This window comes from Brevibacillus centrosporus, from assembly GCF_003710815.1.
Classification (GTDB): domain Bacteria; phylum Bacillota; class Bacilli; order Brevibacillales; family Brevibacillaceae; genus Brevibacillus; species Brevibacillus centrosporus.
This window is the reverse complement of sequence record NZ_RHHP01000045.1, coordinates 57,672-102,639: the sequence shown is the minus strand read 5'-3', so window position 1 is coordinate 102,639 and position 44,968 is coordinate 57,672. Positions and strand designations below refer to the sequence as shown.

At 50.7% G+C, this 44,968-nt stretch carries 43 protein-coding genes, 3 pseudogenes and 1 riboswitch (1 of these 47 running past the window's edge); of the genes and pseudogenes, 36 read left to right on the top strand and 10 right to left on the bottom strand.

Features of this window, described 5'->3' with window-relative positions:
- The first annotated feature begins 27 nt into the window (after positions 1 to 27).
- A riboswitch (cyclic di-AMP (ydaO/yuaA leader) is annotated at positions 28 to 160 on the top strand.
- A gap of 213 nt (positions 161 to 373) precedes the next feature.
- The 5 genes and pseudogenes from EDM55_RS27890 to EDM55_RS27870 all read left to right on the top strand — a co-directional run.
- Positions 374 to 1,129, top strand: a pseudogene (locus EDM55_RS27890) (ABC transporter ATP-binding protein); the annotation flags it as partial.
- A 57-nt stretch (positions 1,130 to 1,186) separates the two neighbouring features.
- The gene (locus tag EDM55_RS27885) at positions 1,187 to 1,837 is read left to right on the top strand and encodes an ABC transporter permease (RefSeq protein WP_092272819.1); all 651 of its coding nucleotides are present in this window, start codon (positions 1,187 to 1,189) and stop codon (positions 1,835 to 1,837) included.
- 13 nt (positions 1,838 to 1,850) lie between these two features.
- Positions 1,851 to 2,750 carry an osmoprotectant ABC transporter substrate-binding protein gene (locus EDM55_RS27880; protein ID WP_122961902.1) on the top strand — a complete coding sequence of 300 codons (900 nt, stop codon included), beginning with the start codon at positions 1,851 to 1,853 and terminating at the stop codon, positions 2,748 to 2,750.
- Between the two features lie 21 nt (positions 2,751 to 2,771).
- Entirely contained in the window at positions 2,772 to 3,419 is a 648-nt protein-coding gene (locus tag EDM55_RS27875; protein ID WP_246070990.1) for an ABC transporter permease, read from the top strand.
- Between the two features lie 55 nt (positions 3,420 to 3,474).
- The gene (locus tag EDM55_RS27870) at positions 3,475 to 3,789 is read left to right on the top strand and encodes a metal-sulfur cluster assembly factor (protein ID WP_122927061.1); all 315 of its coding nucleotides are present in this window, start codon (positions 3,475 to 3,477) and stop codon (positions 3,787 to 3,789) included.
- 63 nt (positions 3,790 to 3,852) lie between these two features.
- On the opposite strand, the gene EDM55_RS27865 is transcribed toward EDM55_RS27870, so the two are convergent.
- From EDM55_RS27865 to EDM55_RS27855, 3 genes are read right to left on the bottom strand one after another with little or no spacing between them, the layout of a single operon-like run.
- A complete protein-coding gene (locus EDM55_RS27865) occupies positions 3,853 to 4,110 on the bottom strand; it encodes a biotin/lipoyl attachment domain-containing protein (protein WP_122961901.1) in 258 nt (85 codons plus the stop codon).
- 18 nt (positions 4,111 to 4,128) lie between these two features.
- Positions 4,129 to 4,422: an SAV0927 family protein gene (locus tag EDM55_RS27860; RefSeq protein ID WP_122961900.1), complete on the bottom strand. Its 294-nt coding sequence runs from the start codon at positions 4,420 to 4,422 to the stop codon at positions 4,129 to 4,131.
- A gap of 59 nt (positions 4,423 to 4,481) precedes the next feature.
- Positions 4,482 to 5,531 carry an APC family permease gene (locus EDM55_RS27855; protein ID WP_246070991.1) on the bottom strand — a complete coding sequence of 350 codons (1,050 nt, stop codon included), beginning with the start codon at positions 5,529 to 5,531 and terminating at the stop codon, positions 4,482 to 4,484.
- A 209-nt stretch (positions 5,532 to 5,740) separates the two neighbouring features.
- Between EDM55_RS27855 and EDM55_RS27850 the strand changes: the two are divergent.
- Positions 5,741 to 5,998, top strand: a pseudogene (locus EDM55_RS27850) (aminotransferase class III-fold pyridoxal phosphate-dependent enzyme); the annotation flags it as partial.
- A gap of 290 nt (positions 5,999 to 6,288) precedes the next feature.
- Here the strand turns inward: EDM55_RS27850 and EDM55_RS27845 are convergent.
- Positions 6,289 to 7,539 (bottom strand): HAMP domain-containing methyl-accepting chemotaxis protein, encoded by a 1,251-nt coding sequence (locus EDM55_RS27845; RefSeq protein WP_170184412.1) that lies wholly within the window; start codon positions 7,537 to 7,539, stop codon positions 6,289 to 6,291.
- Positions 7,540 to 8,101: 562 nt separating this feature from the next.
- Here EDM55_RS27845 and EDM55_RS27840 point away from each other — a divergent pair.
- From EDM55_RS27840 to EDM55_RS27710, 28 genes and pseudogenes are all read left to right on the top strand, one after another.
- Positions 8,102 to 8,863, top strand: coding sequence for a DeoR/GlpR family DNA-binding transcription regulator (locus tag EDM55_RS27840; RefSeq protein ID WP_092272782.1), 762 nt, complete (start codon positions 8,102 to 8,104; stop codon positions 8,861 to 8,863).
- A 76-nt stretch (positions 8,864 to 8,939) separates the two neighbouring features.
- On the top strand, positions 8,940 to 10,034 hold the full coding sequence (locus tag EDM55_RS27835; RefSeq protein ID WP_246070992.1) for a zinc-binding dehydrogenase: 1,095 nt from the start codon (positions 8,940 to 8,942) through the stop codon (positions 10,032 to 10,034).
- A 9-nt stretch (positions 10,035 to 10,043) separates the two neighbouring features.
- Complete coding sequence (locus EDM55_RS30510; RefSeq protein ID WP_170184413.1) at positions 10,044 to 10,184, top strand: hypothetical protein; 141 nt, start codon at positions 10,044 to 10,046, stop codon at positions 10,182 to 10,184.
- A 203-nt stretch (positions 10,185 to 10,387) separates the two neighbouring features.
- Positions 10,388 to 11,440 carry an ABC transporter ATP-binding protein gene (locus EDM55_RS27830; protein WP_122961898.1) on the top strand — a complete coding sequence of 351 codons (1,053 nt, stop codon included), beginning with the start codon at positions 10,388 to 10,390 and terminating at the stop codon, positions 11,438 to 11,440.
- A complete protein-coding gene (locus tag EDM55_RS27825) occupies positions 11,433 to 12,311 on the top strand; it encodes a carbohydrate ABC transporter permease (RefSeq protein WP_122961897.1) in 879 nt (292 codons plus the stop codon). Before EDM55_RS27830 ends, EDM55_RS27825 begins: the two co-directional genes overlap by 8 nt.
- A 158-nt stretch (positions 12,312 to 12,469) precedes the next feature.
- Positions 12,470 to 13,261 (top strand): carbohydrate ABC transporter permease, encoded by a 792-nt coding sequence (locus EDM55_RS27820; RefSeq protein ID WP_122961904.1) that lies wholly within the window; start codon positions 12,470 to 12,472, stop codon positions 13,259 to 13,261.
- A 21-nt stretch (positions 13,262 to 13,282) separates the two neighbouring features.
- On the top strand, positions 13,283 to 14,596 hold the full coding sequence (locus EDM55_RS27815) for an ABC transporter substrate-binding protein (protein WP_122961896.1): 1,314 nt from the start codon (positions 13,283 to 13,285) through the stop codon (positions 14,594 to 14,596).
- 18 nt (positions 14,597 to 14,614) lie between these two features.
- A complete protein-coding gene (locus EDM55_RS27810) occupies positions 14,615 to 15,388 on the top strand; it encodes a glycerophosphodiester phosphodiesterase family protein (protein WP_122961895.1) in 774 nt (257 codons plus the stop codon).
- 15 nt (positions 15,389 to 15,403) lie between these two features.
- Positions 15,404 to 17,083 carry a ribulokinase gene (locus EDM55_RS27805; RefSeq protein ID WP_122961894.1) on the top strand — a complete coding sequence of 560 codons (1,680 nt, stop codon included), beginning with the start codon at positions 15,404 to 15,406 and terminating at the stop codon, positions 17,081 to 17,083.
- Between the two features lie 18 nt (positions 17,084 to 17,101).
- The gene (locus EDM55_RS27800) at positions 17,102 to 18,145 is read left to right on the top strand and encodes a phage baseplate protein (RefSeq protein ID WP_122961893.1); all 1,044 of its coding nucleotides are present in this window, start codon (positions 17,102 to 17,104) and stop codon (positions 18,143 to 18,145) included.
- Positions 18,146 to 18,456: 311 nt separating this feature from the next.
- Positions 18,457 to 19,755, top strand: a complete 1,299-nt coding sequence (locus EDM55_RS27795) for a hypothetical protein (protein ID WP_122961892.1) — start codon at positions 18,457 to 18,459, stop codon at positions 19,753 to 19,755.
- Positions 19,756 to 19,780: 25 nt separating this feature from the next.
- Positions 19,781 to 20,707: an ABC transporter permease gene (locus tag EDM55_RS27790; protein WP_092272755.1), complete on the top strand. Its 927-nt coding sequence runs from the start codon at positions 19,781 to 19,783 to the stop codon at positions 20,705 to 20,707.
- A gap of 58 nt (positions 20,708 to 20,765) precedes the next feature.
- Entirely contained in the window at positions 20,766 to 21,695 is a 930-nt protein-coding gene (locus EDM55_RS27785; protein ID WP_122961903.1) for an ABC transporter permease, read from the top strand.
- Positions 21,696 to 21,708: 13 nt separating this feature from the next.
- Positions 21,709 to 22,707: an ABC transporter ATP-binding protein gene (locus EDM55_RS27780; protein ID WP_092272752.1), complete on the top strand. Its 999-nt coding sequence runs from the start codon at positions 21,709 to 21,711 to the stop codon at positions 22,705 to 22,707.
- Complete coding sequence (locus tag EDM55_RS27775) at positions 22,707 to 23,690, top strand: ABC transporter ATP-binding protein (protein WP_092272749.1); 984 nt, start codon at positions 22,707 to 22,709, stop codon at positions 23,688 to 23,690. Before EDM55_RS27780 ends, EDM55_RS27775 begins: the two co-directional genes overlap by 1 nt.
- A gap of 84 nt (positions 23,691 to 23,774) precedes the next feature.
- Positions 23,775 to 25,436, top strand: coding sequence for a peptide ABC transporter substrate-binding protein (locus tag EDM55_RS27770; protein ID WP_122961891.1), 1,662 nt, complete (start codon positions 23,775 to 23,777; stop codon positions 25,434 to 25,436).
- 68 nt (positions 25,437 to 25,504) lie between these two features.
- Positions 25,505 to 26,233 (top strand): gamma-glutamyl-gamma-aminobutyrate hydrolase family protein, encoded by a 729-nt coding sequence (locus tag EDM55_RS27765; protein ID WP_122961890.1) that lies wholly within the window; start codon positions 25,505 to 25,507, stop codon positions 26,231 to 26,233.
- Positions 26,230 to 27,030, top strand: a complete 801-nt coding sequence (locus tag EDM55_RS27760; RefSeq protein WP_122961889.1) for a M55 family metallopeptidase — start codon at positions 26,230 to 26,232, stop codon at positions 27,028 to 27,030. Before EDM55_RS27765 ends, EDM55_RS27760 begins: the two co-directional genes overlap by 4 nt.
- An 83-nt stretch (positions 27,031 to 27,113) precedes the next feature.
- Positions 27,114 to 27,374, top strand: a complete 261-nt coding sequence (locus EDM55_RS27755; protein WP_092272737.1) for a LysR family transcriptional regulator — start codon at positions 27,114 to 27,116, stop codon at positions 27,372 to 27,374.
- Positions 27,371 to 27,844 carry a LysR family transcriptional regulator substrate-binding protein gene (locus EDM55_RS27750; protein WP_122961888.1) on the top strand — a complete coding sequence of 158 codons (474 nt, stop codon included), beginning with the start codon at positions 27,371 to 27,373 and terminating at the stop codon, positions 27,842 to 27,844. Before EDM55_RS27755 ends, EDM55_RS27750 begins: the two co-directional genes overlap by 4 nt.
- Positions 27,845 to 27,990: 146 nt before the next feature.
- A complete protein-coding gene (locus EDM55_RS27745; RefSeq protein WP_122961887.1) occupies positions 27,991 to 29,100 on the top strand; it encodes a mandelate racemase/muconate lactonizing enzyme family protein in 1,110 nt (369 codons plus the stop codon).
- Positions 29,101 to 29,226: 126 nt separating this feature from the next.
- Entirely contained in the window at positions 29,227 to 29,433 is a 207-nt protein-coding gene (locus EDM55_RS27740; protein WP_092272727.1) for a DUF1657 domain-containing protein, read from the top strand.
- 80 nt (positions 29,434 to 29,513) lie between these two features.
- Positions 29,514 to 30,374: a DUF421 domain-containing protein gene (locus EDM55_RS27735; protein WP_092272724.1), complete on the top strand. Its 861-nt coding sequence runs from the start codon at positions 29,514 to 29,516 to the stop codon at positions 30,372 to 30,374.
- A gap of 14 nt (positions 30,375 to 30,388) precedes the next feature.
- Positions 30,389 to 30,862: a stage V sporulation protein AC gene (gene spoVAC / locus EDM55_RS27730; protein ID WP_092272721.1), complete on the top strand. Its 474-nt coding sequence runs from the start codon at positions 30,389 to 30,391 to the stop codon at positions 30,860 to 30,862.
- A 3-nt stretch (positions 30,863 to 30,865) separates the two neighbouring features.
- On the top strand, positions 30,866 to 31,891 hold the full coding sequence (gene spoVAD, locus EDM55_RS27725; protein WP_092272718.1) for a stage V sporulation protein AD: 1,026 nt from the start codon (positions 30,866 to 30,868) through the stop codon (positions 31,889 to 31,891).
- Positions 31,888 to 32,238 carry a stage V sporulation protein AE gene (gene spoVAE, locus EDM55_RS27720; protein ID WP_092272715.1) on the top strand — a complete coding sequence of 117 codons (351 nt, stop codon included), beginning with the start codon at positions 31,888 to 31,890 and terminating at the stop codon, positions 32,236 to 32,238. The genes spoVAD and spoVAE overlap by 4 nt, the downstream gene beginning before the upstream one ends.
- Complete coding sequence (locus EDM55_RS27715; RefSeq protein ID WP_092272712.1) at positions 32,171 to 32,656, top strand: YhcN/YlaJ family sporulation lipoprotein; 486 nt, start codon at positions 32,171 to 32,173, stop codon at positions 32,654 to 32,656. The genes spoVAE and EDM55_RS27715 overlap by 68 nt, the downstream gene beginning before the upstream one ends.
- A gap of 86 nt (positions 32,657 to 32,742) precedes the next feature.
- Positions 32,743 to 34,132 (top strand): annotated as a pseudogene (locus EDM55_RS27710) (alkaline phosphatase family protein).
- A 48-nt stretch (positions 34,133 to 34,180) separates the two neighbouring features.
- Here the strand turns inward: EDM55_RS27710 and EDM55_RS27705 are convergent.
- The 6 genes from EDM55_RS27705 to EDM55_RS27680 form a co-directional block, all read right to left on the bottom strand.
- Positions 34,181 to 35,386, bottom strand: a complete 1,206-nt coding sequence (locus tag EDM55_RS27705; RefSeq protein WP_092272709.1) for an NHL repeat-containing protein — start codon at positions 35,384 to 35,386, stop codon at positions 34,181 to 34,183.
- Between the two features lie 54 nt (positions 35,387 to 35,440).
- Entirely contained in the window at positions 35,441 to 38,557 is a 3,117-nt protein-coding gene (locus EDM55_RS27700; RefSeq protein WP_170184415.1) for an Ig-like domain-containing protein, read from the bottom strand.
- Between the two features lie 19 nt (positions 38,558 to 38,576).
- Entirely contained in the window at positions 38,577 to 40,379 is a 1,803-nt protein-coding gene (locus EDM55_RS27695; RefSeq protein ID WP_122961885.1) for a CHASE2 domain-containing protein, read from the bottom strand.
- Positions 40,380 to 41,063 carry a Crp/Fnr family transcriptional regulator gene (locus tag EDM55_RS27690; RefSeq protein ID WP_170184416.1) on the bottom strand — a complete coding sequence of 228 codons (684 nt, stop codon included), beginning with the start codon at positions 41,061 to 41,063 and terminating at the stop codon, positions 40,380 to 40,382.
- A 23-nt stretch (positions 41,064 to 41,086) separates the two neighbouring features.
- Entirely contained in the window at positions 41,087 to 41,446 is a 360-nt protein-coding gene (locus EDM55_RS27685) for a DUF3307 domain-containing protein (RefSeq protein WP_246070994.1), read from the bottom strand.
- A 151-nt stretch (positions 41,447 to 41,597) separates the two neighbouring features.
- On the bottom strand, positions 41,598 to 44,207 hold the full coding sequence (locus tag EDM55_RS27680) for an SLC13 family permease (protein ID WP_170184417.1): 2,610 nt from the start codon (positions 44,205 to 44,207) through the stop codon (positions 41,598 to 41,600).
- 224 nt (positions 44,208 to 44,431) lie between these two features.
- Here EDM55_RS27680 and EDM55_RS30505 point away from each other — a divergent pair, with 224 nt between their 5' ends.
- Both EDM55_RS30505 and EDM55_RS27675 read left to right on the top strand, forming a co-directional pair.
- Entirely contained in the window at positions 44,432 to 44,605 is a 174-nt protein-coding gene (locus tag EDM55_RS30505; RefSeq protein ID WP_170184418.1) for a hypothetical protein, read from the top strand.
- A gap of 237 nt (positions 44,606 to 44,842) precedes the next feature.
- A protein-coding gene (locus EDM55_RS27675; protein WP_307723933.1) for an IclR family transcriptional regulator crosses the window boundary here: on the top strand, positions 44,843 to 44,968 show its start. 531 nt of this gene lie beyond the right edge of the window; the window shows 126 of its 657 coding nt (coding positions 1–126); the start codon lies at positions 44,843 to 44,845; the stop codon falls past the right edge of the window.

Below are 44,968 nucleotides of genomic sequence, written 5' to 3'. Positions count from 1 at the left end.
ACTTGGCTTGACAATTCGTCTTACCTAATTAAATACGGGCCTAGTTTCGTCTCAGACGAAAACGGGGGAACCATCTTTGGGGTTAATTCTGTGAAAACAGAAGGGATGCAAACTGCCATCCTACCCGTCAGCTAACCTCGTCGGCTAAAGCAGATCATGCATACAAGTTTCTTTTTGTCCGCTTGCTTTATGTGCAAACGGCTTTTGCTCTATTTGGGCATGGGTCGTCCGCACCTATCAAGCTTATTTGTTCATATTTGTATGTGAGAGAATAGTCGACTCATTTGCTTTTGTCGGGAAGGGCCCTCCTGATGAAACGCAGTGTGTCGGCTTTTTTTCTTTCCATAAAATTTTTGAGGAGGAGTTGGGGTAGATGATTTCCTTTCACAGCGTAGAGATGCGCATCAACGATGTCTCCATCATCCAAAAGCTTGACCTGCAAATCAAAGCGGGTGAGCTGTTCGTCTTGATCGGACCCAGTGGCTGCGGCAAGACGACGACCATGAAAATGATCAACCGCCTGATCGAGCCTACCTCAGGGCGAATCGAGATCAATGGGGAGGATGTCTCCTTGGCAGATCCCGTTGAGCTGCGGCGCAATATCGGATATGTGATTCAACAAATTGCTCTGTTTCCCCATATGACGATTGGCCAAAATGTCTCCTTGGTGCCTAGACTGAAAAAAGCAGACCAAGCGCAGTATGAAAAAAAGGTCGATGAGCTGCTGGACATGGTCGGGCTGGACCCGAAGGTTTTCAAAAACCGATACCCGGCTGAGCTGAGTGGTGGACAGCAGCAGCGTGTTGGCGTTATCCGGGCTATGGCGGCAGATCCGCCGATCATTTTGATGGATGAACCTTTCAGTGCATTGGATCCGATCAGCCGGGAGCAGCTGCAGGATGAGTTTGTAAGGCTGCAAAAGACGATCAAGAAGACCATCGTTTTCGTAACGCACGACATGGACGAAGCGATCAAGATATCCGATCGCATCTGCTTGATGAACAATGGCGCTGTCGTACAGGTGGATTCTCCCGAGAAGCTGCTGCAGCGTCCTGCCAATTCCTTTGTGGCGGACTTTATCGGAATCAAGCGGTTGAAAGGCGCACAGGAGCGGCAGGCAGTCTCGTCGGCGAAAAAAGCGACGCTTCCCCGTTGGAGCATTTCGTAAAAAGAGGGAGGGGAAGACATGAGCGAATTTATCCAGTTCATCCAGGAGAGGCACGAGCAGATTTTATTGTTGATCTGGGAGCATAGCTACATTTCGTTTATCGCGGTCATGGCAGGATTTCTCGTCTCTGTGCCGCTCGGAATCATCCTGACGAGAACGGAAAAAATGAACCGCTACGTCATTGGCTTTGTCAATATTTTGCAGACCATTCCCAGCCTTGCCCTTTTAGGGCTGATGATCCCGCTGCTTGGAATCGGGGCCGTACCAGCAATTGTGGCACTGTTTCTTTACTCGCTCTTACCCATGCTTCGCAACACCTTTACCGGCATCATGGAGGTAGACCCTGCGCTGAAAGAGGCGGCGAAGGGAATGGGGATGACCAGCTTTCAAATTTTGTGGAAGGTGGAGCTGCCCCTCGCGATCTCGATTATCATGGGTGGATTTCGGACGGCAACTATATATACCATCAGCTGGGCAACGCTCGCTGCGGTGATCGGAGGAGGAGGACTCGGGTATCTGGTGTTTACCGGACTTGGGGTTGCAAACGACAACATGCTTTTGACAGGAGCGCTTGCAACCGCGATGCTGGCGACGATAGCCGATTTTATTACACGGAAAATACAAAATGTTTGCACACCAAAAGGTCTAAGAAGCAATCGCGCGAATTAAGGGGGAGCAATTAATGAAAAAGAGATGGATATACACTTTTGTTACGGCCGTTCTTACAGTAGTCTTGCTTGCAGGCTGCGGCTCCAGTAATGTCGTCAAGATCGGGCACCAGCCAACGAGCGAACAGACGATCATGGCGCAAATGCTCAAGCAGGTCATCGAGGGGAATTCCGATATCAAGGTCGATCTGGTTGGAGGACTGGGGGCAACTCCAGTTGTGCTCAAGGCCATGGAGAACAACGATATTCAAATATCAGCTATCCGCTACGTGGGGACGGATCTGACGAGTAGCCTAGGGCTGAAGGAATTCAGCAAAGACCCGCAGGAAGCCTTTGATTTGGTGAAAAAAGGCGTAGCGGAGAAGTTTGATCAGGAGTGGTTCCCGTCTTACGGCTTTGACAACACCTACGTGTTTACGGTACGCAAGGAAATCGCGGATAAATACCAGCTGAAAAAAATCTCCGACCTGGCAAAGGTAGCGAGGGAGCTGCATCTCGGTACAGATGCGAGCTGGCTGGAGCGACCCAATGACGGGTATGAGGCATTCAAGCAGGAATACGGCTTTGATTTTGGCAAAAAGACTCCGATGGATATCGGTCTGGTCTATAAAGCCGTTGCAAATGGAGAGGTAGATATTGTGCTGGCTTACTCCACGGACTCGCGCCTGAAGGAATTTAATCTGGTCACGCTGGAGGACGACAAACATTTCTTCCCGCCGTATGGTGCTTCCGCTGTCGTGCGCAACGATACGCTCAAGCAGTACCCACAGCTAACCGAACTCATTAACAAGCTGAGTAATAAAATTGATACGCCAACCATGACCGCGCTCAACTATCAGGCGGACGTCGAGAAACACGACCCGGAAGAGATCGCCCGGACGTTTTTGCAGGAGCAAGGCTTGATTCAAAAGTAACGCAAAAGGGAGGTGGGCTCGTTGAATGCTTTTGAATTTATTTCGAGGTATGGCGGGCAGATCCTGGAGCTGACAGGAGAGCATCTTTACATGAGTGCTATCGCCATTTTGCTGGCGATCGTGATCGGTGTTCCGCTCGCGGTATTCATGACACGCAATCCGAAGATCGCTGTGACCATTCAAACGATCATCAATACCGTCCAAACGATTCCGACGATCTCGCTGCTCTTGATCATTATGATCTTTCTCGGATTGGGGTACAGCACAGCGATTGTGGCGCTGGTTCTCTACTCGCTGCTGCCGATTGTGCAGAACACCTATGCAGGGCTGGAAAACGTGGATAAGAGCATGATCGAAGCAGGAACAGGCATGGGCATGACGCGCTTGCAGCTTTTGACCTACGTGAAGCTGCCGCTCGCTTTGCCGATCATTTTGGCAGGAGTCCGCATTGCCGCTGTGGTTGCGGTAGGTTCTGCGACGATTGCGACATTCGTCGGGGCAGGCGGCTTAGGAGAAATGATCATGCGGGGAATTTCTACGACCGATGACCAGAAGATTTTGGCCGGGGCGATCCCGGCAGCGGTCCTCGTCGTTGTCGTTGACATGCTGATTGGAAAAATCGAAAAAAGAGCGAGCTATCGCGTGAATACCGCAAGAACGAATAAGTAACGATTGCCAGTGGGCATCTTAAAGTGTAGCAAATCGTGGAAAAGAGGTGCTTGCTTTGAAAACGGAAGATGCCATCTGGGGAGCACTGGAGGAAGTGCTCGATCCAGAAGTGGGAGTCAATATCGTGGACCTTGGACTCGTGTATGAGGTTGCAGTAGAGGACAATGGGCAAGCAAATATTGAAATGACGCTGACGATACCCCAATGCCCGCTGGCGGATGAAATCGTAACGAATGTAGAAGAGGCAGCAGCTGCCGTACCGGGAGTCAAAGGCGTCAAGGTCTCACTCGTCTGGGAACCAAAGTGGAGTCCGGCGAGAATGAATGACAAGGCAAGGGAAGAGATTCGGGCACGCCGGAGTCTCGTGTAAAAAACAAAATGCAGCGTCAGGTTGAGGGAGGATGAGACCCTTTGACCGACGCTGCTTTGCTTTTCAATCGCTGCTCACACAGAGCTCCAAGGCATTCTCGGACAACGAAGCCACGCATCCTTCCTTCCTGACGCGATCCCCGATCCTCACGTGATAGCCGCAGAGGTAACCGCTGAACATAGCCGGCACCTCCACCAACCTCCCTCCGCTGGTTTTTACGAGACAGAGTGCTTCTCTCTCACAGACATAGGAGCCTTCCTCCAACAGCAGACGCTCAACCACTCCGTGACAGTTGCTCACAATATCGAATGTGACTTTCATCTTTGGAACTCACCTCTGTCAATCCAGATCGTGATTGTGGAACAGGCTGGAGAGCGTCTTTTTCAAAAAGCTGGATACGACCTCCACGTCCTCTGCACGGATGGCCAGCTTGTCGACCCAGCCGTTTTCGAAGGCGATCTCATCGGAGGAAATCAGTACGGACTGCATGTTTTGCAAGGAAAGGACAAAGCTCTTCCCATCAAAGTGCTGGGAGTAGAACAGCCCCAGGTCATAGCGGTTATTGTCTGTCGTAAAAGCTACATAGCGGGAGAGCATCGTTTCCGATTGATCGTACAGATAGTCAAAAGACATGGTAGTCACCTCAGCCTGATAAATTTTTGATTCTGCTACCGCAAGCGAATGCCGCTGGGTTACATGGATTCCTCGAAGTCGATCACCGGCGGACTTTTGCGAAATGTCTTGGTACTGAACAGCAAGTAGCCAATACCGATCAACGTCCAAACGATTCCGAGAGTCAAAGCGTGGCTGTCGAGATTGCCCCAGAGGAAGGCGACAAAGCTGGCCCCGATCAGCGGGGAGATCAAATATTTGAGGGTGTCTTTGGCAGAGCGCTGCTTTTTGCGGATGTAAAAATGGGCGAATACAGACAGATTCACGGCAGTAAAAGCGGTCAATGCCCCAAAATTAATGAACGCAAGTGCTGTCTCCAGAGTCAGAAAAAGGGATGAGAGGGAGACGATCCCGATGAAAAGCACATTGCCGACGGGAATGCCTTTGACGGGATGCAGTTTGCCGAACCATTTTTTCGGTAGGACATTTTCCCGTCCCATTGCGAACAAGAGTCGGGATGCGCTCGTATGGGAAGCGATCCCCGAGGCGAGTGCAGCTGTAATACTACCGGCGACAAAAATCGAATGGAACAGGTCACCTCCGAGGATCATGGACATCTCAGGAGAAGGAGAGTCCTGGTTTTGAAACGGCGCAACGGACGGAAAAGCCAGCTGGGTGAAATAGGAAGCAATGATGAAGATGACGCCGCCAATCAGGGCAACGAGAAAAATGCCGCGTGGAATGGTCTTCATCGGATTGATCGCTTCTTCCGTGTAGGTCGTCACGGCATCAAAGCCCAGGAACGAGAAACAGAGGATGGCTGCACCTGCCATGAGTGTCGGAAATGACATGCCTTCTCCGTAAAACGGTGTGATGGGAAAAGCGCTGCCTGTTGGGCTGGTCCCGGTCAAATGCTGAATGGCTAACGCTGCAAGCAGAAGACCGAGGATCCAGGAAGGAACGTTTGGGAAGGCCGCTGATAGATAGATCGTTCCCAGCAGCACATTGATGATGGGCAAGAAGACGTAATCTAAGAGTGATACCCAGCCGACGAGAAAACCAAAGTGGGGGTTAATGGTCTGGCGCGCGTAAGAGTAGGCGGAGCCCGCTACCGGAAATTTCTTGACCATGCCTTCCGTAGCTGGCGGCGGTAAACAGCATGGCTGCGAATTTCAATCCGTATAAGGCTGTCCGTCATGGGGTACAAGCCTCCTTTGCTGAAATATGCTGCACCCATTTCGTCTAGCAATAGATGTGCCAAACACATTCACTCCTCGTAAATGGCATGAATTTTGCTGAGACGAACCAGTGGAACAAAGAATGAGGAGGAGATTCCTATGAGCAGCATGTACCCAGGGGGCCGTTTACGACTGTATCCACGTTTGCTGTGAAAGGAGAAGGCGCGCTCTTGACGGACGTGGACGGAAATACGTTCATCGATTTCGCAGGAGCGATCGGCACGCTGAACGCGGGACATTGCCCACCGAAAGTGGTGGAGGCGCTCAAGGAACAGCTGGACAAATACATCCATCCCTGCTTCCATGTCATGATGTATGAGCCGTACGTGGAGCTGGCGGAAAAGCTGAATCAAATTACGCTAATCCACGGGTGTTAACTTTTTAATTTTCGTTGTGGTCGACTTTGGTTGTAAATTTGGATATACTCATCAATTCAACTTTGTGCTTCCTCTAAGCTTCGGAAATCATAAGGGTTTGAGATGCGAGAAGAAGCTCCCCCTTTCCCTATAGGCTTCTTACATTTGATAATTCCTGTACCTGATTCGACTTGAGAAAACTTGGCTTGGCCATGCTTTATTAACGGAACCGCAGCAATAAAAAACTGCCCGCACGACTTTCCCAGAAAGGAAATCGTGTGGACAGCCAATAATCACAGCTTGGTGACAAGAATATTTAGTTTTTCAGCCATGCTCGCAAGCTCTTCTGTGGCAGATGCCGTCTCTTCCGTACTCGCAGAGGTTTGCTCGGTTACAGCGGCGATGCTCTGCGCCGAATGCAAAATAGTACTCGTCTGCGCTGATTGCTCCTCGCAGCTCGCAGCTACATCGGTGATTCTCTCTGCTGAGTTGTTCACGTACGCAATGATTTCGGTAAACGAATGACCGGCATTCGTGATCAGCTCATTTCCTGTGCGTACGGTTTCCACCGCATCTTGTGTGCTCGCTTGCATCGTATGGACGAGCTGAATGATTTCCTTCGTCGCTTCTCCACTCTGATTGGCCAGTTTGCCTACCGAGTCGGCCACAACAGCAAAGCCTCTGCCGTGCTCGCCCGCACGCGCTGCCCCGATGGATGCATTCAATGCGAGCAGCTTAGTTTGGTCCGCAATGTCCTTGATTGTGGTCACGTTCAAATCAATTTTCTTAGAGTTGTCTAGAAGTTCGTACACTTTCTTAGAGTTGTCTAGAAGTTCGTACACTTTCTTGGAGATCTCCTGCATACCGGACATGGCTTTGTTCATCATTTTCCCGCCATTTTCAGCGATGTCGGAGGTCTGATTGACGAGCGAGCTCGTCTGTTCAATATTGGAGGCGATTTGTACGATTGCTTTATCCATTTCCTCGATCATTTCAGAAATGTTGTTTACCATATTGGTCTGGTGCAGGCTTCCTCCCGCCATTCCCTGGATGCTGGCGGTGATCTCTTCTGAAGAGCTGGCGACTGCTTGAGAAGAGAGGTGAATGCTCGATGCGACAGAGCGCAGATCCCGAACCGTCATGATAGCCAAAGCGATTCCAACCGCCAAGGCGATCAGACTTACGATGCTCACGGTAATGAACGCCGAATTATAAATGTTGACCGATTGGTTCGTTGCCTCCGTAGCACCTCTTTGGTTCATCTCCTTCAGTTTGACCAGTGTCTGCTGGGATTGCTCCCACGTCGCGGTAACTTTCTTCACTTCCTGAATGGTTTTGCCTGTGTCACTGCCTTTTGCCAGATTGATTACTTGCTGAAGCTGCTGTTCGTAAGCTGTCCATAACTGCTTGTATTCACTATAGAGTTGTCTCTCCTCGTCACTATTTATCAGCTTTTCATACTCCATTGTCGATTTGTGGATTCGCTCCTGAAACACTTGAAGCTGGGAGAGCAGCTTGGAAATTTCTTGCGGATCAGATTCCAACCCAATCCGGTTGACCACCGTGGCACATTTGTATCAAGCACATTGATTTCACTGATCAAAGACAGGCTGGGAACCCAGTTCTCTTTGATTTCCTTGGAGTGGTCTCCCATTCGGCTCATTTGAAAAATAGATAGGGAACTGATGATGAGTAATAACGCTAAAAGAATGAAGAAGCCTGTTAAAACCTTCTTGTTGATCGCCATAACGCTCTCCTCCGAGTCCTGTTGAAGTCGCTTGGTGCTGTCCTCTAATTTCCCGCATCTGAAAATATTCAAACATGAAAAATAGCGTGGCATCAAACTAATCTGGGAAGAGTACGCAGAGCATTTGCGCGTTTTTGCTTGCGAGTCGCGCAAAAAAACTTAACGATAACTTCACAATGACTCCCGGAATGCCTGGTACGATAGGCATAGACGGACATTTGTGCAAAAAGTTCGATATTGACAAGGAGAATTGTGGCAAGGTAATCTAAAAGTGCAAGAATGAGCACAAATGAACAAAACGAACAAAGTGCGCAAATAAAGTGAGAAACGAACTTATTCAGGGGAAAAGGATGAGGGTTATGCTAGCGGCAGAAAGAAAATTGAGGATCGTTGAATATGTGAGACAGCATCGGACGGCGTCTGTTTCCGTGCTCGCCAAGGAATTTGGCGTCCATGAAGCGACAATCCGCAGGGATCTGGCAGAAGTTGAGCAGGAAGGACTGCTCAAGCGGACTCATGGTGGAGTGATCGTGGAACGACTGACACCGAATGAGCCTTCCTTCAACGAACGGACGAATGTGGCACTCGATCAGAAAATGCGCATTGGCAAGATGGCGGCAAGTCTGGTGGAGGACGGCGATCACATCATCATCGATTCGGGAACGACGACGCTGCATATCGCCAAAAATCTGGTGAACCGCTCCAATCTTACGGTCATTACGAATGACATCAACGTTGCAGCTGAGCTGAGGGATGCTCCTGGCGTCAAAGTCACGGTGACAGGGGGCGAGCTCTACCCATCCAGCTTCATGCTCAACGGGATGTTTACCGATCACGTACTTCGCTCGTTGCATGTGTCCAAGGCTTTTATCGGCACACCCGCCATCCATCCCAAGCATGGCCTGATGCATCCAGAGGCGCAACTGGTGCTGGCGAAGCAGGGAATGATCGCTGCAGCCCAAGAGGTCATTGTCGTAGCCGATGACACCAAGATCGGCAAGCTGTCTTTGTACAAAGTCGCGCCTAACAGCTCGATTCACACCCTGATCACGGGCAAGGAAGTGGCGGAATACGACATCAAGCCGTTTCACGATACCGGAATCAACGTCATCACCGTCTAGCAGGTGAATCTCTCCGGGCGCTTTTCTAGGCCCGGAATTCATAATCATAGAAACTTCAGATGGAGGTGTTCTGTTGGTGGGCACCACAACAACAGAAACAGTACATTCGCGAACGCTGCGCTTGACGGAGCCCCATGTGGTCTTGGAGCAGGACGTCCACCGCAGTGTTCCCGAGGGATACGTCGTAGTTGAACCGACTCTCGCCAGCATTTGTCATGCCGATCTTCGCTATTTCGGAGGTACACGAAAACCGGAAGTCCTCGCTAAAAAGCTGCCGATGGCGCTTTTGCACGAAGGAATCGGAACGATTGTGGGCGGAGAGTCCACACGGCTTTCTCATCGTCAGAAGGTTGTGATTGTTCCGTATTTGGCGGGCTATTTGCTAGAGGAACAGGGGCAGGCGCACAGCTGTCCAGCATGCAGAGGGGAAATCTCAGATAACTATTGCACGCATAGCAGGTTTCTGGGAAGTGGCACAGATGGAATCGCACAGAGTCGTTTGGTCATCCCTGAGCCATGCGCCATCCCGATCCCGGAGTCAATCCCTGATGAAATCGCTGTGCTGACTGAGCTTTGCAGTGTTTCCTACCGCGCGCTCCGCCCTGTAAACGACTTGCTCGGTCAGGCGAAAATTGCCGTATTTGGCGACGGGCCTGTGGGGTATTTGACGGCCGCTATGCTCCATCACGCTTTTGGGGTTGGTCCCGATCGGTTGACGGTTTTTGGAGCGATCCGGGAGAAATTGGATCAATTCACGTTCGCTCGTACGGAAATGGTACAGCAGTACGACTTCTCATCAGGTGAGCCAGTAGATATTGTTGTGGAGTGTACAGGTGGGAAGTTCAGCGAAAGTGCGATCAACCAAGGGATTACTCTTTTGGCAGCAGGTGGTCATCTGATCGCGATGGGTGTGAGCGAGGATTTGGTCCCTATCAATACGCGCGATGTGCTGGAGAAGGGACTGACACTCTACGGCAGCAGCCGCAGCTCGATCACGGACTTCGAGGGAGTGCTGCAAGTCATGCAGCAAAAGGCTTGTCAGGACACTCTTCGTCCCCTCATTCCTGACTCCTACACAGTGGTGGCCAAGGCAGAAGACTTTGTTGGCGCAATGGAATCTGCCTTGGCACACAGAGAGTGGAAAAAGACCTACCTCGACTTTCAATGGTGAGCATCGCATGTGATGCAGCTATCGCTTGCGATGCAGCTATCGCTTGCGATGCAGCTATCACAAGTGATTGAGCCGGGCAAGTCTTACAAGGATTATAACACACAGGAAATGAAGGTAGTAATGACCGGCAGCAGGAGGAGAGAGGATTGACCAGTGGCTCCTCCTTCCCGAGTCATCTGGAAAACGAAAATGTAAGCGCAATCATCCAAGTTTACAATTTCTTAAAATGCGCTTCATATTTTCAGTAAAAAGCCCTTTTATAATAAAAACGAACACAAATGAGCAATATCGAGCAAAACTGCTTCTCCCATTGGATGAGAAAAGCGGGGAGTGCAGAACGGGGAGGAGTACGATTGGCAGCGATCGAGTTTGTGAATGTCACACAAGCGTTTGAGAAAAATGTCATCATCAAAGATTTGAACCTGAAGATTGAGGATGGGAAATTCACCGTGTTGGTTGGACCGTCCGGCTGCGGAAAGACGACACTGCTGCGAATGATTGCAGGACTGGATCGTCAGACCGCAGGATCGGTGCTTATCGGCGGAGAGGATGTCACAGACATCGCTCCCGGACAAAGAGGGGTAGCTATGGTTTTTCAGAACTACGCCCTGTACCCGACGATGACCGTGCGCGAGAACATTGAATTCGGCTTGAAGAACAACAAGGTGAGCAAAGAGGAACGAAATCGTCTGGTAGAAAGCATTAGCGAGACGGTCGGATTGAGCCCGTACCTGAACCGTAAGCCGTCCGCGCTGTCTGGTGGACAAAGGCAACGGGTCGCTCTGGCTCGTGCGATGGTCAAAAAGCCGTCCGTCTTCCTCATGGATGAGCCGCTGTCCAATCTGGACGCCAAGCTTCGCGCACAAATGCGCATCGAGCTGATCGAGCTACATAAGAAGCTGGGAACGACGTTTGTCTACGTGACGCATGATCAGGTGGAGGCGATGTCTATGGCCGACACCATCGTACTGATGAATCAGGGACGTATTCAACAGGAAGCGGCTCCTGAAGACATCTACCGTCAGCCGAACAATTTGTTTGCGGCGCAGTTTATTGGTGTCCCTCCGATGAATGTGGGAGATCTGGGCATGGATGGTGTGAAGTTCGGGTTTCGACCAGAGGGTGCCGTGCTGACGGCAGAGCGTACGGATTCTCATTTTGGTGTTCGTGGCCGGATCGTAACGCGGGAAATGCTCGGCTCCGAAACGATCTACCAGGTAAAGACGAAGCAGCACGCGTTTATGATCAAATGCACGGAGGATCAGTTCACCGTCGATCAGGAAGTGTTTCTCGGTGTGGACGCGTCAAAGATCTTCTTTTTTAGGCAAGACGAGCATCGCATCGCACAGGATGACGTTCGCCACGCTGCCTATATGGCGGCACTGCGAGGGCAGCAGCATGAATAACACGAGAGTCTGGCAAAAGCTTCGCCCGTACGCTTTGGTCCTGCCGGCGATGATCGGCATCCTCCTTTTTGTGGTGTACCCGATTCTTTACTTAGTCAAGCTGAGCATGTTCAAGTACAACCTGCTGAACAAAGATAAAAGCAAGTTTATCGGGGCAGACAACTACACGGAAATTTTCTCTCGCGGCGATTTCTACAACGCCTTGCTCACAACCGTGCTCTACACTGTCGGAGTGGTTGTGATCACGATGGCGCTGTCCCTTTTCATCGCTTTGTGGCTGAATCAAAACACTCGCTTCAACGCCCTCGTGCAAGCCGGCATTTTTACACCGCATATCATCTCGATCGTATCGATTGCACTGGTGTGGATGTGGCTGATGGAACCCAATTACGGGCTGCTCAATTTCGCACTGAAAGCGGTTGGACTTCCAGCTCTCCCATGGCTGCAAAGCTCCAGTACCTCGCTCTTATCCATCATCATCGTCTCGGTGTGGCAAAACGTAGGCTACTATTCCCTGCTGATCGTGGCCGCTTTGAAAAACATTCCGCAGACGATCTACGAAGCCGCTGCGCTTGATAACGCCAGCAAATTCAAAGTGTTTTACAAGATTACACTGCCCATGATTTCCCCTCAGCTGTTTTTTATCCTGGTGATCATGACGATCGGCTCGTTCAAGGTGTTCGATACAGTCAAGATCATGACGGGTGGGGGACCAAATGGCTCTACGACCACGCTTGTCTACTATATTTATGAATTCAGAACGACGAGCATCGGCTATGCGTCAGCCACTGGAGTCGTTTTGATGGCGATTATTACGGTGCTGACCTTTATCTACTTCCGATTGCTATCCAATAAGGTTCACTATCAATAATCGTCGGTGATACGACTTCAAAAAAAGGAGGTGCCCAACCGGTGCAGTTGCAAAAAGAAGGGAAAAAGCAGTCGGGGGGCGGTCCAGAGCTGAGCATCGATTCTGTGACGAGAACCGGTTCTAAACCGAAGATTGCTTCTGTCCGCAAGACGTGGAGCATGTTTTGGAAAGCGGTCGTGCTCATGGGATTTATCTTCCCTTTCCTATGGATGATCTCTACCTCGCTTCAAACCTTTGAGGAGACCATGAAGTTTCCTCCGACCTGGATACCTGCTTCTTTGCAGTGGAGCAATTTTGTGGAGGCCATGAGCTCCGGACCTTTCCTGACTTATTTTAAAAACTCCGTGATCGTCACGACCTCGATCATCTTGATCCAGCTTGCGGTCATGATCCCCGCGGCTTACGCATTTGCGCAGTACAAGTTTTTCGGCAACAAAATATTGTTTGGCATGGTCTTGCTCGCCTTCATGATTCCGGGCCAGGTCACCTTCATTCCTGTCTACCTGATGCTGGCAGACGCAGGCATGATCAAGTCGCTTTGGCCACAGATCCTACCTTTTATGTCCAACGCGTTTGGCATCTTCCTCCTCAGGCAGTATTTCATGCAAATCCCTCAGGAGATTGTGGAGTCAGCCCGATTGGATAACGCGAGCGAATTCAAGATCATTTGGAAAATCATGATTCCCATGTCCATGCCTGCGATCTCCACAGTCGCTCTGTTCAGCTTCGTCAGTCACTGGAACGACTATTTCTGGCCGCTGGTCATGACGGATTCAGAGGCTGTCCGGCCGCTCACCATGGGAATTGCCATGCTGCGCGAGACAGAAGGCATCAGCAACTGGCACATCATCATGGCGGGCAACGTGGTATTGGTTGTTCCGATCCTGATCGTGTATCTGTTTGCTTCCAGGCAAATCGTCAAAGCTTTTGTGTATTCCGGCATCAAATAAAAGATGAATGGGGGAACTTCCATGAACAAAAAGCTTTCTGCCATCGTACTGGCAGCAACAACCGTGATTTCCGGGGTGCTCGCCGGATGTTCAGGCACCCAGTCTGAATCGTCCGCACCGACTCCATCCACCACGCAGCCGTCTGCATCGACTCCGGCTGGGAAGACCACTGTGCAGTTCTGGCATTCGCTGGGTGGCAAAAACGGCGAGTACATCAGCGCTATGATCAAGCGTTTCAATGATACGCATGACAACATCGAAGTAGTGGGGACGTTCCAGGGCAGCTACGATGAGACTGTGACCAAGCTGCAGCAATCGATCGCTGCCAAAACGGCCCCTGACATCACGATGCTGGAGCGCGCCTACGTCCAGATGTTTGCCGAGGCAGAGGTTCTGGAAGACTTGACGCCTTTCATGGCAAAAACCAATACGAGCAAGGATGACTTCCCGGAAGGTCTGATGGGCCACTCCGTATTTAACGACAAGATCGTATCGCTGCCGCTCAACCGTTCGACACCGATCATGCACATCAACAAAACGATGCTGGATGAAAAAGGTCTGGCGATTCCGACTACCTGGGAAGAGCTGAAAAAGGTCTCCGAAGCACTAGTCGTCAAAGAAAATGGAGAAGTCAAACGCTATGGTCTGAGCATGCCGTATGACACGTGGTATCCCATCGCTATGATCAGCCAGGCAGGCGGAAAGTTCTTCAATGATGATGCCACCTCGATCGGTTTTGAAAAAGGCGAAGGGGTCAAAGCGTTCCAGTACTTGAAAGATTTGCAAAGCACAGGAGCTCTCTACTATCCGCCAGCACAAGACTCCGGCAATATCGTCAACCAGATGTTCACGAGCGAAAAGATCGGGATCATGTTCCAGTCTACCGGTGTGATGGGATCGGTAAAAAGCAACGCCAAATTTGATTACGTGACCGCCTTCCTGCCAAAAGACGTGGCTTTTGCGACGCCAACGGGTGGAGCAAATATCGCGATGCTCACTGATTCTACGAATAAGGATGCCGCTTGGGAGTTTATTAACTGGGTGAATACCGATCCGCAGGGCGGCCAGCAGTTTATTCTCGATTCTGGTTACCTGCCGTTTACCAAGAAGATGGTCGAGTCTGAGCCAATCAAAGAGCTGTGGGCGAAGGACCCCAATCGCAAGGTAGCATACGATCAGCTTCAGTACGCAGTAGATACGAACAAGGACGTGGCTTGGCCGCAAATCATGCAAGAGTTCTTCAAGGCAATTCAGGCGATCATGTACGACAATAAGCCAATCGAGCCAGCATTGGATACTTTCAAAAAAGAAGCAGAACGTCTGCTTAGCGAGTAAAACAGGAGGGACATCAGCATGATAGAGGCGCTGCAGGAACAGCAAGGAATCATCGTCGCAGCACATAGAGGCTGGAAGTCGGCTTATCCAGAAAATACGCTGCTCGCTTTTCAGCAGGCCATCGAGCTAGGTGCCGACATGCTGGAATTCGATCTGCGCTTTTCCAAGGATCGAGTCATCATGGTCATCCACGACGAAACGGTAGATAGAACGACAAATGGATCAGGCAAAGTAAGCGACTATACAATGGAAGAACTAAAGCAGCTCGATGCAGGCGGATGGTTCGGGAAAGTATACGAAGGTCTGAAGATTCCTACATTAGAAGAGCTGTGCGACTTGCTCGCAAGCTATCCGGATGTCCTGTTGAATGTGGAAATCAAGCCAAGCCCGGATGCAAAGGAGGTCGCGGATGCCGCGGTCTCCCTCCTCCGGGAGCGCGGGATTCTAGCAAACTGCGTGTTCACTAGCTTCGATGCAGCTGTCATTACCCATCTGCATGACGTCCATGCGTGCAAGACGCAAGGGTTTCCTGGACAGCTGATGTCCAACTACATCGATGGCCTAGGCGGTACCTTGTCCAAAATGTGGGCAGTCGGCATCCACATGAAACTGCTGACTCCACAGCTGGTACAAGAATATAGGGAGCAGGGAATCCTGCCGTGGTGCTATTCACCGGATGACGAGCAGCAAGTCTATTACGCACTTGGATGCGGCTCCCTGCTGATGACGGTAAACAATCCGCTTCCTGCCATGCGCATCCGGGAGCGTCTTCTCACACTAGCCAACGCTTGAGGAGAGGAAGGACCTATGGAGAAACGGTATGTCATAGGGATTGATTTCGGCACAGAGTCAGGCAGAGTGGTGATCGCGGATGTCGAGCAGGGGGGCGAGCTCGCCAGTCATGCGACTTTGTACAGACACGGCACGATCGTAGAGAAACTGCCAGGCTCGGGAAAGGCGCTCGGTCAGGACTGGGCGCTGCAGCACCCGGATGACTATAGAGAAGTATTGAAACAGTCTGTTCCGGAGGTTCTCCGCATTTCTGGCGTAAGACCAGAGCAGATCATCGGGATTGGTGTGGATTTTACCTCTTGCACGATCTTGCCAGTAGATGCAAAGGGCCAGCCTTTATGCGTCCAGGAACGCTATCGGAATGAGCCGCACGCCTACGTCAAGCTGTGGAAGCACCATGCCGCGCAAGAGGAAGCCAACCGGATCAATGAATGGGCCAAAGAAAGCGGCGAGACGTTTCTTGCCCGCTATGGTGGGAAAAGCTCCTCCGAGTGGATGGTAGCGAAGGTCTGGCAAGTGCTGAATGAGGCCCCAGAAATCTATCAAGCGGCTTATCGTTTCGTAGAAGCGGGAGACTGGATCGTACAGCAGCTGACTGGGAACTGGGTGAGGAGCAACTGCAGTGCGGGCTACAAGGCATTTTGGCACAAGCATGACGGGTATCCGCCTCGGCAATTTTTCAAACAGCTCGATCCCAGGCTCGAGGATTTGACTGACACCAAGCTTGGAGGAGATGTACTACCCTTGGGTACTCGGGCAGGAGAGTTGAGTGCAGAGGCAGCTCAACTGACAGGCTTGTGTCCAGGGACAGCTGTAGCGGTTGCCATCATCGATGCTCATGCAGGAGTAGCAGGGAGTGGAGCTGTTCGCTCGGGTCAAATGGTCATGGCGATGGGGACATCACTCTGCTTGCTCGTCCTCAGTCATAACGAAGTGAGTGTAGAGGGAGTAAGTGGCGTTGTAGAAGATGGGATGATCACGGGCTTGTACGGGTATGAAGCGGGACAGCCAGCAGTGGGGGATTTGTTTGGCTGGTACTGTGATCAGGCTGTACCTGGCTACGTGCAGGAAGCGGCGGCAAAAGAGGGTGTCAGTGTACACACCTGGCTGGAGCAAAGGGCAGCCGAGCTGAAGCCTGGACAGCATGGTCTTATGGCTGTGGACTGGTGGAACGGCAATCGGTCTGTTCTTGAGGATGCTGATTTGAGTGGGCTGATCGTAGGTCTTACGCTGCAAACCAAGCCTCCGGAAATTTATCGAGCCTTGCTAGAATCCACTGCATTTGGGACGCGCAAGATCATGGAAGCCTTTGAAGAGGCAGGGGTACTCGTGAATGAGATTTTTGCCTGCGGCGGCTTGCCCAAGCGAAATCGCTTATTCATGCAGATTTACGCGGATGTGACAGGGCGCGAAATCAAGATCGCGGCTGCAGCAGAAACAACGGCGCTCGGCGCGGCCATTCACGGAGCCGTCGCGGCAGGTACGGAGCGCGGAGGCTATCCGGATCTCGCAGCTGCTGCCATCCAAATGGCTAAAGTGAGGGAAGAAACCTTCCGGCCAATCCCCGAAAACGTGGCCGTGTATGATGATCTCTACCGTCAGTATATCCGGCTGCATGACGTTTTCGGGCGAGGAGGACTCGTCATGAAAGAACTCAAGCGAATCAAGCGAAAACTGATCAATCATTCGGAATGAGAAACAGGAGGTAGCAGGATGAAGCGATGGGTATCGAAATGGGTGACGGGACTCGCGGTGATCAGCTTGCTGACTACTGCTGCGCCTATGGCCTATGCAGAAAAGTCTTCATTGAAATCGAAAATGTTTGATTTGTCCGCGCCCGCAGAACAGCTCATTCGGGATAAAGAGCTGCATAATGGGACGGTCATGCAGTCGTTTGCCATCGATGACGTCCATCAAAGGATTTATGTTCTGCAATTGATGGCAGGAGGGCAGCAGCTACCGGGTGAAAGTGGGCCAGTTTCTGGTGCGCAGCGTGACAAGAACGGCGACATGACCTTGACCCAGCTGGATTTGGAAGGCAACAAGCTGGGCTACATGTTTCTGAAAGGCTTCGGCCATGGCGTGCAGATGGGAGTCGAAACGGACGGGGATACCACGTACTTGTGGACAGAGACGGATTCTGTGACGGAAGGCAGCAGCGGATGGGGAACACAGCTGGCGAGATTCCCTTTTGAAAACGGCAAGATTTTGACGCCTGACTCCGAAGAGTTGCAGAAGCATCAGCTGGTCGAAGGGGTGGATAGAACCACCGTGAATATCGATCAGGCAAACGGACTTCTGACCATGCGCTACCGCCAGGACGGTGCGTTCCGATTTGGTGTCTTCGAGCTGGATAAGGTATTGCGCCAGGAATATGAGCCCATCGCAGATGTTGCCCAGCCGAGCGTGGGGACTTTCCAGGGCTTTGCCTCCTACGGTGGGTACCTGTACCTGCTTGAAGGCAACTCCTACGGGTCAAGCGGCTCTGTGGAGCCAACGGGAAATACCTACGTGACGGTGGTTAACCTGAACACAGGAAAGGTAGTGGACAAACAGCTGATTACAGCAGGGACGGATCTTTCCTTCCGGGAGCCAGAGGGATTGGCTGTACGTATTCCTGACGCCAAGCATCCGCAAAAGGCAGAGCTTGGGATCGGTTTCGCCTCCAGCTTTACGCCGCTGCGCTTGGCGAATGTCTTTACTTTCGACCGCTTGCTGCCCGAGCAGGCGATCGTGAACAAAAATAGCAAGGATTGATGGGGCCATCGCCGTTCTCTCTCGTGGGGGAGAACGGCTTTTTGTATAGGGGAGAGGCTGATTGCATCGCTATTTCCGACATGGATGTGGAATGTCAGAAAAGCTGACGTTTCATTTATATGAATATTTATTATAGATTGACAATTCAAAGTTTTGTGCATAACATTAGCTTAAGCCTAATTACAGACATATTAGAGAACGATTTTAGTGATGATGATTGGGGGTTTACTCACATTTACCGGATTTTTTTACCGTTGTATATGTTATTTATTAAATATCGGACTAATTAAAGAATAGTAGAAGGTGATTTGTTGTCCCTCTCATTTGCCGTTATTGGACCCAAGCTTTTAGTGGATGACATCTGTGAGGTGTTGAAGGAATTTCCGCAGATTGAGCCTACCAAACTCATTTACGACTCCGAGAAAAATGCCAGAGACTTGCTGGTGGGAAGCATGGAAGTTTTTGATGTCTATTTCTTTAGTGGAGACGTCCCGTTCCTGACCACGCAGGACTTGATCCCCTCGCATGCCTGCTCCTTGTTCATTCCATTTGATGGTGCTGAGCTCTACAAGGTCATCCTGCAAATTTATCGTCATTATCACTTCTTTCCGATCATCAGCTTTGACGGTGTTCCAGCGAAGAATTTGCGTGAATTTTTCGACGAAATCGAGATCTCCAACGTGAAATGGTACTCCAAAAACATGGATGGCTTCCAGAATTCCGAGGAGCTGTACGAACACCACATGAACCTGTGGCAGGAAGGAAAGGTGCAGGTCGTTGCTACATCTATCCACTCCGTTTATCAGAGATTGAAGGAGAATCAGCTTCCCGTCTTTTTCATCAAGAGCACGAGGCAGCTCATTCGCGATACGATCAACCAGGCTTTATGGCTGGCGAGAGATCAGAAAAAGCAGCTGGCGCAAATCACGGTGCTGCAGTTCAAGATTGAGCCGAACGAGGAAGGCAAGTACGAAAGAGATAAAAGCGTTCCGGATCGTTTTCAAAAGAAGATCACAGATTTCAGCAAGCGATTGTTTGCCTCAACGACAAGTGGGGACCCAAGCGAGTACACGTTGTATACCACGCGTGGAATCGTGGAGAAAGTGACCAAGGATTTTACGAACTTCCCCATTCTGAAAAACGGAAATGGGGAAGTTGGGACGATCAATCTCGGGATTGGCATGGGAGACACGGTCGAACGTGCTTTGTACAATGCCAACAGAGCCGTCGAGTTCGCTGTCCGCAATCCGGGAAACAGCGCTTATCTCATTGATGACCAAATGAAGGTCCTAGGGCCGCTCGGGACGAGGAATACGCTGGATTATTCCCTCATCGACGAGCAGCGCGGCGATTTCGTCTCTACCTCTGTGCGCAAGATGTTTTCGTGGCTGCAGATTATCCAGAAAAATGAGGTGACGACGCGGGAAATCAGCGTCGGAATGAATACGGGAGAACGCAATGCGGCGAGGATGATTCAAAAATTGAAGGAAAAAGGAATCGCTGAAGCGATCGGCAGTGAATCCATGAGTCAACGCGGCAGACCGCGTCCCATTTACCGTATCGATTTGCAGCGATTGTCAGAGGAAATAAAAGGCAGGAACAAACCGTAATGCGAAAAAGGAGGTTCGGTTCGAGATGGCTGGTTATATCGTAAAGCGTTTTTTTGCCAGTATTCTTACGATGTTTGTCCTCATCACTATCACCTTTTTCCTGATGCACGCCGTACCGGGAGGACCGTTCAGTCCCGCTGAGGAGAGAAAAGTCCCGAAAAGCGTAATGGAAAAAATGGAAGAGAAGTTTGGGTTAAATGAGCCGTTAGGCGTGCAGTACGTGAACTACCTGAAGAGCATCGCCCAAGGGGATTTGGGGATTTCCTTCAAGCAGTCAGATGTCACAGTGAACGAGCTGATTTCCCGCGGCTTCCCCGTTTCTGCAAAAGTGGGCTTGATCGCGATTGTCATCGCACTCATCGTCGGCATGCTGCTGGGGATCACGTCGGCGATCAAGAGAGGAAAGTGGCCGGATTGGCTTTCCATGATCGTCGCCACCATCGGGATCTCGATTCCGAACTTCGTCATGACGGTTTTGATGCTGTTTTTATTCGTCGTTGTGATGAAGCTGCTTCCTTCTTACGGACTGTCTAGCTGGAAGCACTACATCCTTCCTGTCGCAGGCTTGGCTTTTGGACCGATCGCCTATATTGCCCGGCTGATGCGCTCCAGCATGCTCGAGGTCATGCGCCAGGACTACATACTGACAGCTAGAGCCAAAGGCGTTCCTGAATACCGCGTCATTTTCAAGCACGCTCTCAAAAATGCGATCATTCCTATCGTTACTTATCTGGGACCTCTCGTGGCAGCACTTTTGACGGGTAGCTTTATCGTGGAAAGAATCTTCTCGATTCCAGGCATTGGCCGGGATTTCGTATCAGGGATCAGTGACCGGGACTACTCCGTCATCCTCGGATTGACAGTCTTCCTCGGGATATTCATCATCATTTCGAACTTTATCGTAGACATTCTCTACGCCATTATCGATAAACGAGTAAAAATTGAGGAGTAGGTGATGACTGATGAATTACGCAGCGAAAAGGAGCGAGGGAGCTGTTCCTTTGTCCGATATGGACCAGGCGTGGGCAGATCTTCCCGATGAGGATTTTACCCGGCTAAAGGATTCCGCGCGGCAGACGGACGCCATCGCCAGACCGAGCAAATCCTACTGGCAGGACGCATGGAGCCGGTTTCGCAAAGACCCGCTGGCAATGATCGGACTTTTCATTATCGTCGTGATCGCCATCGCCGCGATCGTCGGACCTTGGCTTTCCCAGTACACGTACGATGGTCAGGACATCGCGAATCAGAACCAAGGCCCATCCGGTGAACACTGGTTTGGGACAGACAAGTTTGGACGCGATATTTTCGTCCGTGCCATGTACGGAGCGAGAATCAGCTTGACGATTGGTGTGGCAGTTGCCGCGATCAATCTGGTGATCGGGGTTATTTATGGAGGAATTTCCGGCTACTTAGGCGGCAAAGTAGACATGGTGATGATGCGCATTGTCGATATCATGATCGGGGTTCCGGACTTGCTCTACATCATTCTGTTGATGATGTTCCTGGGAAATACGATTGAGAGTATCCTGCTCGCCATGTCGCTGACCTACTGGATCGGAACAGCGCGCATGGTTCGCTCTCAGGTCATTACGCTCAAGCATCAGGAATACGTGCTGGCAGCGAGGGCGACAGGCTCTTCGAACATGAGAATTTTGTTCAAGCATCTGATTCCGAACAGCATGGGTCCCATTATCGTAACCGTTACCTTCCTCGTTCCATCCGCGATCTTCACGGAAGCGTTTCTCAGCTTTTTGGGAATCGGGATTCAGGTACCGATGGCGAGCTGGGGGACTCTCGTAAACGATGCGGTCCCGACTCTGTTTACCCAGCCTTATCAAATGCTGTTCCCGGCTATTGCCATCAGTGTGACGATGTTTGCCCTGAATTTTATCGGCGATGGACTGCGAGATGCCTTGGATCCGCGGTTAAAGAAATAAAGGCGGTGTTAACGTGAAATTACTCGATGTTCAAAATCTGAGAACGACCTTTCATATCGAAGCAGGACAGGTACAGGCAGTCCGGGGTATTTCCTTTCACGTGAACAAGGGCGAGTCGATCGGCATCGTAGGAGAATCCGGCTCGGGTAAAAGCGTGTCGATGCTCTCTCTTTTAAAGCTTTTGCCGTCCAACGCCAAGCTGGAAGCGGACAGCGTTCTATTCGATGGGATCGAGCTTGTCAAAACAGACCAAAAAGCCATGAGGAAAATGCTCGGAAATGACATCGGCATGATCTTTCAGGACCCGATGACTTCATTAAATCCGCTCTTCACGATCGGGGAGCAGATCATGGAGCCGCTGCGAATTCACCAAAAGCTGTCCAAGGAAGAGGCGCGAAAAAAAGCGATCGAAATTTTGCGGACCGTCGAAATTCCGAGCCCAGAAAGCAGGCTGAAGCAGTATCCTCACGAATTTTCCGGGGGGATGAGGCAGCGGGTCATGATCGCCATCGCGCTGTCCTGTTCGCCGAAGCTGCTGATAGCCGACGAGCCTACGACGGCGCTGGACGTAACGATACAGGCACAAATTCTCGACCTCATGCGCGATCTTCGCAACAAGATGGATGTGTCCATCGTCATGATTACCCATGACCTCGGCGTGATTGCGAACATGTGCAACCGAATCGTCGTGATGTACGGGGGGACGATTGTCGAGCAGGGGACGACGCGGGAGATCTTTTATGAGCCCAAGCATCCATACACGTGGGGGCTGCTTCGCTCGATTCCGCAATTTTCCGAGGGCGAGAAGAAAAAGCTCATCTCCATCCCGGGCAGTCCGCCTGATTTGCTGCGGCCGCCGCAAGGATGTGCATTTACAGCCAGATGTCCACATGCGATGAAAATCTGTGAAAAGCTTCCTCCGCAGCAGATTTCACTATCCGATACGCATCAAGCGGCGTGCTGGCTGATGCACCCGAAAGCAGCTCCTCATGCGAAAGAGGTGATCAGCTAATGGGAAAAGCCAAACAAAGTCTCGTAGAGGTACGAAATCTGAAGAAGTACTTTGAAGTGCAAAAAAGCTTTTTTGGCCGCAGCTCTACCCTGCTGAAAGCGGTGGACGACGTGAGCTTTACCATCTCGAAAGGGGAAACCTTTGGGCTGGTTGGAGAGTCTGGCTGTGGCAAATCAACCATCGGAAGAACCTTGCTGAAGCTGTATGAACCGACCGGCGGAGATATCTTGTACGATGGAAAGTCCATCAGCAGCTTGAAGCATAAAGAGATGATGCCGTACCGGAAAAAGATGCAAATGATTTTCCAGGACCCGTACGCATCGCTCGATCCTCGCTTGACCATCGCGGAGATCGTCGGAGACCCGCTGGTTGTACACAACATCTACCAGGGCAAAGACCGGATAGATCGGGTCAAAGAGCTAATCGAGCTGGTCGGACTGAAAGCTGACCACCTCAATCGCTACCCGCATGAGTTTTCGGGAGGTCAGCGGCAAAGGATTGGCATCGCCCGGGCGCTGGCTGTTGAACCGGAGTTTATCGTTTGTGACGAGCCGATTTCCGCTCTGGACGTATCGATCCAGGCGCAGGTGGTCAATATGCTGGAGGAATTGCAGGAGCGATTTGGGCTGACCTATTTGTTTGTGTCCCACGACCTGTCCATGGTGCGACACATCTCTCACAAAGTAGGCGTTATGTACCTGGGGAGTCTGGTCGAATACGCCGATGTAAACGAGCTGTATACGAACATGCAGCATCCGTATACGCGAGCACTCCTGTCAGCCGTCCCGATCGCAGACCCGGATACCGCCGAGCAAAGCGAACGGATTCACCTCCAGGGAGACGTACCGAGCCCGATGAATCCGCCGAGCGGCTGTACGTTCCGGACGCGCTGCCCGTATGCCATGAGCAAATGCGCAGAGGAAACGCCCAAGCTGCGGGATATGGGAAATGGACACATGGTGGCGTGCCATCTGATTGAGTAACGCTGCAGATTCCATTCCACTCGATATGAATGCGGTCTCTTTTGGGACGGCTCATATAATATTTACAAAAATGGGGGGACGAGTATGAAAAAGAAGATGGGCTTGGTGCTCGCTGCACTTTTGGCGATCACATCCGTCACAGCAGGCTGCAGCAGTTCCAGCAGCTCCGGCACGACGGCACCACAAGGTCAGCAACAGGCAGCTCCACAGGCAACAGCAGAAAAACCGGCAGTAGAGCAAAAAATTATTTATGCATTGAGCAAGGAACCAGAGGAAATGGACCCGACACTGAACGTGTATGCGCGTTCCTCCATCGTGCTGCAAAACCTGTTTAGAGGCCTTTATAAAATCGATGAATCCGGGAAAAAACCTGTACCATCCCTCGCAGAAAGCTACGAGCTGGATTCGACAGGAACGAAGTACACCTTCAAGCTCAACAAAAATGCCAAATGGTCCGATGGAAAGCCGGTAACCGCGCAGGACTTTGAATACTCCTGGAAACGCGTACTGAACCCGGATGTCGCTTCCGGTGCAGCCTTCTACCTGTACTACCTCAAAAACGGAAAAGCCTACAACGAGAAGAAAGCATCGGCGGATGAGGTAGGTGTAAAAGCCGTGGATGAATCCACGCTCGAAGTAACACTGGAAAGCCCGACTCCGTACTTCCTGGAGCTCTTGTGCGTAACAGCTTATTATCCAGTTCGCAAGGATGCCGTGGAAAAAGAAGGCTGGACGAAATCTCCCGAGACGTATTTGACCACAGGGCCATTCGTGCTGAGCGAGCTGAAGCCGAAAGAAAAATATGTGCTGAAGAAAAATCCAAACTACCTCGAAGCGGACAAAGTGAAGCTGGATACGCTGGAAATCGTATTTATCGAGTCTAGCGAGGCTGAGCTGGCAGCGTACACGAACGACGAGATTCAAGTATCCGACAACATGACGCCAGAAGGGATGAAGCGATTCGAGAACACACCTGAGTTCTTCTCCGTTCCTCGTATCGGGATGCAGTACTTCGATTTCAACGCATCCAAGAAGCCATTTGATGATGCCAAAGTACGGAAAGCCTTCAGCATGGCCATCAACCGCGAGCAGATCATCAAGAGCATCGTCCAATCTGTAGAAAAACCTGCATTCGGCTTTGTTCCGTACGGGATTCCGGACGGCGTGCAAAAAGACAAGGAATACCGCGATGTAGCAGGCAACATGTTCACAGAAAACGTCGACGAGGCGAAAAAGCTGTTGGCAGAAGCAGGCTATCCAGACGGCCAGGGAATTCCGGAGATCACGATGATCGTCATGGCGAGCCAGTCCGACAAAGACATCGCGCAAGCCCTGCAAAGTATGTGGAAGCAAAACCTGGGTGTAAACGTCAATATCGAAACCTTCGAATCGAAAGTGTATTGGGATGAAATCGAAAACGGCAGCTTCAACATCGCCAGCGATGGTTGGACAGGAGACTATCCAGACCCGATGACAAACCTTGATATTTTCGAGAGCGTGAACGCATCGGACGACATCCGCTGGAGCAATCCAGAGTACGACCGATTGCTGGACGAAAACCGCAAAATTTCCGACCAGGCAAAACGGATGGAAAACTATGCGAAGGCAGAAAAAATCCTGGCAGACGAAATGCCTCTGATGCCGCTGCGCTTCTATGAAGACCAGTTCCTGGCGAAGCCAAATGTCAAAGGTGTTCTGAAAAACTACATCGGTCACACGATCTTTGAATACGCGCACGTAGAATAAACATTTGAATGAGGAAGGGTCGGGGAGCAGCTGCTTTTCGGCCCTGCCCTCGTGAGGGAGACAGAGCCATGAAACCTGTTATCGGCATTACCACCTATTTATCAGACACGATGTACAGCACGGTCAGTCGAAATTACACGGATTCGATTTATGCGGCTGGCGGCATTCCCGTCACCATTCCCATTCTGGATCAAAAGACGAGCTACGAGGAATACATAGAGTTAGTAGACGGGATTGTTTTTACCGGCGGAAATGACATTGCTCCTTATTACTATGGAGAGAACCCGGTCAAGGAGCTGCACTCCCAATCATCTATCCGGGATGACTACGAGCTTTCCCTATTCAAAAGCGCCTATGACCAAAAGATGCCGATCCTCGGTATATGCCGGGGGATCCAGCTGATCAACGTCGCTTTAAAAGGAACGCTCTACCAGGATATCCACAGCCAAATCCCGGGTACGCTGGGGCACTATCCGAAGCAGACGGCATCCGATGAACTCTATCATTCCATACAGATCAAAAAGGACACGAAGCTCTATGAAATCTTTGGAGAAGAGCGGATTTTTACGAACTCCTTTCACCACCAGTCTGTGAAGGATCTAGGGACAAATCTCGTAGCGACAGCTTATTCAGAAGATGGTATTGTAGAAGCAGTAGAAAGCACGGAGGATCAATTCTTGCTAGGGGTTCAATGGCATCCGGAATGCATGACCAAGCGCCATCCGATGTTCCTTGCGCTATTCCGTCAGTTTATTCAGGAATCTCTTGTTTTCAAACAAAAGGGGGTATCTGTATGAAGAAGCTGTTCATCAGCGCCGATATCGAAGGCATCACCGGCATTACCAACTGGAACGAGGCAGACATCGAGAAATCATTCAGCAAATATTTTACGGAGCAAATGACCAAAGAAGTGAATGCTGCGTGCGAGGCAGCACTCGCTGCTGGGGTGGAAGACATTCTCGTAAAGGACGCGCATAGTACTGCGCGCAACCTGGATCCGTCCAAGCTGCCCGAGCAAGTCAGAATTTTGCGTGGGTGGACCAATGATCCGTTCAGTATGATGGCAGGCTTGGATGAAAGCTTCGATGGTGTTTTCCTGATCGGCTACCACTCCGCAGGCGGCAAAAACGGCAATCCTCTGGCGCACACCATGAACATGCGAAATGAGCATGTCAAAATCAATGGGGAAATCGCCAGCGAGCTGACGATCAACACGTACATCGCAGCGTATAAAGGGGTTCCCGTCCTGCTTGCTACGGGTGACAAGATGATTTGTGAGGATGCCCAGAAGCTGAATCCAAACATCAAAACGGTGCCAGTGAGCGAAGGAATCGGCAACGCTTCGCTATCCATTCATCCTGATCTGGCGTTGAAGAAGATCAAGGAGCAGGTCGAAGCCGTTGTGGGAGATGACCTCTCCCAATACCTGGTGAAATTACCGGAATCCTACCGTGTCGAGATCGCTTTCCGTGAGCATTATCATGCATACAGCGGCTCCTTCTATCCGGGTGCAAAACAGACGGGTCACAAGACGGTTGAGTTTGAAACGAACGATTACATGGAAGTGCTGCGCTTTTTGTTTTTCGTTTTGTAAGCTCTGGGCTGTCCCTTGGTCGATTTCGGCTTAGGGGCAGCTTTGTTGTTAGGTCTGATCCAGACAAAAAGAGAGGAAAGCAGATGGAACTTCGTCAATTAAAGACATTTCATGTGGTGGCAGAATGTCTCAACCTCACAAAAGCGGCGGAAATCCTGCGTTACTCACAGCCGACCATTACCTTGCAGATTCAGGCGTTGGAGCGGGATATCGGTCACACCCTCCTAAACCGGGTAGGGAAGCGGACCTTTCTGACCCCGACAGGCAAGCTTTTGAAAAAGCATACCGACAAACTGTTTCAGAATCTGGAGGAGCTGGAGCGGAGAAGCCAAACGGCAAATTGATCGTAGCAGCGCCGGAATTTTACTGCAGCTACTATTTATCACAGCTGCTGAGCATTTACCTCAATCTTCACCCGCAAGTGCAGATGAAGCTGCTTTGCTACAACAGCAAGGAGACGATCAAGCTGGTAGAGGCCAACCAAGCGGATATTGGCATCGTTGCCGGGAAGTGCAATCGGCCGGGAATCGAGGAGATTTTGATTGATCAAGAGGATCTGGTGCTTGTCGCCCATCCGCAGATGGTCAAGTCCCGCAGCGCTTCTGAGCTTTTCCAGGTATATCCCTTCATTACCTACGACTTGGAAGGGGTCATTAAAGAGTGTCTAGACGAGATCCAGTGCAAGCCTGCTTCCACGATTGAATGCGGGAGTGAGGAAGCGATCAAGCGTGCCGTCCTGTCGCAAACAGGCATCGCCCTGATCAGCGACGTCATTATTGAGGAAGAGGTCAAGCAGACCACATTTCGCGTGTGAGCAAGGCGATTTTCGGTAAAGTCCGAGATCGTCTTTTTCTTTTGCTTTTTTAATAGTTACCATTGGACAACCTCATTTTTCATCCCCACCGAGATGGACTACTATGAAATCAGAAGCATCCGAAGAAAAAACGGAGGAGGGATTTTATGAAAATCGTATCAATCGAAGTGTTCGCGACCCAGCTTCCCCTGCTGCGGCCGTTTATCGTGGCGTACGATGCGTATCATGAGCTGCCGAGTATTATTGTAAAAATGACAACGGATACAGGAGTGATCGGGTATGGGGAAGGCATGCCTGACTCCCATGTGACGGGAGAGACCTTTTCCAGCACGTATCAGATGCTGGTAAATGACATCGCGCCCTTGCTCATCGGAGAAAATCCATTCCATATCGAAAGAATTCACCGGCTCATGTCCAATGCGGTTTACCACGCGCCGACGGCAAAGGCAGCGATCGATATTGCCTGCTACGACATCATGGGGAAAGCGGCGAACCAGCCTGTCTACAATCTGCTGGGGGGCAAATCGCATGCGACGTTGACGGTTCCGTGTGTCGTCAGCATCCTGGCACCGGAAGAGATGGCAAGACAAGCTGCACATGCTGTTTCCGAAGGCTATACGAGCATCAAGATCAAGGTGGGTACAGACCCCGCTGTCGATGTGAAGCGAATTCGGGCTGTGCGGGAGGCGATCGGCGAGGACATCCAGCTGCGCGTGGATGCCAACCAGGGCTGGGGCAATGCAGCTACGGCGATGCGGGTACTCAGGCAGGTCGAGGATTGTCAGATGGAATGGATCGAACAGCCAGTCCTAGCAGACGATTTGTTTGGCTTGGCAGACGTCAGAAGAAAGACCATCATTCCCGTCATGGTAGACGAAGGGCTGCACGGGGAAAAAGAAATGCGTGAAATCATCGACAAGCAGGCAGCAGACTTAATCAACATCAAGCTGATGAAGTGCGGGGGGCTCTATCCGGCATGCAAGCTGGTTGCCCAAGCCGAAATGGCGGGAATGCGCTGTCAGGTCGGTTCCATGGTAGAATCCGCCATAGCGACCGCTGCCGGAGCGCATCTCTCTCTTGCAAAAGAAATGATTTTCTCCAATGAAATGGTTGGCCCCCTGATGTTCTCCCAGGACTTCGGAGTACTGACCTATCAAAAAAATGAGCTGATTCTCGATGAATCGCCGGGATTAGGTGTGGATGTAGACGAGGAGCTTATACATCGTTTGAGCAGCCAGTTTGCGAGAATTGAATGAATTAGGATAAAGCGCACCCCATGATACCAAAATTTGGGGTGCGCTTTTTTGTTTGGGGAGGTCAACTGTGGAGGATAAATTTTTGAGAATGATTGAATCTTAGAGTAGTAGGAGGAGGTGATAAAAATGACAGTAGCATCCCAAGTTAAACAGACGTTGGCAAGCTTAAAAGGCGCACAAGCGAATCTGGAAACGTTTGCGCTCAACACCCAAAATCAGCAGGCTAAACAATTGTATACACAAGCCGCTGAACAAACGAAGTCAATCCTCTCTAGTCTGGAACAACGTGTGACAGAACTCGAAAACGAAGAACCGCAATATAAAGGATTCTAATTGCTTCCAACCAAGTGCCAGGAAGGGGGGGAGCTCCCTCCTCTTCCTGATCCTGCAGGAATTTTGGAGGTCGATGGAACATGCCTGATTGGTTGAATATTGCCTTGAGGTCCATCGGGGCTGTTGCCTATTTGTTTATCTTGACGAAATTGATTGGTAAAAGACAAATTCGCCAGCTTACATACATCGAGTACATCGTCGGGATTACCATCGGCTCGATCGCAGGGTTCATGGCTATGGAAATGGACGGCCCCATTCATCACAGCTTGATCGCCCTTACCATTTTTGCTTTGTTTCCAGTTTTGCTTGAATGGCTCTCTCTGAAAAGCAAGGTCATTCGCAATGTGGTGGAAGGCAATGCTACCATTTTGATCAAGGACGGGAAGGTTCTGGAAGATAATCTGAAAAGCGAGCGGCTGACAACGGAAGACTTGCTGGAGCATCTGCGGATGAAAAACGTGTTCAGGGTGGCAGACGTTGAATTTGCCTTGATGGAATCGAGTGGAGAACTGAGTGTGCTGCTCAAATCGCAGCATCAGCCTATAACGCCGCAACACCTTGAGTTAACGGTCTCTCCAGCAGAAGAACCACAGGCTGTCATCATGGACGGTGCCATCATGGACGAACCTCTCGCTACGATTGGATTGAACCGCAACTGGGTGAGGGCTGAACTGGAGAAAGCAGGAGTAGCGCTGGAAAATGTCTTTCTCGGTCAGGTTGACAAGGGAGGGCAACTGTACCTTGACTTGTATGACGATAAACTGCAGGTACCTCAGCCAACGGAAATGAAGCTGACGTTCGCCACGCTGAAAAAGTGCCAGGCAGACTTAGAACTTTTCGCATTGGAAACCAAGGACAGGCGGATGAAGCTGGCTTACCGGATAGATTCAGAGGAACTTCAAGATGTGATCGACCAGATCAAACCGTTGTTGATACGCTGACGGGAGTGAACGAGATGGCTGACCAGAAAAAGAAAAAACTGACGTTGGTACAGCAGGAATATCAGGAGCTGGCAAAAAAACATGAGCCTCCCCGCCCGCTCTTAAGCAATTTTACCAGGGCTTTTCTCGTAGGAGGAGTCATTTGTCTGATCGGGCAAGCCTTGCAAGAGATGTTCATCCACTACTTTCATTTTACCGAAAAAACGGCAGGCAATCCGACAGTGGCCGTGCTCATTTTTATTTCGGCGTTGTTGACCGGAATCGGGTTGTATGACCGGATTGGCCAGTGGGCAGGAGCGGGAACAAGCGTCCCGGTGACGGGGTTTGCGAATTCCATCGCCTCTGCGGCAATCGACCATCGAAGCGAAGGACTCGTGCTTGGAGTGGGGGGAAACATGTTCAAGCTGGCGGGTTCCGTCATCTTGTTTGGGGTCGGTGCAGCCTTTCTCATTGGATTGATCAAAACTCTGATAAAAATGGGAGGATGAAGGATGCGCCAGGGTCACCAGTCATGGGTGTTTTCTACAAAGCCGGTGATTGCCGGCAGTTCGGCGATAGGCGGCCCCTTTGAGGCTCAAGGACCGCTTGCCGATGATTTTGATACGCTTCACGGTCACCTTATGATCGGACAGGACAGTTGGGAGAAGGCTGAACGAGTATTACTGGAAGAAGCCTGCGATAAAGCGATAGAAAAAGCGGGTTTAACGAAAGAGAAGATTCACTTTATGCTGGCTGGCGATTTAATGAATCAGAGCATTTCCGCTAATTTTTCTGCCCGTACACTTGCGATTCCTTTCCTCGGGATCTTCGGAGCTTGCTCAACTTCGATGGAGGGCTTGGCATTGGCAGCTCAGCTGGTCGACAGCCGGTCGGCAGATTATGTCTTGGCTGCTACGAGCAGTCACAATGCGGCGGCGGAAAAACAGTATCGCTATCCGACAGAGTACGGCTCGCAAAAACCGCCAACCGCACAGTGGACCGTTACGGGAGCGGGAGCGGCTGTAGTGGCAAGTCAGGGAAACGGACCGCGAATTCAAGCTGCCACGATCGGCAGAATTGTAGATATGGGCATGTCTGATCCGTTTAACATGGGAGGAGCAATGGCGCCCGCAGCCTTGTCAACATTGGAAACGCATTTTCGGGATTTGCAGCTTCCGCACGACCATTACGACCTGGTGGTTACAGGCGACTTGGGCAAGGTGGGCCATTCCATCTTGTCTGAGCTGCTGCCGAAACACAACGTTTTTATTCCTTTGGAACGATATGTGGACTGCGGCATGTTGATTTACGGGGATAATCCCAATGTGTGGTCGGGAGGAAGCGGATGCGGATGTTGTGCTACTGTCACATACGGGCATCTGTTGCGCCGTATGAAAGAAGGCGAATGGAAGCGAATTCTGGTCGTTGCAACGGGAGCTTTACTCTCTCCTATTTCTTACCAGCAGGGAGAAAGCATACCCTGCATTGCCCACGCCGTAGCGATTGAAGCTGAACAACTGTCAGGAGGGGGAGTATGACGTTTTTTTGGGCGTTTCTAGTAGGAGGAACCATTTGCTTGATCGGACAGTTCCTCATCGATGTAGTGAAATTGACCCCAGCGCATACCATGTCATCCTTGGTCGTAGCAGGAGCAGTGCTGGATGGTGTCGGTTTATATGATCCATTGATCAAGTTTGCGGGAGCGGGCGCTACTGTGCCTATTACAAGTTTTGGAAACGCTTTGGTTCATGGAGCAATGGCGGAGGCCCAGCAGCATGGAGTAATAGGCGTTGTCACAGGTATTTTTGAAGTGACAAGTGCAGGAATATCGGCAGCGATTATATTTGGTTTTTTCATGGCACTTCTGTTCCGGCCAAAGGGTTGATGGAGCCAGGACTTTTCATTTTCCCTCTCAGAAGCCAGGAGCTCAAACGCAGCAAGCAATGGATCAACCAGGGGTGAATACAGACAACCGAATTCAAATTGCCAATCAGGCTGCAGAAAAGATCGCAAAAGTCAATGGTGTGAGGCAAGCGAATGTCCTGGTAACACAAAGAAATGCTTATGTAGCTGCGGTGGTGAACACCAATCAAGGCAAGCTGACGCCCGAGCTGGAGGGGCAGATCGCCAAGCAGGTTCGGGCCACGGATCCAAACATTCAAAATGTGTACGTGTCTACTAATCCTGAGTTCGTGGATCGTATCAATACGTATGTAACAGATGTTGGGCAAGGTAAACCGGTTGCTGGATTTTTTGAGGAATTTAACACAATGGTCCAAAGAATGTTTCCAACCCCTCGATAATAGCCCCCTATATCCATATTCATAGAATCCCATCCTTCATCAATAAGGTGGGATTCGCTAATTTTTATAGTAAAGAGGGGTTACCCATGAAACGAATTCACAAAATTTCTTTCTTGTTAGTGATAGCGTTAAGCCTGCTAATCATGAGCTGCAGGGCATACCCCGGACAAGATCTAAAACTGCAAAGCATCAAGCCTCCAGACACCCCCAATTCAAAGCCGGTTATAATTATCCTTATTGATTCTTTAATGGATAAGCCTTTGCGCGAGGCGATAAAAAAAGGCAGTGCACCCGCCTTGCAGTATCTCATGGAGAGAGGAAAATATTATCCCCACATGGTTAGCTCATTTCCTACGATGTCTGTGACGATCGACAGCACCATGCTGACGGGAACTTATGCAGATCAGCATCATGTTCCAGGACTTGTTTGGTTCAGCGGCAAAGAAAACCGTATGATCTTTTATGGAAACGGGCCCAAGGAAACCATGAAGATTGATCAGCCCCAAGTACTTATGGATGCCATTTATCAGTTAAACCAAGTTCAGTTGAACAAACAGACGAAAACGATCCATGAAGAATTGGCGGAAAGAGGAAAACAATCTGCTTCCATCAATGGGATCGTCTTCAGAGGAAAAACGGAACACAGTTTACAACTGCCGCCTTTGATCGCGAACACAACATCTTTGCCGCAACAAGTGAAAGTAACCGGACCGCCATTGCTTTCCTATGCAGCAATGAAGCAACTGGACCCGAACAATAGCAGGAATGCCCGCATGTGGAAAAAATTCGGGATGAACAACTTGTTTTCCGCACACGATACAGCTTTTCTGATCAAACAGAAGAAATTGCCAAGCGTAACCATCGCCTATTTTCCAGAGAATGATATGGCCGTGCATAGAAAGGGCGTCTCTAATATAGAGGGAATCGAAAAGGCAGATCAAGCGCACCAATGAACGGATGGCCTATGTCTATGCCATTGATGACCAGGTCCCGCTATCTGACGTCGTGAAGCATTTGCAGAAGGAAAGCAAGCTTGATCTCATTGCGATAAAAGACGGCAACACTGTGCAGGTAACAACAGGTAAAAACAGCAGAATGTTATCCTATCGTCCTGGTGGAAATGCCACAGATGAGTATGGTCAGTTCTGGACAATATCGGGGGACCCGAGCATGGCAGATATTACCGTAACGAACAATCGGATCAAGTATGGAAAGTATCCCGACGTTTTGGCAAGGTTGTACGGGGCAATGAACTCTCACGAAGGACGATTCGCTGTTGTCACGGTCCAACCCGGTTATGAAGTTGTTACGGAAAGTTCCCCTACTCACATCGGAGGAGGGGCTCATGGCTCCCTGCATGAGTTGGATTCACTTGTTCCCTTCCTAGTGACAGGAACGGATACTTTGCCAAAGACGATGAGGATCGTTGATATCAAAGACTGGATCTTGCAATTAGTGAATGAGAAGGGGAAGTAAAAAGATAAAAACCCCAGAAAGCATGGGGTTTTTCAACTATCTAGCGGGTTATTTTTTGATTTGAAGTTGAAGAATGGTATTGCCAAATACATCTACTACCCAGATCGCCCCGGAAGCATCGACGGCCACATCCACAGGAAGCTGGAGGGGCGCAGTAGCCGATGGTGCAAAGAACCCCGTTTGGCTGACCGTTTGCGCTGTCCCGTTTACTGCGCTCAATGTCGTGACTATGCCGTCGCGCAGGTAGCGGATCACCCGGTTTTGGCTGTCTGCAATGACCAAGCCACCGTCAGCTGTTAGTGCCAAGCCTCTGGGGAATTGAAATTGAGCCGTTTCAGCCGCTCCATCGGTATAGCCACCCGCCATATAGAGGCTGCTGGGCTCGTACTTGGTGCTGGTAATCCCAGCAACAGTGGAGACCGTATTTTGTTGCAGGTCAATGTAACGGATGCGTTGGTTTCCTGTGTCACTGACGTACAGATTTCCTTTGGCATCGATGCAAATTCCGCTAGGCTCGTTAAACTTGGATGTTGCCAGCGGTCCGTCCTGGAAATCTCCGGCTGGCTCGACATTCCCGGGGGACAGCTCCACGACTCGGGTGGAGGGACTGTTGAGCGTCGTCACTTTTCCGTCTGTAGCAATCTTGCGGATGACGTGATTTAAGGTGTCAGCTACGTAGACAGTACCGTCCGGAGCGACTGCCACATCAGCTGGAGAGTGGAGGCGTGCCGCACTCCCTGTTTTCCCATCGCGACTGCCCATGACGCCATCCCCTGCAATCGTGGTAACTCCTTGGACAGTAATTTTCCGAACGGCGTGATTGCCTGTATCTGCGACAAATAGATTTCCTGAGGCATCCAGCGCGAGACCCTGCGGATCTTGAAAGACAGATAGATTCGCGCTGCCGTCATAGAGGGTGCTGACTGGGTAGCCCGAAGCATCTTGTGAGAAGGTGAAGCCAGCGTATGTCGAGAGACTTTCCTGGAACAGCTTTCGGATCAAATGGCTTTTGGTATCAGCGATATAGACGGACCCATCCGGATGCAAAGCGATGCCCATTGGGGAGCGAAAGGATGCTGAGTGGGCTGGACCGTTGTCCTCGCCAAATTGACCGTTACCCGCCTTGACCGACACGGATTGCGTCGCAGGGCTTGTCTGCACGGAGTCTTCCGCCAAAGCAGGAGTGGCCATCTGGATCGTCAACAGACTGATCAAGAGCGGCGCCATCCAGTTCGTCCGTTTCGTTGGTTTCATAGCGATTACTCCTTATGGTTGAATACTTGCAGATTTTGACCGTTCTCTGTTCGATTACACCAAAGGGGGAAGAGGAACCTCACCTTCGCCGCCGGTCTCGCCGGGCTGTTCGCCGCCGGGGTCGCCGGGCTGCTCGCTACCGGGGTCGCCGCCGGTCTCACCAGGCTGTTCCTCACCTGGTTCTTCCGGTTCCTCATCAGCTAGTGTCCGAACTGTTTTTTCTCCTGTACCGGTAATATCGTCACCGGTCACTTCCTCAATGGAAATGGAGTACTCGGTATCGGGTTGTAGATCGGAGAATGTGTAGACGGTTTCACCAGTCTCGTAGTAACGAGGTTCTCCATTACCGCCCTCCAAATGAATTCGATACCAGCCATTGAAGGAGCTCCGCGTCCATGTAATCTCAATTCGGTTGGAACGCTTGTCCGTTACTTTGATGTTCAGGTCGGGCAATTCGATGGGCTCAGTGGTAAATGCATATTTCCCCTTCGCGATTACCTTTCCTTCTTCATCCAAAGCTTCCACTCTAATGACGTATCTGATGTCGGGTTCAAAGAATCCCTCAGGCAGCTCGAGATAAGTGGTCGCTCCATCTGTACTTACGAATGGCTCAGGAATCTCTTCATTGTTAACGTATACCCGGTAGCGCGGCTCGCCCTCCAGCGCTGACCAGAAGAATCTCCCCGGGTATTCATCTGGGTGAATCTCGATCTCATCTACGGACGGTACTGGCGTCGGTGGCGGTTCCTTTCCTAATGTGAAAGAGTTGCTTTGCGCCACGTAACGGGAGTCTTTGAAAAATTGTACCGTGTACGTTTGGATCAACATTTCTGTAGTGTCTACCCCAAGAGCAATCGTCAATCCGCTGTCTCCATGCAGCTCTACCAAGGCAATGGGCAGCGTAGTAGAGGGAGAAGATACGCGAACTTGATAGGAAGCCGGATCCACAGGCTGCGTAAAGCTGACGCTGATCGTGGAGCCGTCCATGACGCTTGCTTGTGCGGTACTGTAGGAGAAGCTGACCGGATCGCTATCTCGCATGTTGAGCTTGGAGGCGTAGGCCTCGATGCTATCTCCATCCCCAGGAACGGTTAGCCGTTCACTCGGGGTATATGTCTTCCATTCATTCCCTTTTTTGATGTAGATCGTAGCCCCTGAGGTCTCAGAGGCAAGGGAGATGCTTGTTCCCTGATCGACTAGTCCCTCATCCGGTGTTGCAGTCACGGCTGCCACCTGCGGCGCTTTCAGTACGCCGTAGGTAGAAAAGTGATTGACCGTAGCCGTAGCGATTCCGGATTCCACTGTTGTCGGGACGTACTCCCATTTTTCATCGCCTTCCCTATGGAAAATACCGACCTGCTGTACAGATTTCCCATTTACAGGGAAGGAAATCGTGACAGGATCATGAATCTCGATCCCACGGAACACGAAATCGATAATGGGCCCGGCCGCCGAAAGTGTTTCGTTTGAAAAATCGGGCGAAACGTTTTGCAGCGTTACCGTAGCTTTTTCAGGCAAGCTCATGGAACCGAAGTCCATGACGACACCATTTTCAAACAGGATGCGCTGCTGCATGAGAGGCACGGGTGTGCCGATACGCGCGAAGACTGTAAGCGTAGCCTTCACCTTTTGCTCGTAGTCTTTTACGGTTCCTTCAAAGGTATAGACTCCTGTGAGGCTGGTGTCTGCTTTTTTGCTCCAGGTAACGGGTACCTCACGTTTCGAGCCCTTGTTCATCGTAGCTTCTACAGTGGCTGGAAGCGTGTACGACTGTTGGAGAAAAGTTTCCAGGGAGAGTGGGGCGATGGATGAAATGGTTGGATCATCTTTATCGGATCCACCAGAGCCACCAGAGCCACCAGATCCAGACCCGCCTGACCCGGACCCACCAGACCCAGAACCACCTGATCCTGAGCCGCCCGATCCTGAACTACCAGAAGATCCAGCGGAGGAACCAGGTGCAGCTGGATGGGTTTGGTTGAATTGTTCTTGTGCCTTTTTTATGGCCTCTTCCTTGGCTTTTTCATTTGCATTGTTTAGCTTGTCACGCTGCTCCTGCAGCTTGGCCAACAATTCTGCTTGTTTTGTCAATGCATCCTTTTGTTTTTGCTTCGCTTCCTCCGCTTGCTTTTTTCGCTGTTCCTCCAATTTCAACCATTCATCCCGCATTTGATCCTGTTTGGGATTCCAGTCAAGCTCAGACGGCTTGTCGAGATCGATTTTCCGGTTTACTTCTGGATTCACTTTTTGAATCAGATCAGCGATATCGTCTTTGGAAATGATGTTTTTCTCAAGCGCTGTTTGCAGCAACGCGTTCAGCAGGTTTTCCAGGTTTTGCTGATAGCGCTTCAGATCAGCGTCTGATGACAGCTGCAGCGTCGAAGGGATGGCTGAGCCTACAAGCTGCTGTTTAAGCTGAGCGATGAACTGATCGTGCTCCAGATCCATCAAAGCTTTGTTGCGAATGAGTGCTTCGATAATCTGAGGTGAGAGTGATTGTAATAGATCATCATCTTGAATAAAGGAGACAGCCGATTCAGACGGAAGCGTCGAGCCGCCAGTTGTTGACGGATAGTAGCTGCCCAGCATTCCCGCATAAATATTGTGAATCTGGCTATTGCCTGGAGCCTGGGTAGCGACGGTCCCCGATGCGACGAAGACAGAGGAGCTTCCCGTATTCGGATCGATGCTGACGAGCAGCTGTGTTCCCCGAACTCCCATAATGGCTGTAGGGGTCGATATGGTGAATTTGTCTTGTTTGTTTGTAAATGGCTTTACCTTGATAAAGACTGACCCCGACCAAACTTTCAGGTTTGTCTGATTGCTATTGATGGCAGCCTGCAAATCTGAGAGTGAGAGGACGGTATTTTCACTGACGGTCACCTCGGCAGACTGATCCATGCTCATGGTAATGCTCGATTTCGGACCCGTAGTAATGACGTCTCCCTGATTGAGGCTCATGCTTTTAAAAGCTTTGTACGCTTTGGTTCCGCCTGCTTTTTTGACCTGAACATTCCCTGTGACGGCATCGACCTTCGCTACGCGTGAGGTATCGGCAGCCGCCGCCGTCTTTGCCCCCCCGACAAGCAAGCAGCAGATGACGGCGAACAAGAGGAAAGTTCGCCAGCTTGCCAGGAGACGTGCTCCATGTCCTTTCAGGATTATATTCACTTCCGGATTCCCTCCCCTTTTACAATCTCGCGGACACATGCACTTCGTCCGGTGCTCCTATGAAACCAGTCACTTCAAACAAATTGACGCTTGTTGCCTTTCCTTTCATCCGCTTCTCGCCGATAGACGCATAGCGGAAATATGACCGCGTCCGCTCATAGGTCGCTTCTGACACTAATATCTGATTGGCGGCGGCGTTTGACTCGATGCGCGCTGCTGTATTGACGTGATCGCCGATGGCTGTATAGTCCACGCGCAGGTAGGAACCGATGTTGCCGACGACTACCTCACCCGTATTGATACCAATGCCAATGCTGACTTCGACCTGATACTTTTCCCAGATCTCCCTGCGTACCTGCTCCATGCCCTGCTGGATGTCATATGCCGTCTTCACCGCGTAATACTCGTGATGGGGGACGTCGAGAGGTGCGTTAAACAGGACCATCGCTGCATCTCCAATGAATTTATCGATCGTACCGTGATTATGTAGGACCTGCGTGGTGATCATGTCAAACATCCGGTTCAGAAAGTCGACGATTTCTTCCGGCCGCAGCTTCTCCGAGAGAGGAGTGAACCCGCGAATGTCCAGGAAGAGAATCGAGAGCTCCTTGTTCACACCACCGAGGGGCAGCTCAACTTCGCGCTTGGCGATCTCGCGGACTAGCTCCGGTGAGATGTAGCGCCCGAACTGGCGGGTGATAAACTGCTTCTGCCGCGTTTCCATATATGTCTTGGCTGCGATGTTGACAAAGAAAGCAGCAAACAAGGTGACGAGCGGAAGGACGGGCGAAAGGTAAACCAGCTTGGTATCAAACAAAAGCCACTGCCCATAGAGCAAAAGAAACGAAACAGCAATGACCATGCCGATGCTGTATGGCGGCTTTTTGCGCCACGTAAACCAGACAGTAAGGAGAAGCACGAGTAGCATCAGCAGGAGGATGAGACCATCGTTTGCGATCGTGATCGTTTGATCGTGCAGCAGCTGGTTGATGATATTGGCGTGTGCATAGACGAGATACATATGGTTATCGATCGGTGTCGGATGGGCATCATCCCCTGCAGCCGCATTGCCGATCAGAACGATCCGGTCCTTGAACGTTTCAGGCGGGACCTCGCCGCTGAGCACCATGTAAAACGGAATGTTCATGAAATCCTTGGTGGAGCCGTCAAACTTGATGGGCAGCTCTGTCTGCGGGTGATCCGTCAAATAATGCTTGACGTCTGCACCATACATTTCCGCCATTTGGTAGGCCAGAGAAGGTATTTTGCCTTCAGGCGAATCGAGCATGAGCCATGTGCGCCGGATCACGCCGTCCTCATCAAGTGCTGCATTGATATGCGCAGTCTTGGCTGCCGAAGCAATTTCCGGTATCGGTTTGATCAGCGCTTGACCTTTGATGAGCTGATCTTTGATGACCGTCGTTTCTTTGCGGAAAAAGCTTTCCAGCTCGACTACCGATGGAATGATGATGTTGTCATGCTTGGCCAGCTCGGCAGCAAATGCTTCATCGATTGCCGGGTCTTCGCTTTTAGTGGTAAAGGTGATGTCAAATCCAACGACCTTTGCCTCTGCCAGAGCTTCTAATAGAGGGATGTAGGTATCGCGAGGCCAAGGGAACGTTCCGATCAGATCAAGGGACTCTTGATCAATGTCGATTACGATGATGTCTTCATGGGGAGCGTGGGTCATACTTTGTTTCATGTCGTAATCGTAGACAGCGTAATGCAGCTTATCTAACGCATCTCCCCAAAAAAGAGCGACGCAGAGCAGCACTACCAGCAAATTTAAGGCGAAGGAGAGCTTCCAGATGGTCTTTTTCATTTATGCCTCTACCAACCGTTCGAACTCTGCGAGATTGCAGATGTAGATTTTCTTTTTCTTGACCAGAATGACTTGCTGATTTTGCAACTCAAGCAATACCTTGGTTACTGTCTCGCGTACTGTGCCTGTCATATCGGCGATTTGTTGATGAGTCAGCTTCAGATCAATCAGAACGCCCGTTTTCTGAAAGATGCCATGCTTATCTGTCAGTCGCAGCAGCATCTTTACAATGCGAGTACGGGCATCGCGCATGGTCAGATCCATCGTCATCTCGTTCGTCTTGCGCAAGCGGTCAAGGGCCGTTTGCAAAATACGCAGAGAGATCATCGGGTTCTGATAGACCAATGAGACAAAATCGCGGCGTTTCAGGACATACAGCGTCGTTTTTTCCAGCGTCTGGGCGGAAGCGGAGCGTACCTGCTCGTTTTCCAATAGCGCCATTTCTCCAAAAAAATCATCATCACGGAAAATGGCCAGAATGACGTCTCTGACTCCGTCATCCCGATAGATTTTGACGATGCCGCTTTGAATGATGTAAAGCTCATCACCGGGCTCGCCTTCTCGGAAGACGTCTGTTCCCTTCTCATAAGTACGAGTCAAAAAAAGGGGAGAAAGCTTGTCCAGATCATCTTCCTCCAAATCTTGAAAAAAGGGAAAATTGCGAAGGAAATGCGAAGTATTCATGAGTAGACGAAACAACTCCTTTTTCAGCTGATCGCCAATGCCACCCCCAAGATGATGAGATGGAATACTTGATCGCAGATGATCATCAGCCATTTGCTTCGGTCATCGGTTACTTGCATGACTTTGCGATACCAGTAGTACACAAAGCTGCGGCGATCGAGTATCACGTGGGAAACAAAAACGAGTACGATCGCCCACAAGGACAGCCCGCCAGGAACAAACAGATAGGCGAGCAAGGAAACAGAGAAGGTGTAGACAAGACAGTGGGCCAGTAAAGGAATCCAGCGGTCGGCTTTGTACTTGGCCATCCATTCTGTTTGCAGCAGAAAATCTCCAATGAGATGTGCGATCAAGAGAATGTCAAATGCACTAAAATGATTCACGGCTGACTGAACTCCTCCCATTTGGGGAAAAAGAGAGTCCCTTCCAAGAAAAGCGGAAGGGTCCATCTGATCCCATAGTAGCATGCCGACTACAGTTTACACGGTTTTCCTAGAAAAAAATGTGGCGGCATTCACAAAAGCGAAAAGAGAATTAGGAAATAAGGCCGATCCATCTCCAGTAGGGAACACACAAGATAACGGCCAAAATGACGGCGGCCGCATAAACAAGTGCGATTTGCTGTCCCTGCCGATGAGTAAAAGCCTTCCCTTCTGAACTGTAGTAGGCAGTCAAATAAGTGGGAGACTGATAGGCGAAAAAGAAAGGATCAGTAGCAAGCAAGATAACGAAAACAAAAATCCAAGGATGAATACCTGCCTGCTGGGCAAGCGGCATCAGAGCTGTCACGAGCAAAATCACGGCTGGATCGTCCCGGATGACCAGTGTCACTAGAAAGGATATGAGAATGACAACGGAAAGGAGCAGGGCGGGACTGGAAAGAAACAGGGCCATGTGATTTCCCAGGAAAGCGGATAGGGCATCTGTGATCCCCAGCTCTTGCGTGGCTCCTGCAAAGCTGAACGCTACGCCGAGAAACAGCAGGAATGTCCAGTCAATGCCTGTAGACACCGCTTGTCGATCAAGCGTGCCGCTCACGACGAGAGGGGCAAAGCCGATGAGCATGACCCATGCGCTGTCGATGCCGTGCAAGGGTTGAAGAACGAGCAACGTGATACTGGCGAGAGTGGTTATGACGGCGATGCGCTCCGTCCTCGTCCATGGACCAAGCAAGCGCAGCTGCTCGTCTAGCACATCGTCAGAGATCGTTCTGACCTGGCGTACGTCGCGGAACATGAAATGCAGGACCACAAGCATGACCGCTGCAAAAACGAGGAACGCCGGAAGGGCATAGACGAACCATTGGAGCCAGTTGATGGGAACGCCGATGGAAGCCAGGCCGTACGCCATCATGTTGGTATAGGATCCGGTCAGAACAAAAGGTGCGGTAAAGCCATAAAAAATCATGGAGGCAAGTCCCAAGCCTGCTGCGCCACGGCTGTTGCTGGAAAAGCCCATGGATTCGGACAAAGTGCGGGCCAAGGGAACACCCAGCGATACTTTGGCAGAAGAGGAAGGGATGAGCGGATTGAGCAAAATACCACCGGCAACGACTCCCCACAGCTGTCCTCGATAGTGTCGCGGAAAGCGTTTCAAAGCATTGAGGGACACCCGAAACAAGATCCCCGAGCGAGTGATGGCTGCGATGAATGCCATGATGAAGATCATGTAGAGCCAGGTGGTAGAGGCAAAGCCGGATAATGCTACCTCGGGACTAACCACCCCTCCCATCACCCACGCCATCACCATGCCCAGTCCGACGATGTAGTCGGGAATGACATTGACAATCCAGAGAATGACAGCAGCGATCCCGATTCCGATGAAATCCATAGCTGATCGGGACAGTCCACCGAATGGATCGACATAATGAAAGCACGCCAAACTGACCAATACAAGGACGGCTGCTATCCATACGCCAAGAGGGCTGCGTTGAAAAAGTCCGCCCGCACTGCCGGCCAGCCTACGAATTTGTCCTCTCGCCAATTGCTGTTGAACCAGCTGAGATCCAGGAGCTCTCTCCCAACTGCTGCTTCCTGTGCCCGATTTTTTGGCTTCTGCCAGAGTCAAATATTCCATGGATTGCTGGTGTCTGCCTAGTTGAGCCTGGATGTGCGCAGCCCATTCATAAGTAGCGATCCATTGTTCATCCGTATAGTGCTCGCCGTGCTCGCTCCATGCGCGATCCAGAAGCGCCATCCCGGCATGCGGTTCCACGCGCGTGATCCAGTACGACAAACGTTCAAATCGGCTGACGATATACTCAGGTGGGCAGGCATCCAGCCATTTGTACAAACGAATATGGCTGTCAGCATCGAGCGATGATTTCACGCGATCGACAATCTCGAGTGCTTCCGACCAACGTCCGGACAGACCCAACAGCTCGACGGCCGCTTCCCACTCTTGTGCTGCTTCATAGTAATCAAGCATCTCGGACATCTGCTCGAGGATTTCTTCATGTCCATACCGTATCGTGGCAATTTCAGCCATCACTTGACGGGTATCTGGTACGAGCGAATACCACCCAGGTGACGTATCGACTTCCTCGATGAACCGCCTTATCTTTGGCTCATTCTCGAGCGCTTCTTTCATGTCTATTCCTAATTGCTTTGCCAGCCACCTGCTGCTGATCCTCGGAAAAGGGGAGCAGCACAGCAGCAGGTCTACGAGCGCAGATGGGAAGTCATCCAGTTCCTTTGCGATCGCTTGGGAGGTCAATTCCTTGTTCGTCATCAGCTGCTCGTTGGTCGTCGTCAATCGCCGTGACAGCAGTCGGATGAAATAGGTAGAGAGGGAGGGCAAATCTTCCACGAGAGCCTCAAAGGTCTCCCGTTCAATGATGTACAGCTCCGCATCCGTAGCTGCGATCGCTGTAGCTGATCGAGCCTCCCCCGTCAGCATCGCCATTTCTCCGAGCGTGTCGCCTTCACCGAGGACAGAGATCATTTGAGGAGATCTCCCAGACGTAGCGTCGACGTATAGCTCCAGCTTTCCGTGCTTGATGACGTAGAGGCTGTCACCGGGATCGCCCTGGCGAAACAGCACCGTGCCCACTTTTACTGTACGTCGATCCAATTTCCCGAGCAGCTTGGCCAATTCTATATTGGATAATTGCTTAAACATTCCGATTTTTTGTAACGATGCCATATTTTGCCTCCCGCCCGTCGATCCGCTTGGAGCAGGGCTTATGCAGTTGAATTCGTTTCTTTTGATGACACCCCAGTAAAATAGCATAGTTATATCACTTTTGTAAGCTATCTAAAGTTAGTATTTTAGACAGACGTTGCGAAAAAGATTGAAAAATTCGTATGGATCAAATCCTGCTTGTCCACAATAGAAGTGAATTTCAAGTCTGAAAGGAGTGTTTGCATATGGAAGCTACTTTTGGAGCAGATGAGGTCATTAACAGAATCAAATCGATCCAGAGCAATGGAGGGTCGGTCAGCAAAAAGCAAGTAAAGCAAACGGATCCCGAGCTAATGAGAAACGCATTGTTCTATTTCCCGAGCTGGGAGCACGCTTTGAAGAGTGCGGAGAACCTATAGAAAAAAGGACTGTCTCTAGTTAGTCTAGCGCAAATCATCTGAAACCGATCTCCATGCCGAACCTCGGAGGACGCATGGAGATTTTTCTTATGCCGATCCAAAATAGATTCACAGCCTATCAAAGATAAGTTGTAATTTTAAAAAAACAAAAAAGAGAACGCCGTTCTTATTTAGAGGACAAGAGGTGTGAGTTTGGAAAACAAGCCGGAGTGGGGCGTATCTTAGCTGAGCGAGCATTTGCAGGTGTACAAGAGTGTGACGCACAGGGCGTTGGTCACGTTGGAAAATCGCGGCTTTGTCAAACAAAATCCTGTCAATCAGAAGTACGCACTGGGGATCAAGCTGTTTGAATTAGGGATGATC

Excerpts from the sequence above, each read along its gene's own strand:
- EDM55_RS27840 (WP_092272782.1), top strand. The coding sequence starts at position 8,102 with ATGCTAGCGGCAGAAAGAAAATTGAGGATCGTTGAATATGTGAGACAG.
- EDM55_RS27740 (WP_092272727.1), top strand. The coding sequence starts at position 29,227 with ATGACAGTAGCATCCCAAGTTAAACAGACGTTGGCAAGCTTAAAAGGC.
- EDM55_RS27820 (WP_122961904.1), top strand. The coding sequence starts at position 12,470 with ATGTTTTGGAAAGCGGTCGTGCTCATGGGATTTATCTTCCCTTTCCTA.
- EDM55_RS27885 (WP_092272819.1), top strand. The coding sequence starts at position 1,187 with ATGAGCGAATTTATCCAGTTCATCCAGGAGAGGCACGAGCAGATTTTA.
- EDM55_RS27735 (WP_092272724.1), top strand. The coding sequence starts at position 29,514 with ATGCCTGATTGGTTGAATATTGCCTTGAGGTCCATCGGGGCTGTTGCC.
- EDM55_RS27825 (WP_122961897.1), top strand. The coding sequence starts at position 11,433 with ATGAATAACACGAGAGTCTGGCAAAAGCTTCGCCCGTACGCTTTGGTC.
- spoVAD (WP_092272718.1), top strand. The coding sequence starts at position 30,866 with ATGCGCCAGGGTCACCAGTCATGGGTGTTTTCTACAAAGCCGGTGATT.
- EDM55_RS27800 (WP_122961893.1), top strand. The coding sequence starts at position 17,102 with ATGAAGCGATGGGTATCGAAATGGGTGACGGGACTCGCGGTGATCAGC.
- EDM55_RS27815 (WP_122961896.1), top strand. The coding sequence starts at position 13,283 with ATGAACAAAAAGCTTTCTGCCATCGTACTGGCAGCAACAACCGTGATT.
- EDM55_RS27705 (WP_092272709.1), bottom strand. The coding sequence starts at position 35,386 with ATGAAACCAACGAAACGGACGAACTGGATGGCGCCGCTCTTGATCAGT.
- EDM55_RS27785 (WP_122961903.1), top strand. The coding sequence starts at position 20,766 with ATGGACCAGGCGTGGGCAGATCTTCCCGATGAGGATTTTACCCGGCTA.
- EDM55_RS27755 (WP_092272737.1), top strand. The coding sequence starts at position 27,114 with ATGGAACTTCGTCAATTAAAGACATTTCATGTGGTGGCAGAATGTCTC.
- spoVAC (WP_092272721.1), top strand. The coding sequence starts at position 30,389 with ATGGCTGACCAGAAAAAGAAAAAACTGACGTTGGTACAGCAGGAATAT.
- EDM55_RS27745 (WP_122961887.1), top strand. The coding sequence starts at position 27,991 with ATGAAAATCGTATCAATCGAAGTGTTCGCGACCCAGCTTCCCCTGCTG.
- EDM55_RS27805 (WP_122961894.1), top strand. The coding sequence starts at position 15,404 with ATGGAGAAACGGTATGTCATAGGGATTGATTTCGGCACAGAGTCAGGC.
- EDM55_RS27880 (WP_122961902.1), top strand. The coding sequence starts at position 1,851 with ATGAAAAAGAGATGGATATACACTTTTGTTACGGCCGTTCTTACAGTA.
- spoVAE (WP_092272715.1), top strand. The coding sequence starts at position 31,888 with ATGACGTTTTTTTGGGCGTTTCTAGTAGGAGGAACCATTTGCTTGATC.
- EDM55_RS27680 (WP_170184417.1), bottom strand. The coding sequence starts at position 44,207 with ATGGCATCGTTACAAAAAATCGGAATGTTTAAGCAATTATCCAATATA.
- EDM55_RS27860 (WP_122961900.1), bottom strand. The coding sequence starts at position 4,422 with ATGTCTTTTGACTATCTGTACGATCAATCGGAAACGATGCTCTCCCGC.
- EDM55_RS27790 (WP_092272755.1), top strand. The coding sequence starts at position 19,781 with ATGGCTGGTTATATCGTAAAGCGTTTTTTTGCCAGTATTCTTACGATG.
- EDM55_RS27865 (WP_122961901.1), bottom strand. The coding sequence starts at position 4,110 with ATGAAAGTCACATTCGATATTGTGAGCAACTGTCACGGAGTGGTTGAG.
- EDM55_RS27765 (WP_122961890.1), top strand. The coding sequence starts at position 25,505 with ATGAAACCTGTTATCGGCATTACCACCTATTTATCAGACACGATGTAC.
- EDM55_RS30505 (WP_170184418.1), top strand. The coding sequence starts at position 44,432 with ATGGAAGCTACTTTTGGAGCAGATGAGGTCATTAACAGAATCAAATCG.
- EDM55_RS27810 (WP_122961895.1), top strand. The coding sequence starts at position 14,615 with ATGATAGAGGCGCTGCAGGAACAGCAAGGAATCATCGTCGCAGCACAT.
- EDM55_RS27760 (WP_122961889.1), top strand. The coding sequence starts at position 26,230 with ATGAAGAAGCTGTTCATCAGCGCCGATATCGAAGGCATCACCGGCATT.
- EDM55_RS27775 (WP_092272749.1), top strand. The coding sequence starts at position 22,707 with ATGGGAAAAGCCAAACAAAGTCTCGTAGAGGTACGAAATCTGAAGAAG.
- EDM55_RS27770 (WP_122961891.1), top strand. The coding sequence starts at position 23,775 with ATGAAAAAGAAGATGGGCTTGGTGCTCGCTGCACTTTTGGCGATCACA.
- EDM55_RS27690 (WP_170184416.1), bottom strand. The coding sequence starts at position 41,063 with ATGAATACTTCGCATTTCCTTCGCAATTTTCCCTTTTTTCAAGATTTG.
- EDM55_RS27855 (WP_246070991.1), bottom strand. The coding sequence starts at position 5,531 with ATGGTCAAGAAATTTCCGGTAGCGGGCTCCGCCTACTCTTACGCGCGC.
- EDM55_RS27695 (WP_122961885.1), bottom strand. The coding sequence starts at position 40,379 with ATGAAAAAGACCATCTGGAAGCTCTCCTTCGCCTTAAATTTGCTGGTA.